Origin of the sequence: Pseudanabaena sp. SR411, assembly GCF_002251945.1 — a bacterium.
Taxonomy (GTDB): domain Bacteria; phylum Cyanobacteriota; class Cyanobacteriia; order Pseudanabaenales; family Pseudanabaenaceae; genus Pseudanabaena.
Window position 1 is genome coordinate 1 of the sequence record NZ_NDHW01000020.1, and the last position, 52,101, is coordinate 52,101.

The 52,101-nt window shown below is 41.9% G+C and carries 43 protein-coding genes; 27 read left to right on the plus strand and 16 right to left on the minus strand.

Features of this window, described 5'->3' with window-relative positions:
• Positions 1 to 382: 382 nt before the first annotated feature.
• The 4 genes from B9G53_RS00280 (at position 383) to B9G53_RS00295 (ending at position 6,173) form a co-directional block, all read left to right on the plus strand.
• Complete coding sequence (locus B9G53_RS00280; protein WP_094528327.1) at positions 383 to 1,237, plus strand: hypothetical protein; 855 nt, start codon at positions 383 to 385, stop codon at positions 1,235 to 1,237.
• A gap of 239 nt (positions 1,238 to 1,476) precedes the next feature.
• Complete coding sequence (locus tag B9G53_RS00285; RefSeq protein ID WP_176453033.1) at positions 1,477 to 2,322, plus strand: AAA family ATPase; 846 nt, start codon at positions 1,477 to 1,479, stop codon at positions 2,320 to 2,322.
• Between the two features lie 324 nt (positions 2,323 to 2,646).
• Positions 2,647 to 5,283 (plus strand): alanine--tRNA ligase, encoded by a 2,637-nt coding sequence (gene alaS, locus B9G53_RS00290; protein ID WP_094528328.1) that lies wholly within the window; start codon positions 2,647 to 2,649, stop codon positions 5,281 to 5,283.
• 62 nt (positions 5,284 to 5,345) lie between these two features.
• Positions 5,346 to 6,173 (plus strand): RimK family alpha-L-glutamate ligase, encoded by an 828-nt coding sequence (locus B9G53_RS00295; RefSeq protein ID WP_094528329.1) that lies wholly within the window; start codon positions 5,346 to 5,348, stop codon positions 6,171 to 6,173.
• 46 nt (positions 6,174 to 6,219) lie between these two features.
• On the opposite strand, the gene B9G53_RS00300 is transcribed toward B9G53_RS00295, so the two are convergent.
• Positions 6,220 to 6,372: a chlorophyll a/b-binding protein gene (locus tag B9G53_RS00300; RefSeq protein ID WP_094528330.1), complete on the minus strand. Its 153-nt coding sequence runs from the start codon at positions 6,370 to 6,372 to the stop codon at positions 6,220 to 6,222.
• 158 nt (positions 6,373 to 6,530) lie between these two features.
• Between B9G53_RS00300 and B9G53_RS00305 the strand changes: the two genes are divergently transcribed.
• Entirely contained in the window at positions 6,531 to 6,746 is a 216-nt protein-coding gene (locus B9G53_RS00305; RefSeq protein ID WP_094528331.1) for a hypothetical protein, read from the plus strand.
• Positions 6,747 to 6,790: 44 nt separating this feature from the next.
• Here the strand turns inward: B9G53_RS00305 and B9G53_RS00310 are convergent, their stop codons facing one another.
• The 5 genes from B9G53_RS00310 to trpC all read right to left on the minus strand — a co-directional run bounded on the left by B9G53_RS00310 (position 6,791) and on the right by trpC (position 10,613).
• Entirely contained in the window at positions 6,791 to 7,252 is a 462-nt protein-coding gene (locus B9G53_RS00310; protein ID WP_094528332.1) for a photosystem I reaction center subunit II PsaD, read from the minus strand.
• A 189-nt stretch (positions 7,253 to 7,441) separates the two neighbouring features.
• Complete coding sequence (gene ruvX / locus B9G53_RS00315; RefSeq protein WP_094528333.1) at positions 7,442 to 7,843, minus strand: Holliday junction resolvase RuvX; 402 nt, start codon at positions 7,841 to 7,843, stop codon at positions 7,442 to 7,444.
• Between the two features lie 60 nt (positions 7,844 to 7,903).
• The gene (locus tag B9G53_RS00320) at positions 7,904 to 8,782 is read right to left on the minus strand and encodes an alpha/beta hydrolase (RefSeq protein ID WP_094528334.1); all 879 of its coding nucleotides are present in this window, start codon (positions 8,780 to 8,782) and stop codon (positions 7,904 to 7,906) included.
• Between the two features lie 281 nt (positions 8,783 to 9,063).
• Positions 9,064 to 9,711 (minus strand): type I restriction endonuclease subunit R, encoded by a 648-nt coding sequence (locus B9G53_RS00325; protein WP_094528335.1) that lies wholly within the window; start codon positions 9,709 to 9,711, stop codon positions 9,064 to 9,066.
• A 32-nt stretch (positions 9,712 to 9,743) separates the two neighbouring features.
• The gene (gene trpC, locus B9G53_RS00330) at positions 9,744 to 10,613 is read right to left on the minus strand and encodes an indole-3-glycerol phosphate synthase TrpC (protein ID WP_094528336.1); all 870 of its coding nucleotides are present in this window, start codon (positions 10,611 to 10,613) and stop codon (positions 9,744 to 9,746) included.
• A gap of 176 nt (positions 10,614 to 10,789) precedes the next feature.
• Between trpC and B9G53_RS00335 the strand changes: the two genes are divergently transcribed.
• Positions 10,790 to 12,610, plus strand: a complete 1,821-nt coding sequence (locus B9G53_RS00335) for a hypothetical protein (protein ID WP_094528337.1) — start codon at positions 10,790 to 10,792, stop codon at positions 12,608 to 12,610.
• 278 nt (positions 12,611 to 12,888) lie between these two features.
• Here B9G53_RS00335 and B9G53_RS00340 read toward each other — a convergent pair whose 3' ends face one another.
• A complete protein-coding gene (locus B9G53_RS00340) occupies positions 12,889 to 13,731 on the minus strand; it encodes an Npun_R2479 family HD domain-containing metalloprotein (RefSeq protein WP_094528338.1) in 843 nt (280 codons plus the stop codon).
• Between the two features lie 552 nt (positions 13,732 to 14,283).
• On the opposite strand from B9G53_RS00340, the gene B9G53_RS00345 reads away from it, so the two are divergent.
• From B9G53_RS00345 to cobM, 3 genes are all read left to right on the plus strand, one after another.
• Entirely contained in the window at positions 14,284 to 14,820 is a 537-nt protein-coding gene (locus tag B9G53_RS00345) for a hypothetical protein (RefSeq protein ID WP_094528339.1), read from the plus strand.
• A 135-nt stretch (positions 14,821 to 14,955) separates the two neighbouring features.
• On the plus strand, positions 14,956 to 15,993 hold the full coding sequence (gene cbiD, locus B9G53_RS00350) for a cobalt-precorrin-5B (C(1))-methyltransferase CbiD (protein ID WP_094528340.1): 1,038 nt from the start codon (positions 14,956 to 14,958) through the stop codon (positions 15,991 to 15,993).
• Between the two features lie 45 nt (positions 15,994 to 16,038).
• Positions 16,039 to 16,797 carry a precorrin-4 C(11)-methyltransferase gene (cobM, locus tag B9G53_RS00355; RefSeq protein ID WP_094528341.1) on the plus strand — a complete coding sequence of 253 codons (759 nt, stop codon included), beginning with the start codon at positions 16,039 to 16,041 and terminating at the stop codon, positions 16,795 to 16,797.
• A 178-nt stretch (positions 16,798 to 16,975) separates the two neighbouring features.
• Here cobM and B9G53_RS00360 read toward each other — a convergent pair whose 3' ends face one another.
• The 3 genes from B9G53_RS00360 to B9G53_RS00370 form a co-directional block, all read right to left on the minus strand.
• Positions 16,976 to 17,218: a type II toxin-antitoxin system Phd/YefM family antitoxin gene (locus B9G53_RS00360; protein WP_176453034.1), complete on the minus strand. Its 243-nt coding sequence runs from the start codon at positions 17,216 to 17,218 to the stop codon at positions 16,976 to 16,978.
• A 52-nt stretch (positions 17,219 to 17,270) separates the two neighbouring features.
• A complete protein-coding gene (locus B9G53_RS00365; protein WP_094528342.1) occupies positions 17,271 to 17,597 on the minus strand; it encodes a hypothetical protein in 327 nt (108 codons plus the stop codon).
• A 103-nt stretch (positions 17,598 to 17,700) separates the two neighbouring features.
• The gene (locus B9G53_RS00370) at positions 17,701 to 18,399 is read right to left on the minus strand and encodes a Uma2 family endonuclease (RefSeq protein WP_094528343.1); all 699 of its coding nucleotides are present in this window, start codon (positions 18,397 to 18,399) and stop codon (positions 17,701 to 17,703) included.
• Positions 18,400 to 18,738: 339 nt separating this feature from the next.
• Here B9G53_RS00370 and B9G53_RS00375 point away from each other — a divergent pair, with 339 nt between their 5' ends.
• The 3 genes from B9G53_RS00375 (at position 18,739) to B9G53_RS00385 (ending at position 24,845) form a co-directional block, all read left to right on the plus strand.
• On the plus strand, positions 18,739 to 21,489 hold the full coding sequence (locus B9G53_RS00375) for a phycobilisome rod-core linker polypeptide (RefSeq protein WP_094528344.1): 2,751 nt from the start codon (positions 18,739 to 18,741) through the stop codon (positions 21,487 to 21,489).
• 173 nt (positions 21,490 to 21,662) lie between these two features.
• The gene (locus B9G53_RS00380; protein ID WP_094528345.1) at positions 21,663 to 22,676 is read left to right on the plus strand and encodes a type I glyceraldehyde-3-phosphate dehydrogenase; all 1,014 of its coding nucleotides are present in this window, start codon (positions 21,663 to 21,665) and stop codon (positions 22,674 to 22,676) included.
• A 201-nt stretch (positions 22,677 to 22,877) separates the two neighbouring features.
• Positions 22,878 to 24,845 carry a CHASE2 domain-containing protein gene (locus tag B9G53_RS00385; protein WP_094528346.1) on the plus strand — a complete coding sequence of 656 codons (1,968 nt, stop codon included), beginning with the start codon at positions 22,878 to 22,880 and terminating at the stop codon, positions 24,843 to 24,845.
• 280 nt (positions 24,846 to 25,125) lie between these two features.
• On the opposite strand, the gene B9G53_RS00390 is transcribed toward B9G53_RS00385, so the two are convergent.
• The 3 genes from B9G53_RS00390 to B9G53_RS00400 form a co-directional block, all read right to left on the minus strand.
• Positions 25,126 to 25,689, minus strand: coding sequence for a hypothetical protein (locus B9G53_RS00390; protein ID WP_094528347.1), 564 nt, complete (start codon positions 25,687 to 25,689; stop codon positions 25,126 to 25,128).
• 133 nt (positions 25,690 to 25,822) lie between these two features.
• Entirely contained in the window at positions 25,823 to 26,494 is a 672-nt protein-coding gene (locus B9G53_RS00395) for a response regulator transcription factor (protein ID WP_094528348.1), read from the minus strand.
• 13 nt (positions 26,495 to 26,507) lie between these two features.
• Positions 26,508 to 27,929, minus strand: a complete 1,422-nt coding sequence (locus tag B9G53_RS00400; RefSeq protein ID WP_094528349.1) for a cell wall metabolism sensor histidine kinase WalK — start codon at positions 27,927 to 27,929, stop codon at positions 26,508 to 26,510.
• On the opposite strand from B9G53_RS00400, the gene B9G53_RS00405 reads away from it, so the two are divergent.
• From B9G53_RS00405 to B9G53_RS00420, 4 genes are all read left to right on the plus strand, one after another.
• Positions 27,913 to 28,533: a hypothetical protein gene (locus B9G53_RS00405; RefSeq protein WP_094528350.1), complete on the plus strand. Its 621-nt coding sequence runs from the start codon at positions 27,913 to 27,915 to the stop codon at positions 28,531 to 28,533. The genes B9G53_RS00400 and B9G53_RS00405 overlap by 17 nt on opposite strands.
• Before the next feature lie 284 nt (positions 28,534 to 28,817).
• Positions 28,818 to 29,054 carry a DUF2997 domain-containing protein gene (locus B9G53_RS00410; protein ID WP_094528351.1) on the plus strand — a complete coding sequence of 79 codons (237 nt, stop codon included), beginning with the start codon at positions 28,818 to 28,820 and terminating at the stop codon, positions 29,052 to 29,054.
• A gap of 81 nt (positions 29,055 to 29,135) precedes the next feature.
• Complete coding sequence (locus B9G53_RS00415; RefSeq protein WP_094528352.1) at positions 29,136 to 29,522, plus strand: DUF1257 domain-containing protein; 387 nt, start codon at positions 29,136 to 29,138, stop codon at positions 29,520 to 29,522.
• Positions 29,515 to 29,913, plus strand: a complete 399-nt coding sequence (locus B9G53_RS00420) for a ferredoxin (RefSeq protein ID WP_094528353.1) — start codon at positions 29,515 to 29,517, stop codon at positions 29,911 to 29,913. Before B9G53_RS00415 ends, B9G53_RS00420 begins: the two co-directional genes overlap by 8 nt.
• Before the next feature lie 66 nt (positions 29,914 to 29,979).
• Here the strand turns inward: B9G53_RS00420 and B9G53_RS00425 are convergent, their stop codons facing one another.
• Positions 29,980 to 30,309, minus strand: coding sequence for an RNA-binding protein (locus B9G53_RS00425; protein ID WP_094528354.1), 330 nt, complete (start codon positions 30,307 to 30,309; stop codon positions 29,980 to 29,982).
• Between the two features lie 508 nt (positions 30,310 to 30,817).
• Positions 30,818 to 31,345 carry a DoxX family protein gene (locus B9G53_RS00430; protein WP_094528355.1) on the minus strand — a complete coding sequence of 176 codons (528 nt, stop codon included), beginning with the start codon at positions 31,343 to 31,345 and terminating at the stop codon, positions 30,818 to 30,820.
• Between the two features lie 283 nt (positions 31,346 to 31,628).
• Here B9G53_RS00430 and rseP point away from each other — a divergent pair, with 283 nt between their 5' ends.
• The 5 genes from rseP to B9G53_RS00455 all read left to right on the plus strand — a co-directional run bounded on the left by rseP (position 31,629) and on the right by B9G53_RS00455 (position 38,578).
• Positions 31,629 to 32,717, plus strand: a complete 1,089-nt coding sequence (rseP, locus tag B9G53_RS00435) for an RIP metalloprotease RseP (RefSeq protein WP_094528356.1) — start codon at positions 31,629 to 31,631, stop codon at positions 32,715 to 32,717.
• Between the two features lie 266 nt (positions 32,718 to 32,983).
• Complete coding sequence (typA, locus tag B9G53_RS00440; protein ID WP_094528357.1) at positions 32,984 to 34,777, plus strand: translational GTPase TypA; 1,794 nt, start codon at positions 32,984 to 32,986, stop codon at positions 34,775 to 34,777.
• Between the two features lie 115 nt (positions 34,778 to 34,892).
• Positions 34,893 to 35,060 carry a hypothetical protein gene (locus B9G53_RS27045; RefSeq protein ID WP_176453035.1) on the plus strand — a complete coding sequence of 56 codons (168 nt, stop codon included), beginning with the start codon at positions 34,893 to 34,895 and terminating at the stop codon, positions 35,058 to 35,060.
• Between the two features lie 56 nt (positions 35,061 to 35,116).
• Positions 35,117 to 35,782, plus strand: coding sequence for a J domain-containing protein (locus B9G53_RS00445; RefSeq protein ID WP_094528358.1), 666 nt, complete (start codon positions 35,117 to 35,119; stop codon positions 35,780 to 35,782).
• A 258-nt stretch (positions 35,783 to 36,040) separates the two neighbouring features.
• Complete coding sequence (locus B9G53_RS00455; RefSeq protein WP_094528360.1) at positions 36,041 to 38,578, plus strand: CHAT domain-containing protein; 2,538 nt, start codon at positions 36,041 to 36,043, stop codon at positions 38,576 to 38,578.
• 92 nt (positions 38,579 to 38,670) lie between these two features.
• On the opposite strand, the gene B9G53_RS00460 is transcribed toward B9G53_RS00455, so the two are convergent.
• Positions 38,671 to 39,498, minus strand: a complete 828-nt coding sequence (locus tag B9G53_RS00460) for an Rpn family recombination-promoting nuclease/putative transposase (protein WP_094528361.1) — start codon at positions 39,496 to 39,498, stop codon at positions 38,671 to 38,673.
• Between the two features lie 297 nt (positions 39,499 to 39,795).
• Here B9G53_RS00460 and B9G53_RS00465 point away from each other — a divergent pair, with 297 nt between their 5' ends.
• The 6 genes from B9G53_RS00465 to B9G53_RS00490 form a co-directional block, all read left to right on the plus strand.
• Positions 39,796 to 42,441, plus strand: a complete 2,646-nt coding sequence (locus B9G53_RS00465; RefSeq protein WP_094528362.1) for a tetratricopeptide repeat protein — start codon at positions 39,796 to 39,798, stop codon at positions 42,439 to 42,441.
• Between the two features lie 33 nt (positions 42,442 to 42,474).
• Complete coding sequence (locus B9G53_RS00470; RefSeq protein ID WP_094528363.1) at positions 42,475 to 45,618, plus strand: DUF2225 domain-containing protein; 3,144 nt, start codon at positions 42,475 to 42,477, stop codon at positions 45,616 to 45,618.
• Positions 45,619 to 45,715: 97 nt separating this feature from the next.
• Positions 45,716 to 46,714 carry a hypothetical protein gene (locus B9G53_RS00475; RefSeq protein WP_094528364.1) on the plus strand — a complete coding sequence of 333 codons (999 nt, stop codon included), beginning with the start codon at positions 45,716 to 45,718 and terminating at the stop codon, positions 46,712 to 46,714.
• Positions 46,715 to 46,979: 265 nt separating this feature from the next.
• Positions 46,980 to 47,777 carry a hypothetical protein gene (locus tag B9G53_RS00480; protein WP_094528365.1) on the plus strand — a complete coding sequence of 266 codons (798 nt, stop codon included), beginning with the start codon at positions 46,980 to 46,982 and terminating at the stop codon, positions 47,775 to 47,777.
• A 354-nt stretch (positions 47,778 to 48,131) separates the two neighbouring features.
• Positions 48,132 to 51,266 (plus strand): tetratricopeptide repeat protein, encoded by a 3,135-nt coding sequence (locus B9G53_RS00485; protein WP_176453036.1) that lies wholly within the window; start codon positions 48,132 to 48,134, stop codon positions 51,264 to 51,266.
• A gap of 182 nt (positions 51,267 to 51,448) precedes the next feature.
• The coding region (locus B9G53_RS00490) for a tetratricopeptide repeat protein (RefSeq protein WP_254923486.1) at positions 51,449 to 52,101 on the plus strand (653 nt) is incomplete at its 3' end.

The window sequence follows — 52,101 nt, forward strand, 5'->3', positions numbered from 1 at the left end:
GTCCATGTTGGTGGTTTCGTCTTCTTTTTTTTAGGTAACAGAGGTTCTATAATCTCCCACTCTTGATCGCTTAGGCTGCTGCTATATCCCATGTTTGACTCCTTTTTCTACTCTTCCTAAGATACCAAATGGGTTCTATAAGCCGCAAGAAGAGAATTGGGGTTCGCCTGTAGGTTTGGAAGCTTGGTAATGTCTAATTGGTGGGGATTCTAGTTACAGGATAAATAAAAACAGGATTATAAAACCGACTAAAACCATGATTAAATATGGGCTGCGGGTATTTTAGTAAAAATCTTACTGGGCAGGCATTCTAAGCTTTTAGTTCTATAATTTTAGACAAGGTTTATATCTCAACTTGTTTTTGTCTAGGTATCCAAAGTAAATGAGCAACAGAAATTGGGCTAGTCAACCTCTCAATGAAAAAAGTGATCAAATGTTTTTGTCTATTGGAGACTTCTTTCCAATCTCTCTGATTTCTACTAATTGCCCTATAACTTGTAACATTGACGATTCTTTAGAATCAATTTTAGAAAAAGAACAACTTGAAAATTTCGACCATATTCCAGTCTGTTCTCAAGAAATTATCGTGGGATTATTAAATAAGAAGGATGCAAAAGATAGAGATTTTGTTAAGACAGTAGGGGAAGCAATGGATAGACTTGATCAATCTATCTTGATTTCATCTCATGCTAGTATTCTTTCATTTATAGAGGAAGCAGATAAGCATCCCTGCCGCCTAGTTTTAGATGGTACTGAGATAAAAGGAATTGTAACAATTAGCGATCTTCAAAAGCTAGAAGTTAGACCAGTTCTATTCTCTTTGATTACATATCTTGAGCTTCTAATGTCAGAATTTATACGTAAAGACTTTCCTTTTGAGGACTGGATTAATAAACTCAGTCAACGCAGAAAAGAACTTGTTAATGAAAAATGGGAATACCTTAATCATAACAATATGGCTATTGATAGGTTATCGGCTACTGACTTTTGTGATAAAAGAGATATATTGATGAGTTCTAAGCTTTTTAACAATAATCTATCTACTGATAAAAATGAAGCCAAAGATATTTTTAAAAAAATTGAAAAGCTTCGTAATTCTGTAGCTCATGCAGGTGATTATGCAATAACTGAAGACAAAGCAAAAGAGGTGTCTCAAACTGTCCGAGATATGCAAGATTTTATCAAAGTGATAAAAAAGAGTATAAGAGATTTAGAGACTAATGTTGAATCTTCTTAACGTCTGGATAAATTTTTTGGCACTCTGGATTCGCATAGCGTAATCGCCTATGATGATTACAGTTTAGACGATTAGTTAGACGTTCACTTAAAATAATGTTGTTAAAAATCTGAATAGTTACAATCTTTCTACTTTAGCTAGTTAAGGTTATATTGTTGTTTTTGTTAGAGATGGATATGAAGCGATCGCGCGATCGCCAATATATTAGAACGATGTAAACAAAAAACTGACGGGGATATATGTTGACAGTTTATTTCACAATTGGTTTACCTGCTTCTGGTAAATCCACATGGGCTAAAGCAAAAGTAGATAAATCACCCAATGCAATTAAGCGGGTGAACAAAGACGAACTTCGCGCCATGCTTGATAATTCTTACCATTCCAAAGGCAATGAAAAATTTGTCTTAAACATACAAGATCTGATAATTAAATCGGCGTTAGAAGAAGGTAAGCATGTGATCGTCGATAATACACATCTTGCACCCAAACATGAAGCACGGATTAGAGAACTAATTAAAGGCTTAGCGGTTCTAGAAATAGTAGACTTTCGCCATGTACATCTAGAGACTTGCATTGAGAGAGACTTAAAGCGGTTTAACTCAGTTGGGGAGAAAGTAATTCGCGATATGTACAATCAATTTATCGCACCACCTAGAAACCCCCAACCTGCTTATAATCCAGACTTACCCGATGCCATTATCTGCGATTTAGATGGAACCATTGCTTTGATTGGCGATCGCAGTCCCTATGATGGCGCTAGCTGTGAGAAAGATTTAGTAAATGAGCCAGTACGATCTATTTTGCAGACATCAGGAAAAGCGATCGTGTTTGTGTCTGGAAGAGAAGACAAATACAAGCCTCAAACCTTGGCATGGTTGGAGAAGCATGGGATTAAATTTGAGAGTCTCTATATGCGAAAGTCTGGTGATATGCGAAAAGACAGCATTGTCAAGCAGGAAATTTATGATCAATTTATTCTTGATAAATACAATGTTGCCTTTGTGCTGGACGATCGCGATCAAGTCGTTAGAGTTTGGCGAGATCTGGGTTTAACCTGCTTGCAAGTTGATTATGGTGATTTCTAGATTTGATAGCTTCCAAAGTAAGAGTGGCGGCGCGAAGCGCCGCCACTCTTACTTTGGGTTTTGATTTTTCTTGTATGGCTATAGCAATAATCACCAAAGTTTTGGGCAAAGCTGTCCTAATCGTTATAATACAATTAGGAAATTATTAAAATTTGTAAGAATTTATATAGGTTTGCCCAATATTAAGTACCTTGGCATAACTAAAAACCAGATCTAAAGTGTGGCGCACGCCGTGCGTGCGCCACACTTTAGGTACTTATCATGTTGCAAACTTGCTAAGTTTCCCTGAACATTTATCTGCTGTCTGCATTACTCTAAACTTTTATGGCTAGCCTTCCCTCTCTTACTGGTGCTGAAATTCGCTCAAAGTTTCTCAATTTCTTTGAGGAACGTGGTCACAAGGTATTGCCTAGCGCCTCACTCGTACCTGCTGATCCCACAGTACTATTGACGATCGCGGGAATGCTACCATTTAAGCCAATTTTTTTAGGACAGCAAGAGCCTGAAGTTCCTCGTGCCACCACATCCCAAAAATGTATCCGCACCAATGACATTGAGAATGTTGGCAGAACAGCGCGTCACCATACTTTTTTTGAAATGTTAGGCAATTTCAGCTTTGGCGATTACTTCAAAAAAGAAGCGATCGCTTGGGGATGGGAATTAGTAACTAAAGTATTTCAGCTACCGCCCGATCGCCTAGTGGTTAGTGTCTATCATACTGATGAGGATGCCTTTGCGATTTGGCGTGATGCGATCGGCATTCCTGCTCATCGGATTCAGCGCATGGGTGATGATAATTTTTGGGCTTCAGGAGCGACAGGACCTTGCGGACCTTGCTCAGAAATCTATTATGACTTTCATCCTGAATTGGGTGATGATGCGATCGATTTGGAAGATGATTCAAGGTTTTTAGAGATTTACAACCTTGTGTTTATGGAATTAAATCGTGATGCCGATGGTAATCTGACTCCATTAAAAAAACAGAACATTGACACAGGCTTGGGCTTAGAAAGGATGGCGCAAGTTTTGCAAGGTGTTCCCAATAATTACGAAACGGATTTAATCTTCCCAATCATTAAAAAAGCTGCGGATATTGCAGGAATCGATTATCACAAGAGTGATGAGAAAGTAAAGACTTCGCTCAAGGTAATTGGCGATCATGTACGCTCGGTTGTGCATATGATCGCTGATGGCATCAATGCCTCAAACGTCGGACGTGGCTATATTATGCGTCGTCTCCTACGTCGAGTAGTACGTCACGGTCGCTTGATTGGCATCTCTGGTACATTTGCGTCTGAAGTTGCCGAAGTAGCGATCGCCCTCTCTGAATCGGTCTATAACAATACTCGCGAAAGAGAGCAAGTGATCAAAGATGAAATCAAAATTGAGGAAGTCCGCTTTTTACAAACCCTAGAGCGTGGTGAGAAGTTACTCGAAGAGATTCTTGCCAAACCTAAAGTCAAAGCCAGCAAAACTATTTCGGGTGTGGATGCTTTCACTCTCTATGATACCTACGGATTTCCGCTTGAGCTAACTCAAGAGATTGCCGAAGAGGTCGGCTTTGCTGTTGATGCTGATGGCTTTGAGTCCGAAATGAAGAAGCAACAAGAGCGATCGCAAGCTGCCCACGAAGATATTGATTTACTGGCAAAAGATAACTGGGCAAATATCGCCAAGGAAATTGGTAAGACTGAATTTTTGGGCTATACCGAACTCAGTAGCACCGCCACTATCAAAGCAATTCTCGGCAATGGGGAACTGGTCAAAACCGCGATCGCTGGCAGTAAAGTCCAAATCGTTTTAGACCGTACACCATTCTATGCTGAGTCAGGTGGACAGGTTGGTGATACGGGCTATCTCGCTATTGGTGAAGCGATCGCCAAAATCAGTGATGTTCAAAAACAAGCCGATTTGTTTATTCATATTGGACAAATTGAGCGTGGTGAAATTACTGTTGGTGATAGTGTTAATGCTCAAATTGCCGTATCTGAGCGTCGTCGCATTCAAGCCCACCACACCGCTACTCACCTCTTGCAAGCAGCACTAAAGAAAATCGTTGACTCTAACGTTTCTCAGGCAGGTTCCTTAGTTGATAGCGATCGCCTTCGGTTTGATTTCAATCTCAATCGTGCGGTTACAACTGAAGAAATCCATCAAATCGAACTCCAAATCAATAACTGGATCGCTGAAGCCCATGATTCTGTAATCGAAGTATTGCCGATCGCCCAAGCAAAAGCCAAAGGTGCGATCGCCATGTTCGGCGAAAAGTATGGTGCAGAAGTTCGCGTTATGGATATTCCTAATGTATCGATGGAACTCTGTGGCGGTACACATGTTAAAAACACTAGCGAAATCGGCGTATTCAAAATCATTTCCGAGGCTGGTGTTGCTTCTGGTATACGACGGATTGAGGCGATCGCAGGTCAAGCTGTCCTCGAATATTTAACAGTGCGAGACAATATAACCAAAGATTTAAGCGATCGCTTTAAAATTAAGCCCGAAGAAATTAGCGATCGGATTACAGGACTGCAAAACGAGTTAAAAAATTCCCAAAAAGAAATCGAATCTCTCAAGCAGCAACTAGCTTTGGTTAAGGCTGATAGCCTCCTCTCCGAAGCAGAACCTGTTGGCGCATTTAAAATTCTCGTTGCTCAACTTCCTGACATCGAAGCAGAAGCCCTCAAAGCGGCAGCCGAAAAACTATCAGCGAAGTTAGGACATAGTGCAGTGGTGCTTGGCTCCTTTAGCGAAGATGGCAAAGTCACACTTGTCGCTTCTTTCAGTAAAGAAGTAATTGCTAAAGGGCTACAAGCTGGCAAATTTATCGGTGCGATCGCCAAGATTTGCGGTGGCGGCGGTGGCGGTCGTCCGAACCTTGCTCAAGCAGGTGGGAAGGATGCCAGTAAGTTGCCCGAAGCCCTAGAAGCTGCTGAACATCAGTTAAAAACTGCACTTTCATAAAGACAGTAGAAGGGGTGCAATTCATCCCTTCTACTTTTAGAGACAATAATGGAGTTAAGATCATGCTGACTAACATCAGAATGTTAATACAGGCTTGTCAAGACTCATCTATTACCTATGAGATTTTGCATCCTAATCAAAACTTAGTCAAAGTCATAATTAGCGATCGCGACTATTACTTTACTAACTATTCAACGCCATTAACACCTCAATCAGTTGCTGAAATTTTTAAAGATAAGCAGTATTTTTATCAAGTCTTCCAAGATGTCGTAAAGATGCCGCGAACTCAATCTTTCATTTCTCCCTATTGCGATGAAAAATATAAAGAGTACTTACAATTTTTTTCCATAGATGAAATTGTTGCCGAAATTGAGAAAAAATTTGAGTTGCCCATTATTCTCAAAAGAAATCGGGGATCGGGAGGAAGCAATGTTTTTAGATGTCACGATTCGCAGCAAATGCGAAAGGCTTTAGAGTATATATTCAATATCAATTCCAAAAGCTATGACTATATTGCTCTTGCCCAAGAGTCTATCAATATTGTCAAAGAATATCGCTGCGTATGTCTCAATGGCGAACAAGTGATTTTGTATAACAAAGACTTTTCGCAAGCAAAATTTACAGGCAATCTCAGTCCTTTACATTGGGAAGGGGCGATCGCTAAACAAGTAAATGATTCTCAAGTGATTGAGGCAATCGATGAATTTATTAAACCAATCTTTCAAAAAATGGCGATCGCCTATGTTGGTCTAGATGTTGCTTTAGATGATCAGGGGAGTTACTGGTTAATCGAAGCGAACTCACATCCAAACTTTGATATTTTTATTCGCGATAATGGTGAAGATGAAATCGTAAAGCTTTTTCAGAAAATTCTGAAATATCTGGCATAAAAAAAAGCGGTCAGTGCTAAGCACTGACCGCTTTTTTTATGAAAAACTACATTAAGCCAATTTGGGAAAGAATACCTTGACCAGTGAGCAACTCTGTCGCTAGACCGATAACGAAGCCAAGCATTGCAAGACGACCGTTCCAAGTTTCAGCGAAATTGTTAAAACCAAATTTAGGATCTGTAGGTGTAGTGTCAGACATTGCAATTATCTCCTGTGTGTTTTGATTTCTATACTTTAAAAATCTTTGATTGAATTAATAATACTTTATATTTCTTAACAAGCCATACCACCAAAGGTAGATTCGATAAAGCTATCAGAGGTATTACCAAAGCAAATTAAACAAGGGGCTTAAGTCCCTTGTTTAACGATCCACAAGATTGTGGTGCGGCGCTTCGCGCCGCACCACTCATGCTTTGGTGGAAAGCAATGGGTACTCGCTGGCACGAGTCCCACAAAACAAAAGCCACCGTAATCATGCGATCGCGACAGCTTTGGACTACTGTGAAACTCGCGCCAGCGCGTATCCACAAAACAAAAGCTGCCGAAATCATGCGATCGCGACAGCTTTTGTAAAAAATAAAATAAATGAGAGCGATAGTAATAGCCAAAGCTATTAATTAGACATCGTAAGTAGCCTTACCTGTAAACTTGACGCTTATAGGATTAGGGTTATCACCAATCTTGCGGCTGACGCTATTAGCGGCAACACGACCAGCATTCACCTTCTCAGGGAATACACCATCTAGAGGATGGAGATAAACTTGGTCGCCATTAGGAAATTCGCGCCAAATTTTGTAATTGGTGATCTTAAATTTACGCAACTGTGTACCTAAAGCGAGGGCTTGCTCTTTCTTAGCTAAGTAAAGCAAGTTATCGCCTTTGACCATAGTTGCAGCGCCGCCTGTTGGCATTTCAAATACTTGCTCTTTGGGGCTATTCCAAGAGATCAAGTATTTTTCTTCGGTGAAGGCGGAGTTGAGCAAACCACCAGTGCTGCCACCCCAAATTGGGGTTTTGCCAGTAGGTTTAGGAGCAGTAAAGGCTGCTACTTGCCCTTCTTGTGCTTGTTCTTCAGACATTGAGATGTTCTCCCAAATTGCGTATACGCTTTTGATATCAAGTGCAAAGATATCATTTCTATACACCCCTGCTTCAAGCTTACTTAACGTTACTTTACGAAGCTTGACAAAACTTTTAGAGAAAAACCCAAATAATTTTTAAGTAAGACTGGTTTTGCCAGTCTTACTTAAAAATTATTTGGGTTTGCGTCATGAACTAATTAGACGACTAAGATACCGCTCGATCAGGATGGCAGCAACAATGTCATCGACAGGACGATCAGGCGATCGCATTCCAAGGGGTATTAATTTCATTAACCCTTTGGCTGGGTAAATTTGCCAAAATCTTTGACGCGCCTCTTCGCTGCTAAAACGCTCATCTACAGTGATAATGCGTAAATCGGGGAAAGTGGATTGTAGTTCAGCTTTCCATTGCTTAGAGGCAGTTTGATCGCCCATTATCATTAGGGAAATGGGATAGCTATCTAACAAGTTACCGACTTTTGTGATCGCGTCTAAGCTGGGGATGACGGACTGAAAATGTAGCTTACGGTCTAAGCCCATGACAGCGACACCACATTTTTGTTTTCCTGGATCGAAACCTAGCAGCACAGATAGATATTCCTAAGTTGATAATTCGTAATTCGTAATTTTTGTTTGTACTGTTCACGATTATATCCTTTGAATAAATTCGTGAAGCCCATTACGATAGGTTTCGAGGGAATCCAGAAAGCCACCATTATGATCGCCGCGTAGTCTAACTAATTTTTTAGTCGGGTTGGCTACTTGAAAGTTGCGCTCACCATGGTGAAAGGGGATGATCTCATCATCGATGCTATGAATCACTAAAACAGGAATTTTAATGCTGGGTAAACGGTCAATGGAGTTGTAGGAAAATCGGGACAGAAACCTAATTGGCATAAATGGATAAAGCTCAGCCGCGCGATCGCTAATAGAGGTAAATGTTGAAGCAAGCACTAAACCACCTGCATTATTGTTGCCATTGGGTTGTGAGATTTTCTGGGCTAAGTAAGAGGCGATCGCACCACCCAGAGATTCACCATAGATAATAATTTTTTGCAGGGGAATCTGTCTTTCTTGTGTCAGGTACTGCCAAGCTGCTTCAACATCCGCATAAGTGCCTTCTTCGCTAGGACTCCCGCCACTTTTACCATAGCCACGATAGTCAAACAGAAAAGTCGCCAAACCTAACTCTCTAAAGATGGGTAAGTAACTGATGCGGTTGCTAATATTGCCACCATTACCATGACAAAATAAAATCACACCTTTGCCAACCAAGTCATTATCTTTAGCTGGTACAAACCAAGTATCTAAATTGATATTATCTCTAGTTGTAATTTGAATATTTTCAAACTTTATGCCAAGTATTTCAGGTGTTTCTATGACATCTCTACTAGGCATAAAAACTAAGTTTGATTGTCCAAGATATAAAGCGATCGCTAAGCCGATATAAGCAAAGGCAAGAATGCGAAGAATTGGCAGTAAAAACTTCTGAAATATTTGAAATAGTAGTTGTAAATTTTGACTCATATCTCCTCTAGTATTAGTAATTAGATATAGTTTATTTGGCTTTTAAGTAGCACAGAAATATTTTTGGGCACTGGACAGCTAATTAGTGATAGAGCGATGAAGCCGTTGATTGGCAAGGCTTTACAAGCAAATTGCGAATAAAGCCTGAAATCATTGCCAGATAGGGATTACAGCTTAATATCACTAATTAGTGAGCCAGTGCCTATTTTTGAAGGCGTTGCTTAGCGCCGCCTTCAAAAATATTTCTAGGCTTTAAGTTAGCGCAAAGCACTGTGGCAGTTTTACTGTAATAATCGAGAGATTTTCTTAAGGATTTGGAGTACAGATAAAAGTTCATTATTTCTACGGTTATATAGCGAGAAATCATTGGAAAATTGATACTGCATAACTTCACCTTTCACAACTTTGAGAAATATTGAAAATCCACCATTGCTAATAAATCCATAGGTTGGCTGTAATTGATTAGGGCTATCTAGCATATAGGTAAGTGCTTGAGCCATACCTGACTCGATACTAAATGCTTGTCCTTTCGATTCAATGACTAGTACCCACAGTTTTTTATAAATTACGAGTGTATCAATACGTCCTTGATAGATAGTTTCTTCATTTTCGTCAAACTCTATCGATTCAAGTTGAACAGGATATTCTGCTCTGATGTCAAAAGGTGGATCGTAAAAGCTTGCCATTTCAAGCAAAGGAGCGATCGCTATTTGATTAACCAGACCTTCGCTAATATGTCCATGATGGCGATGGTAAAGATAGCGTTCTTTTAGTAAATCACAACGTTCTTTCTCCGCTTCGGTCAACTCTGGTAAATCTTCATCCCATTCACTAAAAAAGCGATCGCTAAGAGATTGCTGTACCGAAAACTTGGTTTCTACTTCTAGCAAACTATTAACATATTTAGAAATTGCTAATGTCATTACCATCGCTTCTAGTCCTTATTTTTGTATCTAATTTTCTAAGTTTTTATTAGATTCTTAACTGCTTCTTCAATATTTTCTTGTTTGATTAAAGACTCACCTACTAGTACTGCACTTGCACCACAATTTTGGACAAAATCTAAATCTTGACGGGTGTAAATACCAGACTCACTGACCCAGAGATACCTATTTCTAGTGGCTGGATCTAGTCTATCCATCAAAACTTTGGTCTGCTCAAGCTCGACCACAAAATTTTCTAAATTGCGGTTGTTAATTCCGATTAAGCGCACATCAGGAATCTGTAAAACCCGATCTAATTCCGCTTGTGTATGCACTTCAACTAGAGCCGCCATGCCCAGTTGATGAATTAAGGTTTGAAATTCGGTTAACTCCTCATCGGTGAGAATTGCTGCAATTAATAAAACGGCATCCGCACCATGCGATCGCCCCCAATAGATTTGATAGGGGTCAATAATAAATTCTTTGCAAAGTAAAGGTAAATCAACAACTTGGCGGACTAATTGCAGATTCTGGAATCCACCTTGAAAAAATTCTGAGTCCGTTAATACCGAAAGACAACTTGCGCCCCCAATTTCATAGGCTCTAGCGATCGCTTGAGGATCAAAATTTTCACGAAAGACACCTTTGCTAGGAGAGGCTTTTTTGACTTCAGCAATCAATGCTGGTTTTGTGTGGGAATTTTGCAAGCTGCCATAAAAATCTTGCGGCGGCTGAACATTCGCAACTTGAGACTTCACCGCATCTAGTGATTCATTGACATACATCTGAGCAACCTCACGCTCCTTTTGCCAGACAATTTTTTCTAGGATATTTTGAGGCGCATCAGTGAGCGCGGCGATCGCATAGCCTTTGTTTCTAGCGGTTTCAGATTGACGACGTACTTGCATTGATGAAAACAATTTTGAGCATGAAAGGTATAACTTTTAGCATAAAGCAATTTATCAAAAAGCCGCCTATGGTTACGCTTTAGCAAATTGCTTTATAAATTATGAGGTTTCTTTACAAGCAAAGCGCTCATTTTTCGGTATATTTGCCTGTGTAATCTGAGTTGAGCATAGTTTTTATGAGCGCGATCGCAAACTCTAACCAACCCGAAGACAAGCCAAAGACTTCGCGAGTTTCATCTTATTGGCGAAATATCCCTTGGAAAAAGTTATCCAGTTTGGTAATGGCGATCGCCCTGTGCTTTTACCTCACAGCTTGCGGAGGTGATAATAAACCAGTTAGCAAAGCCCCGACTAAAACGGTAGCTCCTAACATCAATATCACTGAAGTTTCGCCACCCACTGAAATTCAACGCCTCGGTCGCCTGCTTGAGCGCTATACACCACAGGTCAGCATCGTTAGCCCCAAACCTGATGAAGTGCTAAACGATACGCAAGTGTCAGTCAAGTTTGATGTAAAAAATTTACCAATTTTCAAAAATGCTGATTTTGGCTTGGGGCCACATATCCATGTGACTTTGGATAACCAAGAATACAAAGCAGTTTACGATCTCAGTCAAACCGCAACATTTGATCATCTCAGCGCAGGAACCCATACAATTCGCGCCTTTGCATCCCGTCCTTGGCATGAAAGCTTCAAAAACCAAGGCGCATATGCCCAGACCACTTTCCATGTCTTGACCAAGACAGCCGAAAATACGCCAGAACCAAAAACCCCTTTGCTTACCTACAGTCGTCCTGTGGGAACCTATGGGGCTGAGCCAATCATGCTTGATTTTTATCTGCAAAATGCACCTTTGCATTTGCTCGGCAAAGATGAAGAAGCGATCGATGATTGGCAAGTTCGCGCCACCATTGACGGCAAAAGTTTTACTTTTGATCGTTGGGAGCCAATCTATCTCAAAGGTTTTAAAACTGGACAAAACTGGGTAAAACTGGAATTGCTAGAGCCAGATGGCGATGTGATCGCCAATGTGTTTAACAGCACGGCTCATTTGATTAACTATCAACCTAATGGCTCTGATACTTTATCTAGATTAGTCAGTGGCGAAAAGATTGCCAATATTGAGGCGATCGTCAATCCAGACTATGTGCCACCTGCCCCTGAAGTCATCCCTGCGCCCGTTGAGTCGGCAAGTCCTGAACCTGCTGTTATCACTCCTCCAGAAAAGCCCGCAGAGACAACTAAAGCTGTAGCACCTAGCCCTGCACCAGCACTCAAGGAAGAGACTAAGCCTTCAGTAGTACCTGTGATTCCTGTTGCACCAGTTCCTGTGGTTCCAGTTCCTGTTGTACCAATCAAAACAACTCCCGAAGCGATCGCCCCCATTGCGCCAAAATCATCACCAATTGCTGAACCCATTAAGAGCAAATCTACCCCTGTTGTAGAGCCAGTCAAGGTTGCACCAGTGACCGTTCCAGTGACGACTAAGGTTGTACCCGTTAAGGTCGCACCAGTTGCCGAGCCAGTCAAAGTTACCCCGATCAAAGTCAAAGCTGCTCCTGTAGTAGAACCTGTGAAGCCAGTAACACCACCAGTCAAGGTAAAAACTGCACCTGTTGTCGAGCCAACTAAGACGATCGCGCCTAAAGTAGTAGCTCCTCCAGTAAATTCTAAGGAGTCAACGAAAAATGCAACTCAGGTAACGCCAAAAGCTGAACCTGCCAAAGATGTCTTGCCCGAAAAGGAGCCTAAGGTGTTCAAGACAACTGCTGCTCCCAAGGACGTATTCAAAAATTTCAACTTTGATCCACGTAAATTTTTCCCTGCCAAACCTGAAGCAGACAAGGCTGAAGCGAAAAAACCAGTATCTAATTCTCCTGATACAAAAGAAACTTCAGAAAATAAACCTGAAGCTAAATCAACAGACAAGACTCCAGTATTAACGGATTTGTCAACAACCACATCAGCACCAATTAAAGTGCTAACTAAAAAATAAGGTAGTCCTAAAAAGGTAAGGATAGGCGGCGCTTCGCGCAGTCTATCCTTACCTTTTCAAATCCTTTCCTTTGCAGGACTACCTTTTTTGCTTAGGACATAAAACCCAAAAGATGAGTGGCGGCGCTTCGCGCCGCCACTCATCTTTTGGGTTTTGATTTGTTCTAGCTATCTCTTGCGTTGCTATGGTACAGAGAAATTTTTGGGAAATTTCTCTGGGGTTTAAGAAAGCGCATAGTGCTTGAAACAAAGAGAGGACACGAAATGTCCTCTCTTTGTTTATGGTTGATATTCTGGCTTTTCATGTTCAACTACAAACACATTGGAATAGAGATGAGCCACAATCTCTTGACCTTGCTGTGTTAGTGACAAATAGTAAAGAGCATCCTTGACAAATGGATATACATTTGTCCAATAGAACTTAGGATAGTTTCGCCGTAAATCCCCTGGGTGTGCATATCCGAGAGCTGCATTTACACCAGTTTCTTCAAATTCATAGAATAAAGCACCTATTTTCTTCAGATAACGCGGATCACTAAGTTGTCCGATCAAATCTGCCGATCGCACTAGTCCTGCAAAATGTGTTGTATCTTGATGGTCACCAGTTTTAGGTACAGGAAATCGCGTTAGTTCAATATTGCGGCAAATTTTCTCAGCCTTAATTAAAGAGTGATTAGCAAAGCGTTGATTTACAAATAGTTTGGCGCGATCGACATGATATGGCGTTAGCCCTGCGTCGGAAGCTCCTGCGGGTAACTCCACCATCGCATCACCAATTCCCGTGGCAAACTTGCCGTTGCCATCCTGAAGGCAAACACCTTTGACATAGCCAATATCATGACAGACAAGAGAAATAATGTAATGCAACCAATCTTCAGGCGAGACTCGACCTTCGCGAATATGCTTACCACGTAAAATTTCTTGCCCAACTAACGTTACTAAGATCGTATGTTCGACATTATGGTAGAGCGCATCACTATTGGCTATATTTTCCAGAGCCATGTTGCCAGCCCAGCCAATGATATCTTCATAATCATGTAGATAGCCACCATAGGTACGGCGATATCCTAGCTTTAGTTGTTCAACAAAGTTACCTATTAGGAGTTCAGTTGCATTAAACATAAATCTTCATGTACCTATGTAAAGCCAAAATCTACTCTAAATAATAAGCCCAACTCTTATTTTTGGTGCGATCATCAATAAAATTCTTAGAAAGTACAGCTAGCTTTTTGCATTAAGCCCAAGCAAAACTCAAAAATGCGATGACGGTGATTGGCTCTGTCATCTTACTTCTTTGAATTTAATGATTTTAAAACAATTCTCATGATGAAACCGATTTTGGCATTGCCATCAGCAATTCTCATGATGAAAATTTCAGCTTGATCTAACGACCTTTATTGATAATAGTTATCCTTAAAAAACCCATGCTTTTGTTCAAAATTTGACTGCTTAGGCAAATCAAAATTCATAATGAGAATTGCTGTATTTCCAGCACCGAAGGCGCTAGAAATACCAAGATCGTTTTTTGAAAGCATTCCTACGACAGGCTTTCAAAAAACGATCTTTATAATGAGAATTGCTGATTTATTAAGTTGAAGCAAAAAGTACTATATGTGCAATATGGTTAAGGTAGTATTATTGGGTTGATGAATCTTAACTCCCAAAATATCAAATATGCTTAAACACTTTGCTGGTCGTTTGTTATTGCCTGTATCCATTGCATTGGCAGTAGCTTCATGTCAGCAGCCTAGTGCTACAACAACATCTCCTTCGCCGTCAGTAGCAGCTTCAGCCTCTCCTACAGCCAGTCCTTCCGAATCTCCTAAAGCTACAGCTTCTCCTACCGCATCTGAATCACCCAAAGCAGACGCATCACCCAAAGCAGATGCATCACCTAAAGCAGATGCACCTTCCTCTGGTAAAACCAAAGATATTGATGCCTTGATCAAAGAAAATGCTGAGTACAAGGAAATGTATGATGCAACTAATGGTATCCAGTATATCGGGTTAGTCGAAACAGAAACCTGCAAGGCTTTGGATCAAGGTGTTCCTTTCCCAACTCTGATTGACGCTCTCGAGAAGGAATTTGACAAGCAGGGAAGTTCCATGCCCGCAGATAAACTCACAAAGTTGAAAGAGTATACAGGTTTTGTCGTTGGCGCTAGTGTCGTTATCTCTTGCCCTCAACACAAGGATAAGATTAAGTCATAATTTTACCCGTAAAGTTGCGTACCGTAGGGGCGCACTTTAAGGATTTGGGTAATTATTTTGCACAAGTACTAACCAGCCAAAAGAGAGACAGCACATTGTACTGTCTCTCTTTTTATGAGCGCTATAATTACATATATGAAATCTGGTTACACACTACCTGTATTTGCGATCGCTGCTGCCAAAGCCGCAATTTTTGCCATCCAAAAAAATAGCTCAACTTCAGTAAAACTCGATCTATTGGAATCTGGTTCTGGTGAAGTAGAGATCGCCCAAAGTGCAATTATTGATGAGAATACTGGTCTGGCGATCGCCATTAGTGACCCAGGTGATAATCTTGACCTGACCGCAGGAACGCCCATCTGGGCATGGGTAAAATTAGAATCTTCAACGGGTAGTGAACGCATAATTTTAGAAGCAGGGGAAGGCTTAGGAAGAAATGCTAGTGGAGAGCCAGCGATCTATCAATTAGCGCGAGATTTGGCAGAGGTGAATCTCATTCCATTACTGCCAAAAAATATAACGGCGAGAATTAGATTTATTTTGCCTGAAGGTAGAGCGTTGGCTAAACGCACTTCTAATGCTGCTTTCGGTATTTTAGAAGGTCTATCATTACTAGGTACTTCCGCAATATCAAAACCACTTTCTGTGGAAGATAAATTAGAGGAGTTTCGCTTAGATTTACGTAGCAAAGCTGCAAATTCCCATGAAATAGTATTTTATATTGGTGCAAATGGTCATCAAGTTGCTCAAAATTTAGGATTTCAATCTTCGCAATTGGTGCAGACAGCTAATTGGGTAGGTGCAATGTTAGTAGAAGCAGCTCTCTTAGGCGTAACTTCGATCACTCTCGTTGGCTATCATGGCAAACTGTTGAAACTAGCAGGTGGAATTTTTAATACTTCCAGTCACTTAGCCGATGCCAGAATTGATATTTTAGTTAGAGCCGCAGTGCATGAGAAATTACCATTTATACTAATTCAAGAAATAGAAAGTCTACCCACTGCCGAAGCTGTCCATAAATTATTAGTGCAGCATAACTGCGATCGCCAGATTTTCCAATATCTCACCAATCAAATTACGCAACGCGCCACAGCCTATATCCAGAAATATACGGATCGCCAGATTGAGATTAAAACAATTTTGTGCGATCGCTTAGGGCAGTTAGTTGTCTAAGATAAAGAAATTGTCTTGTGCTGTTTTTAATCTTAGAGTTTTTTAATGCAACCAGTTTATATCGTCGGTGCGGGACCTGGTGACCCTGATCTAATCACAGTCAAAGGACGAAACCTGCTTACCAAAGCCGATGTGGTCGTTTATGCTAATTCCCTCATCCCTGACTCGATGCTGCAATTTTGTCGCGCCGATGCCGAGATTATTCCTACCGCGAGCAAATCTCTAGAAGAGATTCTGGAAATTATGATTGATAGAGAGCGATCGCAAAAATTAGTAGTCCGTTTACATGATGGCGATCCTAGTCTATATGGCGCTATTCAAGAACAAATGGTTGCTCTAAGTGAAGCAGAAATTCCCTTTGAGATAATTCCGGGGGTGAGTGCATTCCAATTAGCTGCTGCCCGCTTACAAGTCGAGTTAACTGTTCCTGAACTAGTTCAGACGATTATTCTCACGCGCATTAGTGGACGCACTCAAGTTCCTGAACGCGAAGAATTATCAAGTCTTGCATCACACCAAGCATCATTATGTCTCTATCTCAGCGCCCATCATATAAAGAATGCTCAGGCTAAATTAATGGAACATTATCCATCTAATACAACGGTAGCAATTTGTTATCGTTTAGGATGGGAAGATGAAAAAATCCTCATAGTTCCTCTCGCAGAAATGGCATCTACCACAATCCAAGAGAACTTAACCAGAACTACGCTATTTGTAATTAGCCCTGCTTTAAATAAGTTAAAAAGTAATACAAAAGAGCGATCACAGTTATATAGCTCTCACTATAAACGTCTCTTTCGTTAAGCATTGGCACTAGTTCAGCCTGACAGGATTATTTGGCTAAAACCATTGCTTGACAATGGTTTTAGCCATTGTAAGGTCAAATCATCGAAATCCAGAGACAAAAAAAGATTTCAGACCTTTTTTCCATAGTGCGGAACCAGTGCCTTTTGAGCTTGCTTGGTGTATACCAATTTCCAATTCACCATTCTAGAGTCTCGCTACATTCACTAATAGGAGTTGCTAAACCTTCCACAATTGATGCTCCTACTTCTGGAATTGAGAGTAAATAGATTGTTTCTTGAACTCCTTCCCAATCCTCTTCAGAAACTAGGAAGGCATTAGAGGTAGTTCCTGAAATTAGGATAGGCTCATGAGATTGTGAAACTTCATTGATCAGATCTTGAAGTTTAACTTGATCTTCAGTCAAAGAAATAATTGACATTTTTTGCTTCTAAATTTTTGAGTAGCATAAACTGATTTAAACTTAATTGAATTTAATCAGAATCGAAGTCGATATTTCCAAACACTGACTGACCACCTGCAAGAATTGAACCACCTCTTAATACTCCACGGTTTGGTGTACATACATGGTATAGATCTCGCCCATTTTCGTAAAGAATAGCAATTACTATCTCTCCATTGAAAGATGTTGTCTTACCAACCTCGGCTTCATATTGATTTCCATCATGCTTCCACTGAAGAATACGCACTCTACGTTCCGAAAATTTTGCATCAAGTTCTTGATGAAGAAAGGTTTTTATCTCTTCATAAACTTTCTTCTCTTGCTCTGGAGATTTTGATGCAGGTATAAAAAACTTCATTTATGTCTAACTCTAATTTTCTATCAATTTTGTTGTTCTTGGCTTGCAGTAATCACTCTAACATAACAGTTATAAATTCGTTCTTGTATGCAATTGCGCTTATTCAAATTTCCCCTTGCTGTGAATAATTTGCTCTCACCCATGCACGAAACTCTTTTAAAGTTTTACTTTCCCCTAAGAGCGATCGCTTCTGCACATATTCCACAATAATTGCTGCGGGTAACGTCGGAAAAGACAAACTATTTTCAATGGGAACGTATTCACCATTCTCTAAACCTAAAAACTCCAAACTATATCCATCATAACGCCAGACTTCAGGCACACCGAGAAGCGCATAAATTGGTAAACGGCGATCGCTAGGACTAGTGATATCCACTTCTAAAACCAAATCAGGAGGTGGATCTTGTCCGACAATGACATTTTCTTTCTCTCGGATCACCACCTCATTTTTGATGTAATAGCAAGAGTCAGGTTCTCCCCCAACCTTTAACTCTGGTATCTTCATCAATAAAGATCCCAACCGTCTCATATCTATCTCTAACTCATCAACAAATACACCGAGTAAAGCTTCAATAAATCGATTGCTACCTTCATGCAGTGAAAGAGGAGACATAATCTCTAAAGTACCGTTAATGTAATGAAATAGAGTTGAACGGCGATCGCCAACATCTGCTAGTAAACGCTCAAAAGTTTCCCAGCTAACCCCATATAGCAAGACCCGATTTTCAGATATTGGTCTGGCTTGTTCAATCGATGATGCAATAGTTGAAATTTCGTTGGGTTTATAAGGTGTGGCAATCATAAGATTTCGGGGGTGTTAAATTTATGGTCAAATTTACCTGTCTTGTTGAGTTGGTTACCTGACAACTAATTTGGAGACTAAAATTTAGATCCAGCTTAACAAAATCTAAAATATGGCGATTAGGGCGATCGCGCTTATGTCCTACATACAGCCATATATGAATACATAGACTCACCAACCTACTTGCTTTACAAAACTTATCGTTAGTTTTTGCTTGAAATACCTGTAAATGCAGCATTTTCTGATGAGATAGAGTTAGATATTTAGTTGGAAAACCCTATACTGGGTAGTTATTATTTCGACTTTTTACATACCCTTTAAAGATCACAAGGCAGACACATGAGCGTAACAGCGTCAAGTGGTGCAGTAAATGCCCGCCCTCGTCTATATCAGACCGCTATAACTTCCACAATTTCCCAGATAGAGCAACAAGATCGCTTTGCGACTCGTAGCGAACTAGATGATCTGTCCACATACTTTCAATCTGGACTAAAACGCATCGAAATTGCTGCGATTTTGACCAAAAACTCAGACAACATCGTATCCAAGGCAGCTAGCCGTATTTTTACGGGTGGATCAGCCATGGCATTTTTGGAAAAGCCCAAAGATTCAGAAGCTCTTGAAGTCGATCGCGCAGGTCGCGTGGTTGATGTCAAGGTCGGCATGGAACTTGGGACAACCACTTATACCGAAGCAAGCGAAGGTGGCTTTTTAGGAACCATCAAGAATTTCTTCAGTAATACAGGGCTTGTTGGTGTCGTAGATACCCCTCCAGCCAATTTCCGTCCGATTAACATTTCTCGTTATGGCGCAGACCGCATGAAGAAGTCCCTACGTGACTTGTCATGGTTCTTGCGTTATGCCACCTATGCAATTGTGGCAGGCGATCCTAATATTCTGGCTCAGAATGTGCGCGGCTTGCGTGAAATCATCGAGGCAGCTTGCTCAACCGATGCCACGATCGTTGCTTTACAAACTATGAAGCAAGCAGCAGCAAGTTATTTTCTGAATGACCCTGCGGCGATCGCAATTGTCAAAGAATATATGGATGTGGCGATCGCTGAATTCAAAGCAGCAACCCCATCACCTAAAGTTCGTCAGCGGAACTCTCCTGACTTGCAAGGTCTGGCTCTACCTCAAATTTACTTCAACACCGCAGAGCGTCGTCAGAAGTTTGTGATGAAGGCAGCGATGACTGGTGCTGAGAAAAATGAAGTAGTCAAGGCTGCTTACCGTCAAGTTTTCGAGCGTGACATCGCCCGTGCTTATAGCCAAGGTGTTTCTGACCTAGACTCTAAGGTAAAGAATGGTGAAATTTCGGTACGTGAATTTGTGCGTCGCCTAGGCTTGTCGCCTCTGTACCGCGATCAATTTTTCCTACCTTTTATCAACTCCCGTGCTGTTGAGCTAGCATTCAAGCATTTCCTTGGACGCTCTCCTGAAAGCCGTGAAGAAGTTGCTGCTTATTTTGCGATCGTCTCCAAAGGTGGTCTATCTGCCCTAGTCAATGCGCTAGTCAACTCCAGAGAGTACAGCGACTACTTTGGCGAAGAAACCGTACCTTACCAACGTGGATACGGACAAGAAGCTCAAACTGCCCGTAACTGGGGCGCACAGTTTGACCTATTCAACTACTCTGCACCTTTCCGCAAGGTTCCTCAATTCATTACCTTGTTTGCCGCTTATCAGCATCCATTGCCCGATCAGCACGTTTACGGCTCTGGTCACGATCCTCTAGAAATTACCTTTGGCGCGATTTTCCCTAAAGAAACCCGCAACCCCAGCGCATCACCTGCTCCTTTCGGCAAAGATACCCGTCGCATCTTGATCCGCAATGGTGCGGGTATTACGAACCAACTTGGTAACCCTGCGGCGACTGGCTCAATCGATCCGATGAGTCCCAAGGTATTCAAGCTCGATCAAACCCTGCGCGATAACGTCAAGATCGGTAAAGGTGCGAGAAAATCTTCGATTAAGGGCTTGAGCATCACCAATTCGGAAACCTCTACCCAAGCCGTGATTCGTGCTATTTATCTACAAATCATTGGCTTTATTCCTTATTCTGGTCAGCGTCAAACCGTCGCCGAAATCAAGCTAGAAAACGGCGATATCTCCGTGCGTGAGTTTGTCCGCATCTTGGCGAAGTCACCCACCTTCCGCGATCGCTACTGGACTAAGCTTTATGTCTGTAAGGCGATCGAATTTACCCATCGCCGCCTCTTGGGTCGTCCTACCTACGGTCGCGCAGAAATGAATGCTTACTTTGACCTTGCCTCAAAGAAAGGTTTCTACGCTGTCGTCGATGCAATCCTTGATACCAAGGAATACGAGCAAGCCTTTGGTGAAGATACGGTTCCTTACGAGCGCTATCTGACCCCCGCAGGTGTATCACTCCGCAACAACCGCAACAGCACCTTGGGCGAAGCCAAAGGCAGTAAAGTTGTGGTTGAACCAACACCTAAGTTTGTCGAACTTGGTCAAGTCACCGAAGAGCGTTCATCAGTATCGATTAACGATCGCATCAATCAAGGTGTTGACAAGAAACGTGATCAACGCAAGATCTTCAAGCTCACCACCACCGATCCTGTGGAAACAGGCGCATTGGTGCGGGCTGCTTACCGTCAAGTGTTCGAGCGTGACATGGATGCCTATGTTGCTGACTCACAGTTCAGCCAATTTACTTCCAAGTTGCTCAACAAAGAAACCACGGTCAAGGAATTCATCTTGGCGATCGGTACATCCGACCTTTACATCAAGGAATTCTACGCACCATTCCCCAACACCAAGGTGATCGAATTAGGCACCAAGCATTTCTTAGGACGTGCGCCTCTCGATCAAGCTGAAATCCGTAAATATAACTTGATTTTGGCAACCAGTGGTATTAGAGCCATGGTCACGGAAATGGTCAACAGCCGTGAATTCTTGGATGCCTTTGGTGAAGATGTTGTACCTTACAACCGCTTTGAGACCTTCCCTGCGGCTAACTACCCCAACACCAAAGAGCTATACGATCGCCTCACCAAGCAGGACAAATCGATCGTTGTGCCTAGCTTTGCATCAGTTAAATCGAAAATCCCAACTACGGTTTAATTTTTAATCTAAAAAAGAGAGGACGCTTTGCGTCCTCTCTTTTTTTATTGGCGATCGCCATAAAAAATTGCAAAAAATTTTGCTTGAAGAGAGAATAAATTGGTGACGGTTTTTCGGTATCATAAGCATCAGATTAAAGTAAAAAGTTAAATTTATATAAAGGGCGATAAGAAGTGACTATCAGGGTAGCGATTAATGGATTTGGGCGCATCGGACGTAACTTTCTCAGATGCTGGGCTGGTCGCTCTGAGACAAACATAGAACTAGTTGGACTTAACGATACATCCGATCCCCGTACCAACGCTCACTTGCTCAAGTACGACTCCATGCTCGGCAAATTTGCGGGCGAAGTTAGTGCCGATGACACCACAATTACTGTCAATGGCAAAACCATTAAAACAGTGTCTGATCGCAATCCTGACAACCTACCTTGGAAAGATTGGGGTATCGATCTAGTTATCGAATCTACTGGTGTATTCATCGACAAAGTTGGTGCTGGTAGACATATCGGTGCAGGTGCTAAGAAAGTTTTAATCACTGCCCCTGGTAAAAACGAAGACGGTACGTTTGTAGTCGGTGTTAACGAAAAAGATTACAACCATGATGTTCACCACATCATCAGTAATGCTAGCTGTACCACCAACTGCTTAGCACCTGTAGCTAAAGTCATTCTCGAAAACTTTGGCATTGTTAAAGGTGTAATGACCACTACTCACAGCTACACTGGTGACCAACGATTGCTCGATGCTAGCCACCGTGATTTGCGTCGTGCGAGAGCTGCTGCTTTGAGCATTGTGCCAACTTCAACTGGTGCGGCTAAGGCGGTTGCACTCGTACTACCTCAACTAGCTGGCAAATTGAATGGGATTGCTTTGCGCGTACCAACTCCTAACGTCTCGGTTGTAGACTTCGTTGTAGAAGTTGAAAAGCACACGATCGCTCAAGAAGTGAACGAAGCATTCCGCGTTGCTGCTGAAGGCTCAATGAAAGGCATTTTGGAATACAACGAATTGCCTCTAGTATCCATTGATTATCGCGGTACTGATGCATCTTCGATTGTTGACTCATCTCTGACTATGGTCATGGGCGGCAACATGGTGAAAGTTGTAGCTTGGTACGACAACGAATGGGGCTATAGCCAACGTGTTGTTGACTTGGCTGAAGTTGTAGCTAAGAACTGGAAATAGTCTTTTCAAAAAAAGAGGTGGTGCAAAGCACCGCCTCTTTTTTTTTGTTCACGCAATTTCGCTGATGCATGGATATAGAGCAATGCCGTTAGACTGATTAATATTAATTGACAAAAGTGTCTGCATACTTTTGTCAATTAAAAAACTAACCCAGTAAGGGTTTTAAAATAACAAAGCACTCTTTTCTATTCGACAATCGCAATGAAACTACCTTCTGCTTTGGTTAATTTCGGAGCGTTCTGTAAACGCAATCATCAGCAATTAGTCGCTGGATTGATTACGTTTTCATTTTCCTTAGGGGTTTTGGGATTAAGGGAAAATGGAGCTTTTAAGGAAGTTGAGCTTTGGGTCTATGACAGTTTGATGCGATCGCAACTCCATGAACCTCAAGATCGCCGTGTGGTCATTGTCGAAATTTCAGAAGCGGATATTCAAGACTTTTCTAAACTATATGGTGAGCGATGGCCAATTTCAGATCGCCTATTTGCCAAACTGATTAATCAAATTGCTGTAGCCAAACCCGCCGCGATCGGCATTGATAAGTATCTAGATTTACCTGTATTAGAAGGACGGAATGAGTTAGTTGCCGCGATTAAGAAGGCAGGAAATGTGGTCAATGCTAAATTTATTGCCACGGTAGCAGGTAGAAGCGGTGTCGATCCTGCAAAAGATCTAGAACAAATTAGTGCCTATGGATATGTCAACTTACCTACGGACAAAGGGGCGCTGGTGCGGCGGGCTTCAATAGTTGGGGATTCAGGGTCTTTTGCCTTTGAGATCGCCAATTTATATTTACAAAAGTTACACAACAAAAGCATTGAATTTAATCCCGAAGCAATTCAGTTTACGGCTGGAAAACGAATTATTCCCAGATTAACGACAAATTACGGGGCATATCGCAAAGAGGATGATAGTGGATATCAAATGATGATTCGCTATCGGGGAAAGGCAAGATCTTTCGAGCATATTCGTGCCACTGAGGTACTTGAGGGGCGTGTTGCTCCTGAAAAACTACGCGATCGTGTCGTCCTAATAGGCGTAACCGCCGAAAGCCTTAAAGATAGCTTTCCCACACCTGTCAGCGTTGATGAAGAGGTGATGTATGGAGTCGAAATCCATGCAAATATTGTCAGCCAGTTGATTAGTAGTACTTTAGACGATCGCCGTTTTATTCAGGTATGGTCAAATGAACTCGAAAATATCTGGATTTTAGGTTGGGCGATCGCTGGTGGTGCGATGGCTGCATTTATTGCCCATGCGGGCAAAAATATTGGACTTTTAAGTATCTTTGCTGGGGGCTTAGTTTGGGTTAGTTATTTCGCTTTTGGTCAATCTCTATGGATACCCTTATTTCCTGCTTTATTGGGTCTGATTTCGGCAAATGTACTTGTTATGGCTTACCAACTGGCGATTCAGCAATCAGAACGCAAAGTGCTGATGGGATTGTTTTCGCGACATGTCTCCAAGGAATTAGCCAATATTATTTGGTCAAATCGTGAAAAATTTCTGCAAGAGGGGCGGATCACTGGACAGGAGGTATATGTTACGGTCTTGTTTACAGATATGCGAAACTTTAGTACAGCGGCAGAAGCCCAAGCCCCAGGCGAGACACTAAATTGGCTCAATAATTATTTGGGAACGATCGCTAACGAAGTTTTAGCCTATGGCGGTATGGTCGATAAGTATATTGGTGATGCGGTGATGGCAGTATTTGGTGTACCGATTCCCCATAGCAATGAAGTGGAGCGTACCCGTGATGCTCAATCTGCTGTTGCTGCGTCTTTAGCGATCGCCCGTAAATTAGCAGAAATGAATGAGGTCTGGGTAGCCCAAGGATTACCTCCAGTCTCCACAGGAATTGGCATAAACTCTGGGCTGGTGATTGCAGGAAGTTTAGGGAGTTCGGAGCGACTTGAATATTCTGTACTAGGAGATGCGGTTAACGTTGCTTCACGCCTAGAAAGCTTTAATAAGGAGGTTGATGGCGGGCCCCATCACATTTTGATTAGTGAAGAGACGCATCGGCGCTTAGATAATAATTTCCAGACTGAGTTTGTGGGTAAATTTGCACTCAAAGGGAAAACCCAAGAAACAGGAATTTATCGCGTGTTGGATATCCAAAAGAAAACTAATCAACTTAGTTCTACAGGTTTGGCTGAAAACAAATAAAAAACGGTGCATAGCACCGCTTTTTATTTGTTTTGGCTCAATATGTTTCGAGGAGGTGCTTTAGCTTAAATGACTGAAATGCTTGATGTGCAGTAGTTTTAGCCTCGGAGGTATTTGATGTCTGAAATACCCATCATTAAAAGCATTGAGCCATTTATTATGTGTGACCTCCCCGAAACACCTATTGAGCCAACCTAATAAGAAAGTGCCTTTCTTATGTCATCGCAAAGCGATGCAAAAAATGAAGGCGGCGCTTTGCACCGCCTTCATTTTTTTTTGGTTATAGCGCAGAACACTGATCTTCTTTGCTACCTTGGACGATATTGCCACCACCTAGAGGGAAAGGACGGTTCTCTTTGCATTGCAAGTTTCCATTAATACGATTGGTGTTAATGCGAAGACCACCAGTATTCTGAAAAGCTTGCAAACTTCCGCCAATGCGATTGTTGTTTGCAACTAATGCTCCACGATTGGAGTCAAATTGAACATCGCCATTAATAGCTGAGGCAGAAACGTTAGCAGCAAGCCCTTGCTTGACCTGCACACTACCACCCACCGTTGAGTTATTCAAAACGTTGACAGCAGCAGCATTTTCGCCTTGAACATTACCAACGATACGCACACCTTTCGCATTCAATGTGGCATTCGATTCAACCTTAACGGTTCCTTTCACACGAGTACCGTTGAGGTTGCAAGTTTTACCAGAAGGAACTTTAACATTATCAACAGTGATTGCTCCCAAAGTTCCTTGGCAAGAAATTTCTTCAGCCATGCTAGGCGATACGGGAAGATTCAGCCCAGTAAAGGTTAACAAGGCAATCGCGGCAAAATGTACTTTTTTCATGTGTCGAACTATCCTGATTGAATAAAATTGCTGATTGGTATAGCTAATTGCTACAGGTGAAGTTCTCAACTTCAACAATTTGTACAATAGGTTTTGTGCATGAAGGTTATTTAAGAATTGAATGAGAGATTTCTTAGGAAAGTTGCAAGCGATAGCCTATTCCTCTAATTGTCTCGATTACATCATTACCAAGCTTTTTGCGGAGATAGCCCACATATACATCAACAACATTGGAGCTAGGGTCATAGTCGTAGCCCCAGACCCGATCTAATAATTGAGCGCGGCTCAGCACTTGACCTTGGTGCTGAAAGAAAGTTTCGGCTAAGTTAAATTCTCGTCCAGGCAGATCGATTTCCTGTGAGCCGATGCAAGCCCTACGAGTCCGTAAATCTAAAGTGATATGACCAGCTACGAGTTGCGTCGTTTCATTATTGTGATGGTTGTTTTTTTTCTTAAGACGCAACCGCACACGGGCTAATAATTCGGCAAACTGGAAAGGTTTGGTCATGTAGTCATCAGCTCCACTCTCTAACCCTGCAACTTTGTCTTCAATATCGTTTCTTGCCGTCAGAATAATAATTGGTAAATTTACTCCCTGACCACGTAATTCTTCTAAAACATCAAGCCCATCTTTACCAGGTAGTCCTAGATCTAGTAACAACAGATCGCATTCACCATATTGAGTTAGCTGAAGTGCAGCATTAGCATTTTTGGCGACACTGGTAGTAAAGCCATGCGATCGCAGTCCTTTTTCAATAAAAGTAGAAATCCTTGTTTCATCTTCAGCAATTAATATATGAGTCATAGCATAACTTCAACTAGCGATTGTTGGGTAAGACGATAGTGAAGGTCGATCCAGTTCCCAAATTGCTCTGAAGTCTGATTGTGCCACCGTGGGCATGAATAATCGATTGGACGATCGCTAGCCCTAAACCAGAGCCTTCGATCCCTCGAATTTGGTGGTGGTTTCCCCGACTAAAGCGCTTAAAAATATGTGGCTGATCTTCTGGGGCAATACCTTCTCCTGTATCTTCAACCCAGATTTGCACCTCTGTATTAGTGATGTTAGCCCCCAAGCTAATGAGATCGATGGGATTAGTATGTTGTGTGGCATTGAGAACTAAATTCATCACAGCTTGGGTGAGGCGATAGCGATCGCCATAAATTTGAACATCTGCGATTGCATCTTGCCCCTCTAGTTTCCATTGTCGCGGCGCGATCGCTTGAGCTTTAGCATAGAGTTCAGCCATCAAAAGCTCGAGAGCGATCAACTCTAATCGCAAAAAAGCAGGCTGTTCAGATTTGGCGAGTAAGATCAAGTCGTTAACCAAACTAGCCATGCGATCTAATTCATCTATAACCAATGCGATCGCCTCACGCTGTTCTTGAGGATCATCCCCCATCAGTTCAAGGTGACCACGAATGATGGTGATGGGAGTGCGGAGTTCATGTCCGATATCATTGGTAAATTGACGCTGGTTCGTAAATGCTTGCTCAAGCCTCTCCATCATGTCGTTAAAAGTATTGGCTAACTCCATAACTTCCCCATTCCCTTTAATGACAATACGTTGGGTTAAGTCAGACTCACTAATACTACGTGCAGCTTTGGTCAGCGACTGTAATGGCTTTAAAATACGTCCTGCTGTTAGCCAAGCAATCACAGATGCAATCACCAGAACCCACAGCATAATATTCGTGATCGCAACCAGCATGTCTTGGACTTCCTCTCGCTCCCCCGTAGTAATATGCACAACTACAAATACGCCCTTAAATCTCTCTCCAACATAAATTGGATAAGTTAAGTACACAATTTCTCCTTCTGAAGTTGCATTTTGCCTAAACTCTTGGAGCGTGATTTTTTCTAATTGTTTAACTAACTGTCCATCAGGTTGCAATAATTTAGGCAAAGCTCTAGAACTAGCATCATAGAAGCGTCCATCCAGAATCGTAATATAGAACTCGTCATCCTCTGGCACGTTGCGCGATAGGAATACATCGAATAATGTGGCAGCATTTTCAGCTAAAGTATCCCCTTCTATCAGGCGATGCTCTAAATGAAGGCGTTTAAACTCTTCTAGTTCTTGATACATAGAGTTTTTAACTCGTGCATCTAACTCTACAAATAAAGTATGACGAATAGCCCCAATAGCAACTACTGTAGAACCCGACATTAAAACGATATACCAAACTAGAATTTGAGTGCGAGCTTGGCTCCACAAACGTATGAGACTTTTCTTCATCGAATTAATTAAACAAGCATTTACAAATTCTCAATATCTAAAGCAGTTAATTATTGTATCTAGCCTACCTGCACTTGTTGGTATGAGCTTTGTACAGATGATCCCTACTTGGGAAATAGTCAAGCCGATCGCTGTATTGATATTTTTAATTATGGTTATAGTGTTTGCCTTCAGGTGGCGATCGCAGACTGCTCGTAACCAGAGAGTTATCTTATTTCGCCCATTTATCTTTTTTTCTTTTTTAGCGATTTTCACTCTAGCAGTAACATTTTTTTTGTTAGTCAATTTGGCGATCGCCTATCTGGATTACCATCCCGTCGCAACGTATCAATTTCAAGACTTACCCACAACTCTGTACATTTACGAAAATACCTGTTTCCCCCCTGATAGTCGGACTGAATGTGATTATTACTCCACTGAGATCCGCCGTAGGGTATGGATTTTGCCAATTACGACGACCTTACTCTCTTGTCCTTGCTTTTTTGAGAAGCCAATTCTCCGAGGTGATATGGCAACTTTTCCGATTGAGGCAAGCCGCGACAAATCCAAAGTTGCTGTCTCTATAGATATGAGGTATGGCAAAGTAGTAAAGGTAGCTGATTAGTAATGGCTTGCCTTCAGAATGCACCTATGCGATCGCCCAAGTCCTCGATCTGCAATTTCCCTTTGAAACGACTATTCCTTAAGATATGTCTTGATAACATTTAGATCTGATTAAGAAACTTAAAATAAATTTAATTAGTTTGTAAAAAGCTGAAAATCCTTACGAATCATTGCGATCGCTCTATCACAAGCATCAGAAAAGCATTTTGATTTTGCCATCTAACTTCTTGACGTTTATAGGAACTTTGCGTCAAACTGTCTAGTAATTCAATAGCTAGAGCCAGCATGGAAACTCTGGAATTCATTATTTACCCAGATGGACGAGTCGAAGAGCGTGTCACAGGCATTGTCGGTTCTAGTTGTGCTGAGGTGACGGCAGCGATCGAAGCAAAGCTCGGTATCGTGGCTCATCGAGAGTTAACATCCGAAAACTTTGCTCAACAGCAATTCACATCTCAGTCCACTACGCAATTCGATCGCGTGTCAGATATGGACGCTTCTAGCTTTAGCCAATGGCAATAAAACACAGAAAATCCAATGTTTCACTTTATAAAATAAAAATTTTCGTCCATTAGCCATTTAGTCGTAGTCAGGATAACCCCTATGTCACATTTTAGCCAAGTAAAAACCCAAATCCGCAGTCTTGAGCCTTTGCAAAAAGCTCTCACTGATTTAGGAGTCAACTGGAAATCTGGGGCTTCACCCATGCGCGGACATGAAGGCACGACCACATCGGCAGAAGTGGTAATTGAGCAAGCCAATGGTTACGATGTAGGCTTTCAGTGGAATGGCTCCGAGTATGCCCTAGTTGCTGATATGCAGTTTTGGCAACAGCCTTGGACTGTCGAGAGCTTTTTGAGAAAGGTAACTCAAGGCTATGCGATCGCCACAGTCATGGGTGAATCAACTCAACAGGGCTTTAGTTTATCCGAGCAGCAAGTCCGCGAAGATGGCTCAGTACGTCTCGTACTCCAACGTTGGAATGGATAATTCGTCTGTAGAAACAGCGATAAAAACTAGTTCAGAGTCAGAGATAAGCGATCGCTCTGGCTTTGAACCTGAACTTGGTGGCGAATTGCGACAAAATGCTGTATTCGTTGATGAAACCGTCTGTATCGGTTGTGGTCATTGCGCCCATACCGCTAGTAGCACTTTCTTTTTAGAAGAAGACTATGGACGCGCTAGAGTAATAGCCCAAGATGGTGATGAAGAAGACTTAGTACAAGAGGCGATCGATACTTGCCCAGTTGACTGCATCGCTTGGGTTAATTACAACGACCTCAATAAACTTGAAGAAGCTAGAAAGCATCAAATTATTCAAAATTTAGGAATTATTGGTGATGGTGCAGCTTTGCGCCGTGCCATCAATTCACAAACCTAAAAGGGGACGCTTTGCGTCCCCTTTTAGCTAAAAAAGAAGCGGTGCAATGCACCGCTTCTTTTTTATTTAGTAACGACGACCGCCGCCACCGCCAGAAGGACGACCACCGCCGCCCTTAAAGCCGCCTCTACCGCCACCAAAGGAATCAGAGCTTTCGCGAGGCTTAGCCTTATTAACCTTAAGCGCACGACCCATCCATTCGGCTTCGTCTAGTGCTTCGATCGCAGCATCTTCTTCCTTTTCATCGGTCATTTCCACAAAAGCAAAACCGCGTGGACGACCAGACTCACGATCAATCGGTAGATGAACGCGGGTGATTTTGCCATATTCTGCAAATACGGCTTTCAAATCATCTTCTGTAACCTCGTAAGAGAGATTACCAACATAAATAGACATAATACTTGCTTCAACAATCAGATATGTGTAGAGATAGAGATTTCGGAAAGAAAGCTGACACGATGAAACAGAAGACGACTGTCAATACTGAAAACAAACATGCGATCTAGAAATACTCATCCGCACATATTCTAGCGTAGTCATCTTCAATTAGTCGCTGATCTGGAAAATATTTACGCTAGCTCAGCAAATTAAAAATCTGAGATGAGAAGTAATACCTATGCTTTGCCAACTTTAGAGGTTTTAAGGTATCTATTTGATATATTTCCGATGAATTTTCCTATAGAAAATCGTATTGTAAGATACCATTTTCTATAAATTGTACTAATCACCAAAACTTTGATTAGCGATCGCTTTTGTAAAAATAAAACCTCTAAATAATCGGCAGCAATCAATAGAGAATAAATAATTAACTAAGTATTTTCCATCACTTATTTTCTGTTTTATGGAGATCATTAAACAAGAAAAAGGGGTGCAAAGCGCCCCTTTTTCTTGTTTAGTTAAGAATCTACTTATTAATAGTCACTTTTACGGATTGAGCGATCGCATCAACATCAGTAGGGACTGACAAAAATCTATCTAAGGCTTTAGCAATCAGCGTATCGATCGCATAGTTACCAGCGCCATAGACTGCAAAAAAGGCAAAGCTCACAGCATAAATTGATGACAACTCAATCGATGGGATTGAGAAACCACCAATCAAGATGTGATGATAGTTGGCTACGAGCATAGTGACAAATAAACCTAATGCCGCTGGTCTCGTTAAAAAGCCAAGAATTAGCAAAGGCGATGCTACTACTTCAGTGATTGCCGCGCAGTAAGCAAAAAACAGAGGAAAAGGCAACCCAATCGCTTCGACATAGGCTTCGGCAAAACCAGAAATATCAGCCAGTTTATCAAAACCGTTATGGATCATCATTGTCCCCAGAATCACTCTAAGCAAAAGGAGAGATGCTTGAGTTAAGGAGACTGGAGCAGAGTCGGAACCGAGGACGAGGCGCACAATTGAGGCGGTGATGCGAGTTGTATTGTTCATTTCAGCGCAGTGAGGATGACTTAGTTAATAAAACTTAAGATATTGCAATAACTTATAACTTATATACATTAATCTTAACATAACTCTCTATAGGGCAAGCGCTGCAAAACTTAAAAAGCATTAGCAGATATAGGATTTTGCCGTTTTGGGTTTAGCTGTTACAAAAAAATCTTTGTCAAGCATTTGACATTTTCGTTGTGCTACGATCGCAAACTAAGCAATCTTTATGTATTGCATACAACATTAAAATCCTAAGAAATTCTCAACTATTAGAGCGAAGATTATGTCCGCATTGCCCGCCATTGCCGTTCTTGCGATTCTGATTTTGGTTCATGAACTCGGTCACTTTATGGCTGCTCGTATACAGGGCATTCATGTCAATCGATTTTCGATTGGGTTTGGTCCCGTGTTGTGGAAATATCAAGGCAAACAAACAGAGTATGCACTGCGGGCAATTCCCCTTGGTGGCTATGTCGGCTTTCCCGATGATGATGAAGAGAGCGACATTCCTGCGGATGATCCCAACTTGATGAAAAATCGCCCGATTATAGATCGAGCGATCGTGATCAGTGCAGGCGTGATTGCCAATTTTGTCTTTGCCTACTTAGTCTTATTAGTAATGACTTTGAGTGTTGGTATCGGCACAGTCGATCAACCAGGGGTAAGAATTACAAAAATCATTGATCCAAATGCACCTGCCGCCGTTTCAGGTTTGCAAGCTGGCGATATCGTCCTCTCAGCAAATGGCACAAAATTTGACACTAGCCTAACTACTCTTGATCGCTTTCAATCATTGATTTCTAAAAATGCTAATCAAAGTGTTGATTTACAAGTAATGCGTGATGACAAGTTATTACAAGTACCAATCTTGCCCGATGGCGAATCAGGTAAAGGTCGCATCGGCGTGAGACTAGACTTCACTGGCAAGCCCCATCGCCGTTCTGTACATAGTATTGGTGAAGCTTTCGATAACGCTACCCAGAGTTTTGAGCGCTTAGTGGTGATGACTGTTCAAGGTTTAAAACAACTGGCTACGAATTTTCAGAATACTGCTTCTCAGCTATCTGGCCCCGTAGCGATCGTGGCGATGGGTTCAGAACTCGTTAAGTCCGATGCGGCGGCATTATTTGATTTCACAGCAATTATCAGTATTAATCTCGCGATTATCAATATTTTGCCCTTGCCTGCTCTCGATGGTGGTCAATTAGTATTTTTGCTAATTGAGGCTTTGCGTGGTGGCAAGCCTTTGCCTGAAGAATTACAAAATAATGTCATGCAAGGAGGTTTAGTAATCTTGCTCGGTTTAGGTGTAGTGATGATCTTTAAAGACTCATTTAACTTACTGCAACAAAGTGGGTTAAGTCCTCTGTAGCCAAAGCTTTGCTTACCCATAAAAAGAAAGGTGTAGTGATCGCCAAGTGTATCAGGTCATAAAACCCAAAAGAGAGTGGCGGCGCTCCGCGCCGCCACTCTCTTTTGGGTTTTGATTTTGGCTGGCGATCGCAATATTACTAAGTGCTGCCTTGCTTTTTGTATTGGTGATTACTACAAGTGGTCATAAATACAAAGTTTTTTGACAAATTCACGCATAATAGATAAAGAAATAATAAGTTTTTCGATCAACTCGATACATCACCCATGTCTCTCCCTATTCGTAATGTCGCCATCATCGCCCACGTCGATCACGGCAAAACCACTTTAGTTGACGCACTCCTCAGACAGTCAGGCGCTTTTCGCGAAGGCGAAGCCCTTGTCGAATGCGTGATGGACTCCAACGACTTAGAGCGTGAGCGCGGTATTACCATCCTTTCCAAAAATACTGCCGTTAAATACAAAGATACGCTGATTAACATTGTTGATACCCCCGGACACGCTGACTTTGGCGGCGAAGTTGAGCGCGTACTTGGCATGGTCGAAGGTTGTTTGTTAATCGTCGATGCCAACGAAGGGCCCATGCCCCAAACTCGCTTTGTGTTAAAAAAAGCGCTAGAAAAAGGCTTACGACCAATGGTCGTCATCAATAAAATCGATCGCGAATTTGCCGATCCTCACGTAGCCGTTAGCAAAGTCCTCGACCTCTTCCTCGAACTCGGTGCAGATGATGACCAGTGCGATTTCCCCTATCTATTTGCTTCAGGCATGGGGGGCTTTGCCAAAGAGAAGCTAGAAGATGCAGGCATAGATATGAAGCCTTTGTTTGAAGCGATCTTACATCACGTATCTCCCCCTGTTGGCGATCCTGAAAAGCCTTTGCAGTTGCAGGTTACCACCCTTGATTATTCTGAATATCTGGGTCGAATTGTGATCGGCAAAATCCACAACGGTACGATTACTTCTGGACAGCAAGCTGCTCTGATCTCTGAAGATGGCTCGATAGTCAAAGGTAAAATCACCAAACTCTTAGGGTTTGATGGTTTAAAACGAGTGGAGATGCAAACCTCATCCGCAGGTAATATTGTTGCTGTTTCAGGTTTTGCGACCGCCAACATCGGTGAAACCATTACCTGTCCTAACGAGCCTCAAGCTTTGCCAATGATCAAGGTGGATGAACCCACTTTGCAGATGACTTTCTGTGTTAATGACTCGCCTTTTGTCGGTCAAGAAGGCAAGTTGGTAACTACTCGCCAAGTACGCGATCGCCTATTGCGTGAACTAGAAACCAACGTGGCTCTGCGTGTGCAAGAAGATCCCGAATCTCCCGATCGCTTTGCAGTCTCAGGACGTGGTGAATTGCACTTGGGTATTTTGATTGAAACCATGCGCCGTGAAGGTTATGAGTTCCAAGTTACCCAACCTCAAGTTATTTACCGTGAAATCAACGGTCAAAAATGTGAGCCTTACGAATGTCTAGTCCTTGACGTTCCTGAAGATGCAGTCGGTGGTTGTATTGAACGTCTCGGTCAACGTCGTGCCGAAATGATCGATATGCAAATGTCTGGCACTGGTCGCTCTCAGTTAGAGTTTGTCGTCCCAGCCCGTGGCTTGATCGGCTTCCGTGGTGACTTCATGCGTGCAACCCGTGGTGCTGGCATCATGAACCATAGTTTCCTCGATTACCGTCCTGCGGCTGGTGAAATTAGTGCCCGTCGTAATGGTGTACTCATCTCCTTTGAAGAAGGTACAGCGACCGAGTTCTCCCTGAAGAATGCGGAAGATCGTGGTGTGTTCTTTATTAAACCAGGTACTAAGGTTTATAAGGGCATGATTATTGGTGAAAATAATCGTCCTCAAGATATGGAGCTAAACGTCTGTAAGAGCAAACAGCTCACCAACATGCGTGCGGCTGGTGCTGATGACATCGTGCAGTTGCAAGCACCGATCGAGATGAGTCTCGAACGCGCCTTGGAATACATTGGTCCTGACGAAATCCTAGAGGTTACGCCTGAGTCAATTCGTTTACGCAAGCTAACCAAAAAATTTGCGAAGCGCTAAATCTCTAAGAATCTTCATAAAGTAAAAGGGGCGCATTGCGCCCCTTTTACTTTATAGGTTTATATTTGCTAAACTATCTTCTAAAGTTTTAAGGCTATTCCCTAACCATTTACTTATGCACCAAGTTGTCCTCGAAATATCTGGAAGTCGTAAAGTGCATGTTATTTCAGAACATGCAACTAAGGAGGAAGCTCTGGATAAGTACATCAAGCTGGTAGAAGCAAACAAGGGATCGCCAATTACGACCAAAGGGAAATATTCAATTCGCAAAAAGCCAGAATAGCCATAAATTTTTAACCAGTCCTGTTGTCGGCTTCTTAAATAATTAAATTTCACTTCATGCACTTATCCGAATGCTATCGACTCTTGGGAGTACCCCGCAATGCGACCTTGGATGATATTAAGGTTGCCTATCGTCGCCTTGCTCGTAAGTATCACCCTGATGTTAATCAGAACGATCCAACAGCAACTGATAAGTTTCGTCTGGTGCAGGAAGCTTACAAAATGCTCAAAGATTCTGATACAGAAGACTTGACCAAGGATTTATTTGCGAAAAAATCAGCTACAAATGCGGCGCGATCGCCATCGACACCTCCACCCCCTCCTCCCAAAGCAACTGTCCCTAGCAAACCACAGCCTCATCCCAAAATTAAGATTGAGGTAAAACAAGTTAATAATCAAGTCGATCCAATTAATAGCGATCCAGAGCTAAAACTCAAATTGGATATGTTGCGGCGCGTGCAGGATTTATTGAAACAGAAAAAATATGTGGTGGCGATCGCAGTGGTTGAGGGCATGAGCGAAAGATTTCCGAATTCACCAGAGGTGATCCATTGGAAGGCTGTGACTTATCATCGTTGGAGTAGCGAATTAATTTTGGCAGGTAAGCTACGTGAAGCCGAAATCTATCTCAATAAGGCTCTAAATACTGATCCGAAAAATCGTGAGCTTAGTTTTGAAGTTAAACGGGATTTGGAGAGAGTTCAGAAGCTTAAAAATGTATAAGGGAAAGTGATAGCTGAAAAACAAGATTGGCATAAATAAGCCCATCACTAAGCTATAGCTATAGCCATCAATGTTAAGACAAAGCCAAAACCCAAAAGAGAGTTGCGGCGCGAAGCGCCGCAACTCTCTTTTGGGTTTTATGTCCTGACTTGGCTGGCTATAGCTATATCGCTTATAGTTACAGCACAAAGCGCTGTAACTATAAGCGATAGGGGATTCGCAAATGTACAATTACTTTGTGACTTCAAAGGTGATGTTATGGCTTCACGGTTATACGCGATCGCACTTTCTGTTTTAACTGGGTTTGTGGGCTTAGCTGTTGATCTAACTTTCAGTCCTATACTTACCCAAGCCCAGCCTATTCAATCTCGCAAATTTGAAGCAGATCGCCTGTTCAATCAAGGACTGCAACAGGCTCAATTGAGTCAGTTCCGTGAAGCATTGCAATCCGCCGAACAAGCATTACAAATTTATCAAGAAATCGGGGATTATCCTAGTCAAGCTAATACTCAACTTTTGATCGGTAATGTCTACTTAATTTTTGGTCAATATGATAAATCCATTGATACTTTCAGCAAAAGTCTGGAAATTGCCAAGCAATTAGGAATTCCTAATTTAGAAGTTAAACTACTCAACAATTTAGGAGCCGCTTATTTTGCTTTGGGACAATATCAAAAGGCTATTGATAGTCATCAACGGGGACTATCACTCTCTCGCGAACTAGCCGATCGCCAAGGTGAAAGTCTCATTCTTGGTCTGTTAGGCAATGACTACGTGGCTTTGGGACAATATCAAAAAGCTTTAGACTTCTATCAACAATACCTAGCAGCAACCAAAAACAACAGCGATCGCCAAGGAGAAGCCTATGCAATGGGCAATATTGGTAATACCTACGCCTATTTAGGTCAGTATCAAAAAGCTGTAGACTGGCTCCAGCAGAGTTTAAATCTGGTCAGAGCGATCGGCGATCGCCGTGGAGAAGGTAAGGCTCTGGAAAATCTAGGTAACGCTTATGTCTATTTAAGCAAATACCAGCAAGCGATTGAGGTTTATCAACAGGCTCTAGTCATCTATAAGCAAATCGGCGATCGCAATGGTGAAGCAACGACTTTAGGAAATCTCGGTAATGCATTTAATGCGATCGGGCAGCATCAAAAAGCGATTGATTATTTGCAGCAGACCTTAGAGATTGTCCAAACCATCAAAGATCGTCAAGCGGAAGGAGCAACATTGGGGAATCTCGGAAATGCTTACTATGCACTCAAACAATATGTAAAGGCTCTAGATTTATATCAGCAGCACCTTGTAGTTGCACGCCAAATTGGTGAACGCAAAGGTGAAGCAAGTGCCAATGCGGAGATTGCGGCGACCCTCGTTAATCTTAATCAGACTAGCTTAGCGATCGTCTTCTATAAGTCTTCCATTGGGATTACAGAATCCATTCGTAAAGATATTCGGAGTCTAGGCAAAGAAGATCGTCAATCCTATTTACAAACAGTAGCTGATCGCTATCGCCATCTCGCGGATCTCTTGCTCAGTCAGGGGCGGGTTATTGAAGCCATCCAAGTTCTAGATTTACTCAAAGTCCAAGAACTCGAAGACTATCTCAAAAATATTAAGGGCAATGACCGAACTGCTCAAGGGATTAGGATGTTAGAGCCAGAAAAAACTATTAGCACTCAGCTATCAGGAATTGACAAAGAAAGACTCTCTGAAATCAATCGCCAACTTACCAGTCAGATTCAACAGCTACCCAAATCCGAGACTGATCGAGTTCCCGACTATCTTCAACAAATCCCCCAAGGTACAGTCTTACTTTATCCTCTGATTTTACGCGATCGCTTAGAATTAATTCTTTTCTCTAACAACAACATTCCCGTCAACCGTACTGTTAAAATCTCTCAAGAAAAGCTAGAGAAATTAATTGTTGATTATAGAAGTGGACTCCTTGATGCTGGCTCTGAAGATGTCAAAGAATCTGCCGCAGAACTGTACAATTTGCTGATTAAACCCATCGAAACTGAACTCTCACAAGCCAAAGCGGAAACAATTTTCTACGCAACTGATGGACAACTGCGATATGTGCCTTTGGCTGCGCTATACGATGGCAAACAGTGGCTAATTGAGAAATATCGAGTTAGTAATTTGATTGCCTATATTCTCTCTGATTTTATGCCGCAATCCAAAGTACAGCCTAGCATTCTCGCAGGAGCCTTTGGTGGTAAAGCAGGTGAGCAAAAGTTTGGACAAACCGCATTACCTGCCACGATTAGAGAAATCCAAGCGATCGCTAATTCGTTCCAAAACTCAGTCACTTTAACTGAAGAAAACTTTAGCCGCCAAGCGATCGAATCTAAATTCAAAAATCACAATATTATCCACCTTGCTACCCACGCTGAGTTTAATATTGGTGTCCCAGAGAATTCCTTCATTATTTTTGGCAATGGTGACAAAATCCGTCTTAACGAAATCATCAATTGGCAAATCCCGAATGTAGATTTAATTGTCCTAAGTGCCTGTCAGACAGGAGTTGGTAAGCTTGGGGATGGAGTGGAGATTTTGGGCTTTGGTTATCAAGTCCAGAAAGCAGGTGCAAAACAAGCGATCGCTTCTCTCTGGAAAGTCGATGATGCTGGCACACAGGTTCTCATGGTAGCATTTTATCGCGAGTTACAAAAAGGTGATGTCACAGTTGCGGAAGCTTTACGTCGAGCGCAAATATCGCTAATTAAATCATCTAACTTCAATCATCCTAATTACTGGTCAGCATTTTTTGCGATCGGTAATGGATTGTAGGGAATATTTACGATCATCACACCACAAAAAACTGTTTCCTTTGCCAAAGGCAGAGGCAATTCATGAATTGCCTCTGCCTTTGGCGATCGCTATTACTTTTTTGGAGTCTGGGACTTTTTTGCGGCGAGTTTTTGTAGTTTCTGGACTTGCTTAGTTGTTAGTCCAGTCATTTGTGCCACGACATCTACAGAAATGTTAGATCGGAGCATATTGAGTGCTATTTGATTTCTTTCTTCAGCTTTGCCTTTAGCTAAGCCTTCAGCTAAACCCTTAGCTTTACCTTCAGCTAGACCTTCATGTAATATTTCTTGATAAATTACTGATTCTTTCATGATGTCGCTCCTGAGTAATCGTTTGATGATTTCTTTGCTTAGGGCTATACCAGATATTATAGCGGTCGATGCGGCGACGTTACTTTGGAGTTGCTTATCGGCAATATTTTCAATTTGTCTTGCCACTTGTCTTAAGGTTTCTTCTGGTTTGCTGGTTTGGGATAGGGTTGCAAAAGGTAACAGTCCTTGATATTTCTGAAATATTGCTGTTGGTTGTTCCCATAGTCTGATCACGTTGAAGTTATGGATTAATTCGCCAATTTTAAATGTGGTTTCATGGACTAGATGCGATCGCGAAGGGCTGAGATAGATGACGACTTGATGGACTTTGCGTTCGGGATATTTGCAATATAGCCGCAGTCGGTAGTCGGTCATGCGGAAGGGGATATTTTGATTGGGTTCGGTCTGAAATTCAATGTGCAGGATGATTTCGGCTGATTCGAGAAATATCACGGAGTCGGCGCGAATTGGTTCGACTGCGAGTTCAGATTGTTCGATTTTGGTTAGGGTGATGGGTTTGCCTAGTAGCCAACTGGCAAAGTCGGTGGAATAGCTTTCTGCGAGGAATTTACAAACGTTATCGATCATTGTAGGGTTTGATCATTTCACAAGAATTAAGTAGCTAGGCATAAGAAAACTTAAAAAGCTTAGGTTGAGATCCCGGACTTTTTTTGTGAATTTGCAAATAGCCTTTGCTAGCTTAGAAAAAGTCGGGGATCTGTGCTTTTATAGGTTTCTTTTGACGATCTACTTATATCACCTAGTAGATAGTTTCGATTTTGGGTTGGTTATGTTTTTTGTAACGATCGCCTGTTTTGGGAAATATCGCTTTATGCTGTTTGGTACGCAATTGAGGGTTTCAATGTAAATGTGAGGGTTTTGGCGATGAATAAGGTTGTTAGGATTGCGATATTGACTTTTTTGGCTTGTGGGCATGTACAGATAGTGATAAGTGAAAGCGTTCAAGCTCAAACAAATCAAAACCGTAAAGCAGAAGCATCTCGACTATTGAATTTAGGGATTCAACAATTCAAGATTAGCCAGTTTGAAGCAGCGATACAATCATGGCAGCAAGCATTAACAATCTATCGCGAAATCAAAGACCGTCTCGGTGAGGGTCAGTCACTGGGAAATTTGGGAATCGCTTATCATTCCCTCGGCCAATATAACAAAGCGATCGAGTTCCATCTACAAAGATTAGCGATTGCACAGGAAATCAAAGACCGTCTCGGGGAGGGACAGTCTCTGGGAAATCTGGGAGTCGCTTATCATTCTCTCAGTCAATATGACAAAGCGATCGAGTTCCATCTGCAAGGCTTAGCGATTGCACAGGAAATCAAAGACCGTCTCGGGGAGGGAAAGTCTCTGGGGAATCTGGGAAATGCCTACTATTCCCTCGGTCAATATGACAAAGCGATCAAGTTCTATCTGCAAAGATTAGAAATCGCACGGGAAATCAAAGATCGTCTCGGGGAAGGAAATGCGTTGGGAAACCTGGGAAATGCTTACTATTCCCTCGGTCAATATAACAAAGCGATCAAGTTCCATCTGCAAAGATTAGCGATCACGCAGGAAATCAAAGACCGTCTCGGGGARGGAGCAGCACTAGGAAATCTAGGAGTCGCTTACTCTTCCCTCGGTCAATATGACAAAGCGATCAAGTTCTATCTRCAAAGATTAGAAATCGCGCGGGAAATCAAAGACCGTCTCGGGGAGGGAGCAGCACTAGGAAATCTAGGAGTCGCTTACTCTTCCCTCGGTCAATATGACAAAGCGATCAAGTTTCATCTGCAAAGATTAGAAATCACACGGGAAATCAAAGACCGTCTCGGGGAGGGACAGTCTCTGGGAAATCTTGGAACTACTTACAGTTTTCTTGGCAAATATGACAAAGCGCTCGAATTTCATCTGCACTACTTAGCGATCACACGGGAAATCAAAGACCGTTTCGGGGAGGGAAAGTCACTGAATAATTTAGCTGTTGCCTACGAAAATCTAAATCGAGATCCTGAAGCGATGATTTCTTATCAGCAAGCATTAACCATTGCTAGAGAAATCGGTGATAGAAATGGCGAAGGTTATGCTCTTGCAAATCTGGGAAATGTAATCTCCAAAGCAAAAGGACTCGAACTAGCGATTTTCTTTTACAAACAATCAATCAACGTCCGCGAAGCGATCCGCAAAGATATCCGTAAACTCGATAAAGATATCCAAAAATCCTATTTAGAAACTGTCTCTAGCAGCTATAAACGTCTTATCTACCTACTGATTCAGCAAGATCGCATCATGGAAGCATTACAGGTTCTCGATCTTCTCAAAATCCAAGAACTCGAAGACTATCTCAAAAATATCAAAGGTAGTGACAGATCGGCGCAAGGAGTGAGACTTTTAGAACCAGAGAAAGCTATGAGCGTAAAGCTCGGATCTATTAGCTTTGAGAATAGCCCTGAAATTAACAGCCAACTTGCTAACAAAATCCAACAACTTCCCAAATCTGAAATCAACAAAGTACCCGACTATCTCCAGAAAATCCCTCAAGGAACAGCTTTACTTTATCCATTAATTTTAGGCGACCGACTCGAAATTATCCTCTTCACACCCAATACCATCCCCATCAGCCGCACCGTCAAAATCTCACAAAAAGAACTAGAAACCCTAGTGATTGATTTTAGGGCTGGACTACTTGATGCTGGCTCTGAAGATGTCAAAGAACCTGCGACCCAACTCTACAAATTGCTGATTAAACCCATCGAATCCGAACTCATCCAAGCCAAAGCCACCACAATCCTCTATGCACCCGATGGCATCTTGCGCTATATTCCCATAGCCGCGCTTTATGATGGCAAACAATGGTTAGCAGAGAAATATCGCATTAGTAATCTGATCGCCTATAGCCTCTTTGACTTTTCCGCACAACCTAAAAACTCACCCAACATCCTCGCAGGAGCTTTCGGTGGTAAAGCAGGAGAGCAAAAGTTTGGACAAAATGCTTTGCCAGCGACGCTTACAGAAGTCCAAGCGATCGCCAATTCATTTCAAAACTCAGTCACCTTAACCGAAGAAAACTTTAGCCGCCAAGCGATCGAAGCAAAATTCAAAAATCATAATATTCTGCATCTTGCCACCCATGCCGAATTTAACATAGGCGTTCCAGATAACTCCTTCATCATTTTCGGCAACGGTGACAAAATTCGTCTCAATGAAATCACCGATTGGCAGATTCCGAATATCGATTTGATCGTGCTAAGTGCTTGTCAGACTGGAGTTGGTAAGTTGGGCGATGGTGTAGAAATCTTAGGCTTTGGTTATCAAGTCCAGAAAGCAGGAGCAAAACAGGCGATCGCCTCGCTCTGGAAAGTTGATGATGCAGGGACACAAGCTTTGATGGAAGCATTTTATGGTGAACTCAAAAAAGGTGATGTCACATCCACAGAGGCTTTACATAGAGCGCAAGTTGCTTTGATTAGATCCCCCCAATATAATCATCCTAATTATTGGTCAGCTTTCTTTGCGATTGGCAATGGACTATAGAGATAAAAATCTGTAATTACTACGAGGTGAGGTATGCGTGGAAGTTTGGCGATCACACTTTTGACAGTCTTATGTTGTGGGCAAGTGCAACTAGTAATATCCGATGCTGCGCGATCGCAATCTATCCAAGATCGTAAAGCAGCAGCCGAACGACTGTACAAACAAGGAAATCAGCAATATCAAGCTAATAAATATCAGGAAGCATTACAAGCTTGGGAACAATCTTTACAAATGTATCGTGAGATTAAAGATCGCAAGGGTGAAGGGAACTCATTGCATGGTCTAGGTAAGGCTTATGACGCACTTGAAGAGTACCCAAAAGCGATCGAGTTCTATGAACAGTCATTGCTAATCATGAGAGAGCTTAAGAATATAGCTCCCCTTGATGAGAGTACAACAATTTTCCGCATAGGACATGCTTACTCAATTCTGAATCAATTAGAAAGAGCCACGATATTTTATGAACAAGCTTTAACCATCAGAGCAAAAATCAGCGATCTCTCTCACGCCTACTTGAGAGAAGTTATCGGTGAACTGGTGCTTATTTATGCTGATCTTGGACAATATCAAAAAATAATCACAGTTTATGAACAAGAATTAGCGATCGTGCGCCAAAGAAAGCTTCTGACAGAGCAAGTAAGAGTCATCTATAATCTCGCCCAAGCTTACCAATTTTCTAGAGACTATGAACGTTCTATTGCCATGTATCAGCAAGCATTGGTAATTGCGAGAGAACTGAAAGATCAGGAACAAGAACGTAACTTACTAGATAATTTAGGCAACGTTTATCTGAAGGCAGGAAAATATGAACTAGCAATCACGATTTTTCAGCAAGTGTTAGCCAGTTCGGGCATGTCTCCAGATCCTACAAGTCAAGCTAGAGCCACAATCAGTTTAGGTGATGGCTATCGCAACTTAGGACAATACACACAGTCAATTAAGTTCTATCGACAGGGCTTAGAGCTATCGAGCAAACTGACAGATCGGATAGCTCAAGCAGGAATATTGGTTAAGCTCGGTAACGCTTATCTGAAGCTAGGAAAATATGAACAAGCGATCGCGCTTTATCAGCAGTCTTTAGCGATCACTCGCAGCATTGATCATCGTGATAGCGAAGGATTGCTCAGTAATATAGCTAGGGATCGACTTTACGATAGCTTGGGACAGGATGAAATCGCCATTCGTTTTTTTGCGCCGCGATATTATGTGATTCTGCCAGAAATCCAAGCTCGGATGGCGGAAGGCATCGTCCTCAGTAATTTGGGGCTAGCTTACGAAAGGTTAGGTCAATTTGACAAAGCAATTGCCCTATATCAGCAAGAACTAGCGATCGCGCGTGAAATCAAAGATATCGCCCGTGAAGGAGCCGTACTTAGCAATCTGGGTAATGCTTACGACAATTCCCAACAATATGACAAAGCAATTGTCTTGCATCAGCAAGCTTTAACGATAATGCAGAAAATCAAAGATAATGCTAGTAAAGGTCGAGTATTGGTCAATCTGGGCAATACTTATCGTAATTTAGGGCAGAATGAGCAGGCGATTGAAATTTATCAACAAGCTTTAGCGATCGCCAAAGAAATTAAAAATCGTGATAGCGAAGGTACGGCTCTCCGCAATCTGGGTGTGGCTTATGCCAATCGCGGACAGCATCAGCAAGCATTGGAGGCATATCAGCAAGCTGTAATCATCGCTAGGGAAATCGGCGATCGCGACGGTGAAGGAACGGTACTTAGCAATTTGGGTAAATTACTGGCGATTAAAAAACAGCCTGAATTAGCTATTTTCTTTTATAAACAATCAATCAATGTTCGAGAGTCTATTCGTAAAGATATTCGCGGATTAAGCCAAGACGAGCAAAGATCTTACCTATCTACGGTCGCAAATTCCTATCGCGATCTTGCCGATCTCTTGCTCCAACAAGGTCGGATTATGGAAGCCTTACAAGTTCTCGATCTGCTCAAAATTCAAGAACTTGAGGACTATTTAAAAAATATTAAAGGCAGTGATCGCACATTACAGGAAGTGAGACTTTTAGAGCCAGAGAGAGCGATTCGCGATCAGCAATTAGCAATTCGCTTTGAGCAAATATCGAATCTCAATCTTCAACTTGCCAATCAGATTCAGCAACTGCCTCCATCAGAGATCAACCAAATCCCCACCTACCTCAAGCAAATACCCCAAGGAACAGTATTACTTTATCCCCTGATTTTAAGCGATCGCCTCGAAATTATTCTCTTCTCCCCCCAAAGTCTCCCCATTAACCATACTGTCAAAATCTCTAAAGAAAGGCTAGAGACCTTAATTATTGACTACAGATCTGAACTTCTTGACGCTAGTTCTGAAGATTATAGAGAATCTGCGATCAAATTTTATAATCTACTAATTAAACCAATTGAAACAGAACTTGTACAAGCCAATGCTAAAACGATACTCTACGCGACCGATGGAATACTTCGCTATGTTCCTCTCTCCGCAATCTATGATGGCAAAAAGTGGCTAATTGAGAAATATCAAATTAGTAATTTAGTTGCTTATAGCCTCTCCGACTTTTCCCCAAAGCCCCAAGCTACGCCTAAAATCCTTGCAGGTGCTTTTGGTGGCAAAGCAGAAGAGAAAAAGTTTGGACAAAATGGCTTGCCTGCCACGATTAAAGAGATAGAGGCGATCGCTAATTCTTTCCAAAACTCAGTTATTTTAACTGAAAAAAACTTTAGCCGCCAAGCGATCGAATCTAAATTTAAAAACCATAATATTCTGCACTTAGCGACCCATGCTGAGTTTAATACAGGTACGCCAGACAATTCATTTATCATTTTTGGCAATGGGGACAAAATCTATCTTAGTGAAATTACTGATTGGCAAATTCCGAATATCAATTTGATTGTCCTAAGTGCCTGTCAGACAGGAGTTGGTAAACTGGGGGATGGTGTAGAAATTTTGGGATTTGGCTATCAAGTCCAAAAGGCTGGCGCAAAACAGGCGATCGCTTCTCTCTGGAAAGTCGATGATGTTGGTACACAGGTTCTGATGTCAGCTTTTTATCATGAGTTACAAAAAGGTGATGTCACGATTATGGAAGCATTACGCCGAGCGCAGGTTTCTCTAATTAAATCACCTAACTTCAATCATCCTAATTATTGGTCAGCTTTCTTTGCGATCGGGAATGGGCTGTAAATAAATTTGTAAATAAATAGTCGGAAAATGGAACAAAAAAGTCCATTTTCCGACTATTTATTAAGTTTGAGACAATATTAATTTGAAGGATATTTGAATGAACTACCGCAAAATCGTAATAGTGACCATTGCGACCTTAGTACAGGCTTGTGCATCATCACCGACAACAAGCATAGATAATCAGCAGACATTACAACGACAGATAGCAGGATCATCTGGAGGGAATAATCAGGTAGCAACTAATCTCGATAACAAGCAAAGTAATATTAGTTCTAATGGAAATCCACGTATAGATAATCAGAACATAGAAACTGCAAAACAGAGTAACACTAGCCTTCCTGTTTCATGCACCAAAGATGAATATAAAAGCTTTTTTGAACAATTTGTACGCGGTCAAGATGATCAAGGTAATGAAATACGCCATACCTTTACTGCTGCCTATATACAAGTTAGAGATTATCAAGACCCTAGCAAATTATTAGAGACTCTGAGTAGAAACGATGATGAATTCAGTATTGATCTTAGAGATTATCGATGGGTGCAACTAGTTCCTTCACGAGTTGATAATAGTCCCTATACTCGACTAAAACTGGATATCCAAAAAGTTGATGACAAAACATTTCGGGTGGACTACATCAAAGCTCAATATCAATATTCAGGTACTGGTACTAATCAAGATGAGAGCCTTATTAAAACCTATGGAGAACCAAATGCCTATATCTTTGAGCATCGTAATGGGTGCTGGAATCTGACACAGAAATTACAATCGATCGCGCGATCGCAGATTGAACCTACAACAGACAGCCAAGCCGCTATCGAAGCTGTTGTCAGAAAAAATATGGATTACGCGGATTTACGAAATATCTTACTCAAAAATGGTTGGGTTCCCTTAGTCAGTCCCCAATGCAAGACCAATGTTGGCGGAACTGCTACTGTCTGTGATAGTAGCCCTGAAGTGGAATCCTGTAGTGGTGATGGGTATTGCCTAATGTACTTTGTCCATAAAGCTTCTGGCTTAAAAATATCAATCACAACCTATGGGAGCAAATGGTATGTGACCCAATGGTCATTCAGCAAATTTTCGCCCCCTAGATAGGAAAGCTGAGGCGCACGCTGAGCGTGCGCTACAGCTTTTTTGTTTTTTATTGTGCCGTTTCCAAATTTGCAACCATGACTTGTTTGTTTATGGGGTGTTTTATACTTAGGGCTTGCTGAAAAAGCAAGAAAATTATACAAGTAAGGGTTTTCAAGTGTCTGATTGACCCAGAAAATATTCAGGAACATAATTTTTATAATAAAAGTCAGGGATGTAGGTTGAAAACACAAATTTGAACAGATATTTTGAGCTTGTGAGGTTTTAAATGCAGAGAATTAACTTGAGTCGCTTTTTATTGTGTGGTGCAACGGTAGCGATCGCGCTATCTGGTGCTAAATCGGTTAATGCTCAAGGGATGGATGTTCTTTTTGGACAAGCTTATAACACATGGCAAGGTTGGAGGAACGATGCCCAGAAGGTTCAGGAGATTAGGGCTAGACCTAGTAAACTTCTGGGTGAGGGCTACGTTGACCGAGATGCACAGAGACTAGAGGCAAGCCTTCTCTCAGCCACATCGATTGTGCAACAGCAAATAGAACTGCTCAATAATCCTGAGTATATTCTGTATCTATCGGGGCACTGGAGGCTATATCCAACTCCTCAAGGTCAAAAATCGGGCGAGTTTTGTAGTGCTTTCTTCTCAAGAAACGGGGTAATGCTCACTTTGTCGGGACCCGGTGGGGACTATAAAGGGGCGCTCCTCACATTTATGTCAACAGATATTCCCAAGCCTGACAAGATGCAAACGGTAAAAGTCACCCTCACTCAAGATGATGAACCTTCCGTAACGACGCACGCATTCAATTACTCACCTCCTAATATGCCATTTGGGGCGATCGTTTTTGCGGTTCCGACTATAGATGCGGCTTTATCTAACATGAAAGATGTTCAAGTTTTTAAGGTAGAGATGGATGGCAAACCCGTTGCGAAGATCAATTGGCATAGCGGGCTAGCTGCAAGTAGAGAACTGCGTAGGTGTGTGAATGGACAACCCTATACGGTGACAACTATCGACATTATGCCGACGAATATGAAGTACGATTACAACAATAGAAACAAGTAATTATGGTGACAGCTATCGACATTATGCCGACGAATATGAAGCGATGAAGATTGATCTCTTCTGATCTCAAGAGATAATTTATTGAAAATACATTGAGTAGAAGTTACGTCATTTTCTTCTCGCATCAGTATTCGTTGATTTGCTTGGAGTTTGCTATAAAAATAAGTTCACTCTAGAAGCCAAAAAGATGTGGCGCACGCTGCGCGTGCGTCACATCTTTTTGGCTTCTATTAAGCCGTTTCCATATTTGTAACCACGACTTGTTTGTTTATGGATTGTTTTATACTTGGCGACAATTGGCGCAATCGCTTTAGTTGTTCCATCGGTCGAGTAAAGAATAAATTTGAGGTTTTTATGCGTAAGATTTGGAGTGCCACTATTTTGACGGTATTGTTTGGTTTGCCTCTGCAGATAGTGATCAGTGAAGAAGCTCGATCGCAGCAGTCGATCCAATCACGTAAGACTGAAGCTGGTAATCTATTAGACAAAGCCATTGATCAGAGGCAAATTAAAGACTATCAAAATGCAATTCAGTTCGATTTGAAAGCTCTGAGTATTTGTCGTGAGATCAAAGATATTCAATGTGAAAGTTTTGCCCTTAATGGATTGGGAATTTCCCACGATCGCCTTGGACAATACCAACAAGCAATTGATTACCATCAGCGATCTTTAGCTATCTTTAAGCAGACAGGTAATCTCAAAGCGGAAGGATCAGCACTTAATAATCTGGGGCTTGCCTATGACAGTCTCAAGCAGTATCAGCAAGCCATTGATTTCTACCAGCAATCTTTAGCCGTCAAACGGCAAATTGGCGATCTTAAGGGTGAAGGGAATACTCTCAGAAGTCTAGGCAATGCCTATAACCGTCTCGGACAGGCGCAAAAGGCAATTGACTTTAATCAGCAATCTTTAGAGATATTTAAAAAAATTGGCGATCGCTATGGTGAAGCCGCCGCAATCAACAATTTGGGCAGTATCTATTTCGAGCTAGAACAGTATCAGAAAGTGCTGGATCTGAATCAACAATCTTTGGAGATATTTAAAAAAATTGGCGATCGCAGTGGCGAAGGGAAGTCTCTTTTTAATCTTGGCAATGCCTATAGAAAGCTTGGCAAATACCAAGAAGCCATCGATTTTTATCAGAAAGCCATAGCACTCTTTAGACAAGAAAAAGTTAGCGATCGCCATATCGAGGGCGACTCGTTTAAGTATATTGGTGATGCTTACCGCAGTTTAGGACAGTACCAAAAATCGACTGATGCTTATGCTCAGTCCTTAGCATTTTTTGTGAAGATGGGCGATCGCCATAGCGAGAAAGATCTACTCAATGATTTGGGAACTGCATACATGATTGTAGGAGAGGCTCAGAAAGCAATTAACTTTTATAATCGCTCCTTAGAAATTGCCAAACAAACCAAAGATATTAATGGAGAGGGGAATTCCCTAATCGGTATTGGCAATGGCTACAACAGTATTGGACAGTATCAAAGAGCCTTGGAATTTTATCAACAAGCTTTAGTTCTAAAGAAGCAAGAGGGAGATCGTCAAAGTGAAGCTAAGTTGTTAGGAAATTTGGCTAATGCGTACGACTATTTGGGCGATTATCAAAAAGCGATCGATTTTAACCAGCAATCTGCTGATATTTTTAGAAAAATCAACGATCTTGAAGGGCTTGGTAAATCCCTAAACAACTTGGGTAGTGCCTACAATAGTTTGGGCAACTCCTCCAAAGCCATTGCTTTCCATGAGCAGTCTTTAGCCATCTCCAAGCAGCTTAGGTATACTAGTGGCGAGGCTACATCATTCAATAACTTGGGAAATATATATCGAGGTTTAGGGCAAATCCAGAAGGCGATCGAGCTATATCAGCAATCCCTAGCAATTAATAAAACTAACGGCGATCGCAATGGCGAAGGAATTTCGTTAGGCAATTTGGGGAACACCTATATTAGCCTCAAGCAATATCCACAAGCAGTAACTTTTTACCAACAAGCTCTATCGATTTTTCAACAACTTGGCGATCGCAGTAAAGAAAGTCTCTCCTATAGCAATTTAGGATATGCTTTTTCTCAACTCAATCAACCTGAAGTAGCAATTCTCCTTTATAAACAATCAATCAATGTACGTGAATCGATTCGCAAAGATATTAGAGGACTCAGCAAGGAAAATCAAGCATCCTATCTAGGAACTGTTGCTTCTAGCTATAAAGATCTTGCCGACCTTCTCCTTAAGCGGGGAAGAATCATGGAAGCTTTGCAAGTTCTCGATCTGCTCAAAGTGCAGGAACTGGAAGACTATCTCAAAAATATCAAAGGCAGCGATCGCACAGTTCAAGGGGTTAAATTTTTAGCGGCCGAGAGAGCCATTAGCAGTCAGCTATCAGGGATTAGCGTTGAGAAAGGCGGAGAGATTAATCGTCAACTTGCAGACCAGATCAAGCAACTACCAGCCTCAGAGATCAACAAAGTTCCAGACTATCTTCAACAGATTCCTCAAGGAACAGTTCTACTTTATCCCTTGATTTTAGGCGATCGCCTAGAAGTCATTCTCTTTTCACCCAATAGTTTGCCAATTAGTCGTACCGTCAATATCTCCAAAGAAAAGCTAGAAGAATTAGTCCGAGAATTTAAAGCTGGACTTATTGATGTAGGTTCCGAAGATTACAAAGAAGCGGCTACCTCTCTCCATAATCTCCTTATTCAACCTATCGAAGCCGAACTCATCCAAGCCAAAACGCAAACGATTCTCTATGCACCTGATGGCATCCTCCGTTATGTTCCCCTTGCAGCGCTAAATGATGGCAAACAATGGCTTGGTGAAAAATATCGCATTAGCAATCTGATTGCTTACACACTCTCAGACTTCTCGCCCAAGTCCAAACTTCAGCCAAATATTTTAGCAGGAGCGTTTGGTGGTAAAGCAGGAGAAAGAAAATTTGGACAGCAGGGTTTACCTGCCACGCTTAAAGAAGTCCAAGCGATCGCCAATGCATTTCCAAATTCATCGACTCTACTAGAAGAGAACTTTAGCCGCCAAGGTACTGAAGCCAAATTCAAAAACTACAATATTCTCCACTTCGCCACCCATGCCGAGTTTAATACTGGTGCGCCCGATAATTCATTTATCATCTTTGGTAATGGTGACAAGATCCGTTTGAGTGAACTCACCGATTGGCAGATTCCTAATGTGGAATTAATCGTGCTTAGTGCTTGCCAGACTGGTGTTGGCAAATTAGGAACTGGGGTAGAAATATTAGGCTTTGGCTATCAAGTTCAGAAAATCGGGGCAAAAAATGCAATCGCTTCGCTTTGGTCTGTCGATGATGCTGGTACACAAGCTCTGATGGAAGCTTTTTATAAGGAACTCAAGAAGGGTGATATTTCTACTACGGAAGCATTACATAGAGCGCAGATTGCTTTGATTAAATCAGATAAATACAAACATCCTAATTACTGGTCGGCTTTCTTTGCGATCGGTAATGGATTGTAGGTAGTATCTACTGCCATCATCACGATAAAAAACTAGTTCTTTGGTCTCCCACTACGAGATTTTGATGTTTCTGGTGAATATTTGGTTATGTTTTTTGTAACGAATACCTGTTTTGGGGAATATCGCTTTATGCTGGCTGGTAGGCAACTGCGCGTTTTAATGTAAATGTGAGGATGTGGGCGATGAATAAGGCGATCGGTATTGCGATGTTGGCTTTTTTGGCTTGTGGGCAAGTGCAGATAGTGATTAGTGAAAGCGTCCAAGCCCAAACAAATCAAGACCGTAAAGCAGAAGCAGATCGACTGTTGCAACAAGGAAATCAGCAATATCAAATTAGCCAGTTTGAGGCGGCATTTCAGTCATGGCAGCAAGCACTAACTATCTATCGGCAAATCAAAGACCGTCTTGGTGAGGGGCATTCACTGGGAAACCTGGGAAGCGCTTACCAAGCTATCGGCAAATATGAAAAGGCGATCGAGTTCCAAATTCAAAGCCTAGCGATCGCGCGGGAAATCAAAGACCGTAGCGGTGAGGGACAGTTGCTGGGAAATCTGGGAAGCGCTTACTATTTCCTCGGCAAATATGACAAAGCGATCGAGTTCTATCTACAAAGCCTAGCGATCGCACGGGAAATCAAAGACCGTCAAGGTGAGGGAACTGCGCTGGGAAATCTGGGAAGCGCTTACATWGCCCTCRGCAAATATGACAAAGCGATCGAGTTCTATCTACAAAGCCTAGCGATCGCACGGGAAATMAAAAACCGTCAAGGTGAGGGAACTGCGCTGGGAAATCTGGGAAGCGCTTACCAAARCCTCGGCAAATATGACAAAGCGAT

Bases quoted from the DNA above. Each gene is read 5' to 3' on its own strand.
- trpC (WP_094528336.1), bottom strand. From the start codon at position 10,613: ATGCAAGTACGTCGTCAATCTGAAACCGCTAGAAACAAAGGCTATGCG.
- B9G53_RS00425 (WP_094528354.1), bottom strand. From the start codon at position 30,309: ATGTCTATTTATGTTGGTAATCTCTCTTACGAGGTTACAGAAGATGAT.
- B9G53_RS00430 (WP_094528355.1), bottom strand. From the start codon at position 31,345: ATGAACAATACAACTCGCATCACCGCCTCAATTGTGCGCCTCGTCCTC.
- B9G53_RS00405 (WP_094528350.1), top strand. From the start codon at position 27,913: ATGAGACTTTTCTTCATCGAATTAATTAAACAAGCATTTACAAATTCT.
- B9G53_RS00325 (WP_094528335.1), bottom strand. From the start codon at position 9,711: ATGGTAATGACATTAGCAATTTCTAAATATGTTAATAGTTTGCTAGAA.
- cobM (WP_094528341.1), top strand. From the start codon at position 16,039: ATGCAACCAGTTTATATCGTCGGTGCGGGACCTGGTGACCCTGATCTA.
- typA (WP_094528357.1), top strand. From the start codon at position 32,984: ATGTCTCTCCCTATTCGTAATGTCGCCATCATCGCCCACGTCGATCAC.
- B9G53_RS00310 (WP_094528332.1), bottom strand. From the start codon at position 7,252: ATGTCTGAAGAACAAGCACAAGAAGGGCAAGTAGCAGCCTTTACTGCT.
- B9G53_RS00375 (WP_094528344.1), top strand. From the start codon at position 18,739: ATGAGCGTAACAGCGTCAAGTGGTGCAGTAAATGCCCGCCCTCGTCTA.
- B9G53_RS00485 (WP_176453036.1), top strand. From the start codon at position 48,132: ATGCGTAAGATTTGGAGTGCCACTATTTTGACGGTATTGTTTGGTTTG.
- B9G53_RS00285 (WP_176453033.1), top strand. From the start codon at position 1,477: ATGTTGACAGTTTATTTCACAATTGGTTTACCTGCTTCTGGTAAATCC.
- B9G53_RS00390 (WP_094528347.1), bottom strand. From the start codon at position 25,689: ATGAAAAAAGTACATTTTGCCGCGATTGCCTTGTTAACCTTTACTGGG.
- B9G53_RS00280 (WP_094528327.1), top strand. From the start codon at position 383: ATGAGCAACAGAAATTGGGCTAGTCAACCTCTCAATGAAAAAAGTGAT.
- B9G53_RS00295 (WP_094528329.1), top strand. From the start codon at position 5,346: ATGCTGACTAACATCAGAATGTTAATACAGGCTTGTCAAGACTCATCT.
- B9G53_RS00470 (WP_094528363.1), top strand. From the start codon at position 42,475: ATGCGTGGAAGTTTGGCGATCACACTTTTGACAGTCTTATGTTGTGGG.
- B9G53_RS00360 (WP_176453034.1), bottom strand. From the start codon at position 17,218: ATGTCAATTATTTCTTTGACTGAAGATCAAGTTAAACTTCAAGATCTG.
- B9G53_RS27045 (WP_176453035.1), top strand. From the start codon at position 34,893: ATGCACCAAGTTGTCCTCGAAATATCTGGAAGTCGTAAAGTGCATGTT.
- B9G53_RS00365 (WP_094528342.1), bottom strand. From the start codon at position 17,597: ATGAAGTTTTTTATACCTGCATCAAAATCTCCAGAGCAAGAGAAGAAA.
- B9G53_RS00445 (WP_094528358.1), top strand. From the start codon at position 35,117: ATGCACTTATCCGAATGCTATCGACTCTTGGGAGTACCCCGCAATGCG.
- B9G53_RS00370 (WP_094528343.1), bottom strand. From the start codon at position 18,399: ATGATTGCCACACCTTATAAACCCAACGAAATTTCAACTATTGCATCA.
- B9G53_RS00340 (WP_094528338.1), bottom strand. From the start codon at position 13,731: ATGTTTAATGCAACTGAACTCCTAATAGGTAACTTTGTTGAACAACTA.
- B9G53_RS00345 (WP_094528339.1), top strand. From the start codon at position 14,284: ATGCTTAAACACTTTGCTGGTCGTTTGTTATTGCCTGTATCCATTGCA.
- B9G53_RS00320 (WP_094528334.1), bottom strand. From the start codon at position 8,782: ATGAGTCAAAATTTACAACTACTATTTCAAATATTTCAGAAGTTTTTA.
- rseP (WP_094528356.1), top strand. From the start codon at position 31,629: ATGTCCGCATTGCCCGCCATTGCCGTTCTTGCGATTCTGATTTTGGTT.
- B9G53_RS00385 (WP_094528346.1), top strand. From the start codon at position 22,878: ATGAAACTACCTTCTGCTTTGGTTAATTTCGGAGCGTTCTGTAAACGC.
- cbiD (WP_094528340.1), top strand. From the start codon at position 14,956: ATGAAATCTGGTTACACACTACCTGTATTTGCGATCGCTGCTGCCAAA.
- B9G53_RS00410 (WP_094528351.1), top strand. From the start codon at position 28,818: ATGGAAACTCTGGAATTCATTATTTACCCAGATGGACGAGTCGAAGAG.
- B9G53_RS00475 (WP_094528364.1), top strand. From the start codon at position 45,716: ATGAACTACCGCAAAATCGTAATAGTGACCATTGCGACCTTAGTACAG.
- B9G53_RS00395 (WP_094528348.1), bottom strand. From the start codon at position 26,494: ATGACTCATATATTAATTGCTGAAGATGAAACAAGGATTTCTACTTTT.
- B9G53_RS00420 (WP_094528353.1), top strand. From the start codon at position 29,515: ATGGATAATTCGTCTGTAGAAACAGCGATAAAAACTAGTTCAGAGTCA.
- B9G53_RS00455 (WP_094528360.1), top strand. From the start codon at position 36,041: ATGGCTTCACGGTTATACGCGATCGCACTTTCTGTTTTAACTGGGTTT.
- B9G53_RS00415 (WP_094528352.1), top strand. From the start codon at position 29,136: ATGTCACATTTTAGCCAAGTAAAAACCCAAATCCGCAGTCTTGAGCCT.
- B9G53_RS00300 (WP_094528330.1), bottom strand. From the start codon at position 6,372: ATGTCTGACACTACACCTACAGATCCTAAATTTGGTTTTAACAATTTC.
- B9G53_RS00335 (WP_094528337.1), top strand. From the start codon at position 10,790: ATGAGCGCGATCGCAAACTCTAACCAACCCGAAGACAAGCCAAAGACT.
- B9G53_RS00480 (WP_094528365.1), top strand. From the start codon at position 46,980: ATGCAGAGAATTAACTTGAGTCGCTTTTTATTGTGTGGTGCAACGGTA.
- B9G53_RS00400 (WP_094528349.1), bottom strand. From the start codon at position 27,929: ATGAAGAAAAGTCTCATACGTTTGTGGAGCCAAGCTCGCACTCAAATT.
- B9G53_RS00460 (WP_094528361.1), bottom strand. From the start codon at position 39,498: ATGATCGATAACGTTTGTAAATTCCTCGCAGAAAGCTATTCCACCGAC.
- alaS (WP_094528328.1), top strand. From the start codon at position 2,647: ATGGCTAGCCTTCCCTCTCTTACTGGTGCTGAAATTCGCTCAAAGTTT.